We start from the raw sequence: 57,671 nt of genomic DNA, 5'->3' as shown, positions 1-57,671 counted from the left end.
GAGCAAGGCAGATTTATTAAAATGATAAATATTCAAGTGGTTTATGCGTTACCGAATAACGCAACAGTCATTGATTGCAATGTCGATGAGCAAACGAATGTCTTGCAAGCAATTACAAAATCCAATATCTTATCATTATGTCAGATTAAATTGGATGAACATCTAATTGGCATTTATGGAAAGCGTTGTGAACCGACTCAACGGGTAAAAGCGGGGGATCGCATTGAAATATATCGGCCATTAATCAACGACCCCAAAGAAATAAGACGAAGAAAAGCGACACAAAAAAATAATCGATAAAGGCAAAGGAAACTAAATGCATAATCTACTAATTGAAAAAATTGAAACTTTATGCAAAAAGCGTGGCATTAAACTGACAACGCAACGCCGAACCGTTTTAGACATTATGTTAACGGCTAATAAAGCGATGAGTGCGTATGATCTTTTAGATCTACTCAAAGCCAGTGAGCCACAAGCCAAACCACCGACAATTTATCGTGCACTTGAGTTTTTGCTTGAGCAAGGCTTTATCCACAAAGTGGAATCTTCTAATAGTTATATCATCTGTCCACATTTTCAAGATCCTGAACATATTTCCATTTTATTTATTTGTGATAAATGCCAACAAATTATTGAAAAACATTCTGAACAAATCGAAGAACAGCTAAAACAACTCGCACACCACAATCAATACTTAATAAAGCACAGTGTGCTTGAAATACATGGACTTTGTCAGCAGTGTCAACCTTAATTATTGCGCTTTGGCTCATTAACCTTACCTGCGACACGATCGGGCAAATTGCGTTTAAGTATGCGGCGATCACTTCTAAAAACAAACAAGGCTTACATTATTGGCAAAGATTATTTGCCAATATTTGGCTTTGGATTGGTTTTGGCTCTTACTTTCTTGGCTTTATATTTTGGCTAGCATTTTTAAGCGAAGTGTCTTTATCGGCAGGCATCTTATTAGGATCATTTAACATCATTACAGTTATGCTAGCAGGGCGCATCCTATTTAAAGAGCACCTTACCTTATTTCGTATTGTAGGGATACTTTTTATTACAACTGGCGTAGTATTAGTGGGGCTAACTTAATGAAAAAGTTTTACATTATCGGTTTTATCTTACTACTATTTTTTGATACTTTTGGGCAAACTAGCTTTAAATTAACTGCACTATCGGCCCTACCGTTTGAAATCAGTTTTGATTGGCTAGTGCGCATATTTTCTTATGGTTGGGCTTACTTAGTCATGTTGGGCTATACAGGGGCGTTTATTACATGGATGGTATTATTAAAAAAAGCTCCAGTCGGCCCAGCATTTGCGGCATCTCATCTACAGGTAGTTACTGTTATGCTGGTATCGGTAATTGTTTTTGAAGAACAAATCACCATAGCTCGGCTATTAGGGGCATTATGTATTATTATTGGCATTGTCTTTCTTGCTTTGGCTGAACAAAGATTACAGCATAAATCTTAGTTTCTCGCTTTTAACTTTTTGTATTGAAACTTATGTTTAATTGCAAAAAATAAGCAATATTATTTTATGTATAAAAAAGGGAGGAGGAAAGTTGAGTTGACTAAGCTAATGACCCTACTTAATAAATCACTATAGCAACTGCCAAATTAACTATCAGACATCCCTTATCTATTTTTGCTTTGTTAGACAAATTAGATACAAAAATAGATAAGCGAATTCAGTTTTATTTAGTTTCGTTCTCGTTCAAGTACCACTAAATAAGCTTCTCTTTTCCAAAATAAAAATAAGCGACGCATATCTTTTTCCATCGTGACAACTCGCCAACCCTGTTCTGCATTCTTATTTAACGCTTCTGTAAATTTAACTTCATTAACATTAGCATTACCCAAAAGCAATGAAGACAAAGCACCTTCTTGAAAAACAATAACCTTATATTCTTTCATAATAATTAGTTCCTTAATTTTTTATTAACATCATTCTCAATGATAAGCACCATCAAAAATAGGCGGCATTATATACTTTTTAGCCTCTTATTCTCAACTTCTTAATAAATCTTTAAAAAATAGATGTTTTAATCCATTTTTTACGCCGTTTATTGTTAACTAATTTAAAAATAGTTTTTGAGCAATTGACAAAGCACATAGATATTATCATTTAATAAAATCACCACAAAAAAATGGTCAGGAAAGTTATTGATTTTATTAAAGTTTTATGTTTTCACGAAAAAACGAAATAACCCTCTATATCTGCTTATCTAAATTTTTTAGCATCTCAATAATCGGCCTATTGGCATCAGGAAATTCATCAGCATTTAGCTCTTCTTGATCAACCCAACGGCTTGGTTGCCCTTCTTTCGCAAATGGCACACCATCCCACTCTTCAACCAAATAGGCATGAATGGTGATATCTCGGTCTTCATAACTGTGCTCAAAAACTTTTAAAAACTGGGCTTGATGAATATGGATGTCAACTTCTTCGGCGATTTCTCGTTGTAAGGTTTGATATGGGGTTTCGTGGGCTTCTATTTTCCCTCCGGGGAATTCCCAAAAACCAGCAAGATGAGAATCTTCACCGCGTTGGGTAATAAAAATTTGACAATTTTGTGAACGAATAATACCTACAGCAATTTCAGTATGTTTTTTCATAATCCTGTCTGTTTATCTATAAATTTAGGGAAAGAGAGCATTTTTCCTTTTTATTAAATCACCGACTTTCATCGGTGATTTAAACATCAATTTATTTGATAATACTAAATTTTTGTCTTAATTAACAGCGCCATGACAATGTTTATATTTTTTACCTGAACCGCAAGGACATGGATCGTTGCGTCCTACTTTGGTTTGTGCTCGTACCATGGGTTGTGGTGCTCCAGTTGGCTGCGCTTCACTTTCACCACTCATGCCTGCTAGTGATTCATGGTTAGCTTGCTGTTTAGCCATTAATTTTTCCATTTCGGCAAGGCGTTGGCGTTCTGCTTCGTCGACTTCTTCTTGTGAGCGAATTTGTACACGGCTTAAAATACCAATAACATCATATTTTAACGATTCTAACATGCTAGCAAACATATTAAATGATTCTCGTTTATATTCTTGTTTTGGATCTTTTTGTGCGTAACCGCGTAAGTGGATACCTTGGCGTAAGTAATCCATCGAGGCTAAATGCTCTTTCCAAAGAGTATCAAGGGTTTGTAGCATGACGCTTTTTTCAAAATGTCTAAATGCTTCAGCGCCTGCGGTGTTTTCTTTTTCTAGGTATCGGTCTTGCGCCATTTGTAAAATACGTTCACGCAAGGTTTCTTCATGCAGGTTTTGCTCTTCATCTAACCATTTTGCTATAGGTAAATCTAAGTCAAAGTCTGTTTTTAGTGCCGATTCCAGCCCCGGAATATCCCACATTTCTTCAATCGATTGTGGTGGAATGTATTGGTCGATTAAGGCGTTAAATACATCACCTCGGATCGAGTCTATGGTCTCTTTTATGTCGCTGTTATCAAGTAATCCGTTTCGCTCTTGGTAGATTACTTTACGTTGATCGTTGGCAACATCGTCATATTCTAGAAGTTGTTTACGAATATCAAAGTTACGACTTTCAACTTTCTTTTGTGCGTTGGCAATGGCTTTGGTTACCCATGGGTGTTCAATGGCTTCGCCTTCTTTCATGCCTAGTTTGCGCATCATGCCGCCAATACGGTCTGATGCAAAGATTCGCATTAATGGATCTTCAAGCGATAGGTAAAAACGTGAAGCCCCAGGGTCACCTTGACGGCCAGCACGACCACGCAATTGGTTGTCGATACGACGTGATTCATGACGCTCAGTACCTAAAATATATAGCCCTCCTAGTGCAATCACTTCTTCATGTCTTGCTTGCCAAGCTTGTTTGGCTTTTTCAATGTCTTCTGGCGTTGGGTTTTCTAGTTTTGCTATTTCGTTTTGCCAGTTTCCGCCTAGCATAATGTCGGTACCACGCCCAGCCATATTGGTGGCAATGGTGACTGCGCCTTTGCTGCCGGCATTAGCAATAATTTCAGCTTCTTGAGCGTGAAATTTAGCATTTAAAACATTGTGTTTAATGCCTGCTTTTTTGAACGCTTGCGATACGAGCTCTGATTTTTCGATCGAGGCGGTACCAACAAGGACAGGTTGTCCGCGTTTTACACATTCCTGTACATCAGCCACAATTGCATTGATTTTTTCTTTTTCGGTCATGTAGACAAGATCGGATTGATCTTTTCGTTGCATTGGGCGATTGGTTGGGATAACGATGGTATCTAAACCATAAATTTGGTTAAACTCAAATGCTTCAGTATCTGCTGTACCTGTCATTCCAGCTAGTTTTTCGTATAAGCGGAAATAGTTTTGGAAGGTGATTGAAGCCAGTGTTTGGTTTTCGTTTTGGATTTTAACGTGCTCTTTGGCTTCAACCGCTTGGTGTAAGCCATCAGACCAACGACGACCATCCATGGTCCGGCCAGTATGTTCGTCAACAATGATAATTTCATTGTCTTTAACAATATAATCAACGTCTCGGTGGAATAGGTGATGGGCGCGTAGGGCGGCATTGACATGATGCATTAATACGATGTTGCTTGGTGCATAAAGTGATTCTTCACCTTTCATGATGCCTTGTTTTATGAGCAATTCTTCAACTTTAATTAATCCACGCTCTGTTAAGTTAACTTGACGGGATTTTTCGTCAATCGAAAAGTCGCCATCGCCTTGAAATTGTTCAGAATCTTCTTTTTCTTGTCGAACTAGGTGTGGAATTATTTTGTCGACACTAATGTATTTGTCTGAGCTGTCTTCTGCTTGTCCTGAAATGATCAGTGGCGTTCTGGCTTCGTCAATAAGAATTGAGTCAACCTCATCGACTAAAGCGTAATGTAGTGGGCGCTGTACGCGTGATTCTTTGTTAAATACCATGTTATCACGTAGGTAATCAAAGCCATATTCGTTGTTGGTACCATAGGTGATATCAGCATTGTAGGCATCACGTTTTTCGTGTGGCGGCATGTTTGGTAGGTTGATGCCAACGGTTAACCCTAAAAATTCGAATAACGGGCGGTTATTTTCAGCATCGCGTTGTGCTAAATAGTCATTAACGGTAATGACATGTACCCCTTTGCCTGTTAAAGCATTTAAATAAGCTGGTAATGTTGCTGTTAAGGTTTTACCTTCACCAGTACGCATTTCAGCAATGCAACGTTCGTTCAATACCATACCGCCAATTAGCTGTACATCAAAATGACGCATACCAAATACACGTTTACTTGCTTCACGTACTACGGCAAAGGCTTCTTCTAAAATATCGTCTAATTGAGTTCCTTCTGCAATCTTTTGTTGGAATTCTGTGGTTTTGGCTTTAAGCTCAGCATCTGATAATGCTTCCATTGTAGGTTCAAGGGCGTTGATTCTTTCTACTCGCTTACGCATGTTTTTTAATACGCGCTCATTGCGGCTACCAAATACTTTTGTTAATAACTTTAATAACATAACTTTTCTCTTGTTTTTTAATACGGATTTTAAGGCATTCGCCTTGTATAAAAATTAGTTTTATTTGAGTGTAAATTCTAACAGGTCGTTTTTGGCCCAGCGCGTATGCCGTTGTAAGGAGATAGTCGGATTGCTTTGCTAGGGGAAAGATCATCATAATTAGGCGTTATTAAAAATGCTGTAATATGCTGTTTTTGGGTATGTGCTAGCGTTTGTGACTGTTTTGGGGCTGTTTCTTGGTGATCTTGTACAATTGATGTAATTGTCATGATTCCACTTTGAGAAACATCCGATTCTGACGGCAGCGCTTCGTTTTGACATAAACCAAATCCAGCAGCAATCACACCTAATAATAAGTGCGATAAAGCGGTTTTGATAATCAACCGTTTGCTGAGTTTTTGCCAATAATTAATGACGACCATAATCCGCGCATTTTAGCATTTTTTAGCAAAATAAAAAACCTTTATTACAAGGGGAATAATTTAATAAAAGGAATTTTAATAAGTGGATAGGCTTATAAAAACTCGCTTTTTTCGGTAGTAATAAGCGAGTTTTTGTTCATTTATCTTCCCTTAATCCAATCATATTAAGCGTTGAATTAAGGAAAGAAAGTAGGGGGGAATATTATTCCACCATTAATTGCCCCATCATGCCGAGTGTTTCATGTTCAATAATGTGACAGTGATACATGCGAAGCCCAGGAAGGTTTTGCTGTATTTTGATGGTGAGTTTTTCGTGTGGTCGTAAATTAATGGTATCTTTTAAGGCAATATAGTCTGGCTGAGTTTTTTTACCATTTAATTCGTGTGTTTGTACAATAAACTGTGCGCCATGGATGTGGAAGTTGTGATCCATATGGGAGTTATTGAATATTGTCCATTCTTCAATATCGTGAATTTTGCTTTTTAGATCAATTCGCGACATATCATGACGTTTGCCATTAATTAAAAACAACATACCACCATGTGGCTGTTTCATGTCCATTACTTCGGTGTATTCCAGTAATTTATGGGCGACAGCCGGCCCCATGTTAGGTAGTTGGTTTAATGTGTTTGGTAAGGTGATCGGATCGGATTTAGTCAGTACTAACTCGCCCAGTATTAGATCTTGTTCTGGTGGTACATTGCCCATTTTATTGCGATCGTATCCGATTGATTGCAGATAGACAGTACCAGTTTGTTTTGGCATGATGACTAATTCAGCACGTTCAGCGGGTGTTAATAATAAGGGTTTGGTCAATAGATAAGGTTTTGCTAATAGTCCGCCATCAGTGCCCACTAAGTAGACATCGCAATTAGGGATAGAAAGATTAAGATATCGACCTGAACACGCATTCCATACTCGGATACGTGTGGCTGAATCTATTTTGATTTTTGGTCGGTAACTGCCGTTGATCAATACAAATTGGCCTTCACGTCCATTCATCCAATCGACCATTGAGTTATCAGCAATTTGACCTTTGTCGGTTAATTTTAGATCCGAAAAGAACCAATTTTGTTCAGGGATTGATGTTAGTGGATCGTGTTTGCTGCGAACAATAAATGTGCCGGCTAAACCGCGATAAACTTGTTCGGCTACTGTATTGTGCCCGTGGGGATGGTACCAATAAGTGCCTGCAGTACCTTTAGGAATGGTAAATTCATAAGTTCGACTGCCTCCTGCTGGAATTTCGTTTTGTGGGTTGCCGTCTTGATCGGATGGAATGAGCAAACCATGCCAATGAACTGTCGTTGGTTGAGTTAGTTCATTTTTCACAGTGATTTTGACATGATCTTCTTCAAATACTTCGATTTTAGGGCCGGGTGTCATTCCATTATAGGTCCAAAATTCCGTGATTAAATTCGGAGTTAAGGCTATTTTTGTTGGTTTTAGATGTAATGTTGCTTCAAAAAATCCTTTTTGGTTGCTGTCATTTTTTAAGTTGGTCAAAGTTGGTAAATCCATTCCTTGTGGTAGTGCTGAAGTCGGTAGGAGTTTTTGTGGCATTTGATTGTTATTCATGTTCATGTGTTGGTGCGTACCATCCCCTTTTTGACATTCATCAGAATTAATATCGCACACCATGTTATGCATGTTGTTGTGATCTATTTTGGCTATAGCTTTAGTTGCGACCAGTCCACCGATAGCCGCGGTAATATTCATCAAAAAATTTCGACGTTTCATAATATTCCTCAAAAATAGTTAAATTTAACAATAACTTAATGGTTATGTTGATAAAACAAATATCAACATCATTTCGGTGATTGTGTGTTGTGTTACTTACTGCTTTTATTTACATAAATCAATTAAACAGTTTGCGGTGGTCTTAACTCTGGAACAAATTCGTTATATTGTGGAATAGGCTTTATAGGCAGATATCGTTCACTGCCAGACGAGATATAAAGTTTTAGAGGGAAATTAGAATCTAAAATACTGCATGTTGAACATTGATAAAATAAAGCACAAGCCGACATAACTGGTTTTTTTTGCAAAATCAAATCTTGTTGATGAGAAAGGGATGTGTGTTTGGTCGTTACTACAGATGAGGAACAAGCAGTATGACAAGTTAAAGGCGATGATAATGATAAATTAGATAAGTGCCATGAAGAGTAAATAAACCAAAATAGTATTGACGCCAATACAACTATTAAGCAAATTGATTTATTTTTAAGGTTTATGGGCACTTGAGCTCTCACTATTTTCGTAAAATAAATAATTGTCCTACTTAAAGTTTGAACATCACTTTAATGTAAGTAGTTTAATTTAATTGTATCAGTTTGTCGATTTATCTATCAATCATTAAATAATGTTAAAATTTTAAGTTTATGTGACAAAAAAATAAGATAATTATAAAGTGTTCTGGTATGATATTTATCAGTAATAATTGGTAAATAATATTGATATGAAAATTCTTTTTGGTGTTCAAGGAACAGGAAATGGCCATGTCAGTCGTTGTAGAACTTTAGCTAAAGCACTGAAAAAGGTTGGAGCTGACGTTGATTATATTTTTAGTGGTCGTGATCCTAAAGACTATTTTGATATGCAAGACTTTGGCGATTATAAGACTTATCGTGGCGTCACCTTTGCTACGCTTAATGGTAAAATAAATTTTCGTAAAACTGTGCAACGAATTCGAGCTTTTAGGTTGATAAAAGATGTGCGTGAGCTTGATTTGTCGAAGTATGATTGCATTATTAGTGATTTTGAGCCAGTTAGTGCTTGGGCAGCGCATCACCAGAATCGTGAATGTTTAGGAATAAGCAATCAAGCTGTATGCCAATATCTGAAACCTAAAGAATATGGATTAGTCGCTAATGTTATTATGAAATATTATGCGCCTGTTACTAAGCCAATTGGTCTACACTGGTTTCATTTTGGGCATAAGTTGTTACCACCAATGATCGATTCATTCCAAGCAATACCAACAGAAGATGGCAATATTGTGGTTTATTTGCCATTTGAGAGCTTAGATAAAATCATTGCGATGTTAAAACAATTCCAAACTCATCAATTTATCTGTTTTCATCCTGATATAAAGTTAGAATCACAACAAGGCAATATTCATTTTCAGCCCCTTGGTCGTGATAATTTCACCAAAGCGTTAGTAAGTTGTTCTGGCATTATTTCAAATACAGGTTTTGCATTGATTTCTGAAGCATTAACGCTTGGCAAAAAGATTCTTACTAAACCAGTTTCGGGGCAATTTGAACAAATTTATAATGCGCAATGTTTGCAGTCACTTGATATGGCCACTGTGATGGAAAATTTAAACAGTATCAAACTTAAGTATTGGCTTGATTTACCATCACCAATGCCCATTGTTTATCCCGATGTGGCGACAGCACTAGCTAACTGGATTGTTGCTGGTCAAAAAGAATCATTGCTCTCTTTAAGTGAGCGGCTTTGGAGCCAAACTATCTTTCCCGATAATGTCAATCAGAAAATAAAATCTTTAGGGTATGTGTGACGGAACGAATATGATATTAAGTATTATTGTAGCCATGGCTGATAACCGTGTAATTGGCTTAGATAATCAAATGCCTTGGCATTTGCCCGCAGATTTGGCATGGTTTAAAAAGAATACGCTTAATAAACCTGTTATTATGGGGCGAAAGACATTTGAGTCTATTGGACGTCCGTTACCTGCTCGGCACAATATTATTATTTCAAGACAAGCTTCGCCAGAAGCTAATTTAGTTCCAAACGTGAGTTGGGTACAATCGATAGATGCAGCTATATTGTTAGCACAAACACAGCATGTTGATGAGGCGTTTATTATTGGTGGTGGGAATATTTATCATCAGGCATTACCTTTAGTCGATCGGCTTTATTTGACTCATATCGATGCTAAATTGCAGGGCGATACTTATTTTCCTGATTATTTGCCTGAACAGTGGCAAGTTATTCATCAAGAAAGTCATCAACCCGATGATAAAAATCGTTATTTATGTCGATTTGAAATTTTAGAAAGAAAGCCTAAAGGTTAAGTATTTTAATTAAATCGCCACTAATTTTATAAAAGTGGCGATTTTTTATTAGCCTTGAAAACGTTTTGCTTCAACAACATCTGGCAGTTGTTTGATTTTATTGAGTACTCGATTTAACGAGTCTTGGTCAAATATTTCCATATCAACATCGATTGTTGCTAGTTGTTGTTTCGTATCTGAGCGACTAATTAGTCCTAGAACATTTACCTTTTCATTAGCTAAAATTGTTGTGATATCTCGTAATAAACCACTTCGATCGTTTGCAATAATTTGTACTACCATGGTGTAGCTTGAAAGGGTGTTATCACTCCAAACGGCATGAGTAATACGCTCAGGAGCATGATTTTTAAGCTCTTGTAACTGTTCACAATCAGCGCGATGAATTGAGATCCCTCGTCCTTGGGTAACAAATCCAGCGATGGGATCACCAGGAATAGGGCGACAGCAGTTTGCAATGGTGTACATTAAATTGCCCACACCCTCAATAATAATTTCACTTCCTTTTTTATTATTAGTTTTATTGGTGTTTTTAGTTTGTGTGTTTGATTTTTGAGCAATTTGTTTTAATACTGCTTCGTCAGCTTCTTCTGCTGTGGGTTTATTAAATTGTGCATTGATGAAGTTAATTAATTGATTAATTCTTACATCACCACTACCAATACCCGCAAGTACTTCGTCAAACGAATGCGCGTTATATTTGTTGATTAAGATCTTTTCAACACTTTTTATACTAATATTTAATGGTTCAAGCTCATGCTCTAAAATTTGTTGACCGGCGGCGATATTTTTATGTCGATCTTGTTTTTTAAACCAAGTTTGAATTTTAGCTCTGGCTCGGCTACTGTTTACAAATCCTGTGTTAGGATTTAACCAATCACGGCTTGGGTTGGGCTGTTTTTGGGTAATAACTTCGATTTGATCACCCATTTTTAAACGGTAGGTAAATGGTACAATTCGTCCACTTACTTTCGCACCAATACAACGGTGTCCAACATCGCTGTGGATATGGTAAGCAAAATCAAGCGGTGTTGAACCGGCTGGTAAGTCAACTACATCACCTTTAGGCGTAAATACATAGACTCGGTCATCAAAAATTTGACTACGGACCGCTTCTTGGATTTCGCCACTTTCTGACATTTCTTGTTGCCATGTTAATAATTTACGCAGCCAAGAGATTCGCTGATCATAGGCAGTCATTTTGTCAGTACTGCCTTCTTTATACTTCCAATGAGCGGCAACGCCTAGTTCAGCATCATTGTGCATTTGTTCAGTACGGATTTGAATTTCGATTGTTTTATCTTGCGGACCATAAACAACCGTATGGATCGATTGATAACCATTCGGTTTAGGGTTAGCAACATAATCATCAAATTCTTTAGCGATATGTTTATAATGACTGTGCACAATACCTAATGCATTATAACAATCCTCAATACTATCGCTGATAATACGTACTGCTCGAATATCATAGAGTTCTTCGAACTTAAGGTGTTTACGTTCCATTTTTCGCCATATACTGTAAATATGTTTAGGGCGACCATAAACTTCGGCACGAACGTGATCTTGATTCATTAGATTCTGTAAATGGCGAACAAATTGGTTGATATATAGTTCACGATCTAATCGCTTTTCTTGTAATTTTTTAGCAATAAAGTGATATTCATTAGGGTGTAAATAGCGGAAGCAAAAATCCTCTAGCTCCCATTTTAATTGCCCTATACCTAAGCGATTGGCTAAAGGTGCATAGATGTTAAAACACTCTTTAGCTGCTAGCACCTGTTCTTCTTGCGGTGCATTGATTAAATTGCGCAAATAGGTAATACGTTCAGCCAATTTTATAATAACACTGCGGAAGTCATTTGCCATTGCCAATAACATGCGGCGAATACTATCAATTTGTTCAGTGGTTGCACTGCCGTTACGAATTGCGCGGAGTTGACGGATTTCTTTCATTCTGACAATGCTAGAAATGATATGAGAAATTTCACGGTCGAAATCTTCAGGAATATCTTCTCGGCGAATTATTTTACTATCAACAAAAGGAAGTAATAAAGCCGCACATAAGCTATTGATGTCCATATTAAGTGTCGTTAATATCTCAACCATTTCTATTGAATTTTGGAAACAATAGACTTGCTCTGCTTCACCTGCGCTACTTTCAAAACAGAAGTCCCAGACTTCTCTAAATTTTGTATAAGATGCGGGGTTAGTTAGTAATAATTCTTGTTTTGCCCATCGTTCAACATCAAACTGGGTAAGTGGATAATGTTCTTCGCTATGTTGGTGTGCGCCTCTAATCGATACCATAATTTATGTTCCTGATTTCGTTAACAACAACATTGATTCAATGTGCTTAGTTTGTGGAAACATATCTAAAATTGCAACTTGCTCTATTTGGTATCCTGCTTGGATAAGCTGTTTGCTATCTCGGGCAATAGTTGCAGGATTACACGATATATAAACAATTTTTGTCGGGGCCAATTTTGCAATTTCTATTGTTGCATTAAGCGCTCCTGCTCTTGCAGGATCTAATAATACCTTATTAAATTGTGATTGACACCATATTGAAAATTGTTGGTTATCATCTAAGTTGCTAGTTAAAAAATTGGTTTCAGCACAAATTTTTGTATTATTTAATAGAATATTTAATTTTGCCTTTGCAACCAGTGCATCAACGCCTTCAACCCCCGTTACAGTTTTACATAATGTTGCCATCGGTAATGAAAAATTACCCATACCACAAAAAAGATCTAAAACTTGATCTGTTGACTTTAACGTTAGCCACTCAAGCGCTTGATTAATCATTTTTTGATTTATTTTACAATTTACTTGAATAAAATCGAGAGGACTAAACGTTAATTTTAGATTATTAATTAAATAAAAATGTTCAGTATTACCTGTAATATGCACTAAATCTTTGCCATGAAAATAAAGTGAAATATTGTTATCTTCAGCGAATTGTTTTAATAAATTGCTATCATGATCGGTTAATGGCATGGTGTGTCTTAAGACGATAATTATGCCACTATCGACTGAAATTAATTCAATATGACCAAGCGCTTTTTTCTGTTTGATACGGTTTAGTACGTTTTGTAAGGGGGCTAGCAAAAAATCTAACTCAACAACTAATACAGGACAATGCTTAATATTGGTTATTTGGTTTGATTCAGCTTGACGGAACCCAATCACCAATTCGCCTTTTACAATATTGATCGAAAGTCTCGCCCGTCGACGATAGTGGTAAGGCTGATCGGCAATAATGAGGGGGGTATTTTGAGTAATATGGGTTAATGGTTGTCCTATTTCTTTTTGTAACAGTTTGATTAACGCATCATACTTTGCTTGTTGTTGCAAATGGGGCGAAATATGTTGCAATTCACAACCACCACATTTTTGATAATATTCACATTGTGGTTTAACACGGTCTTTACTTAAATTATGATATTTAATAACTTTGGCTTTAGCATAATTTTTTTTATTTTCAGTTACATCAATATCAACGGTTTCATTAGGTAAGGCTGATTTAACAAAAATTGTTTTACCGTTATGATTAGCAACACCCTGTCCAAAGGTATCTAAGGATGAGACTGTTACTGTCAATTTTTGTGGTTTGAGCTTCTTTTTCTGTGGAGTATAAAAATTAACCATATACGTTTTAAATTTATGTTAAGCTAAGCGCTTTAATAGTTCTGTTTGTACATGCAAAGGAACTAAGTTTGAAATGTCACCACCATGGTAAGCAACATCCTTAACTATTGTTGATGAAATAAATCCCATTGCGATTGATGGCATTAAAAATATCGTATCTAAATCTGATTTTAACGCGCGATTCATTTCAGCCAGTTGTCGTTCATATTCAAAGTCATTTGTGGTGCGTACGCCACGAACGATAACCGTGGCATTGTGTGCTAACGCAAAATTGGCCATTAAATTGTTAAAACCAATAACTTCAACGTTAAGTAAATGTTCAACAGCAGTTGAAGCTAAGTTAACTCGTTTTTCTAATGTAAAAAGTGTATTTTTATTAGGATTTTCAGCAACGGCAATAATCAAGTGAGGAAAGAGTAACGAAGCACGAGCAATAAGATCGATATGCCCATTCGTGATGGGATCGAACGTGCCAGGAAATATTGCGGTTAAAGCTTTACTTTTCATGAGTGATGTTATCCATTAGGTTTGATTTTTATATGATACCTAATTTTATAAATGAATGTTAGTTCAACCTTATAAATTCCGCATTGTTTTGTTTTTAAATGTCTCCTTTCCTGCAATTTTTTATGAAGAAAACAATTATGTGAAAACAATTGTATGAAAAATGAATACATAAAAAATCGTCAGGAAAGGTATTGATTTTATTGAATTTTTTATTTATTGTTCTTTAGGCAATTTTAACCTTTATTTGACAATAAATTGATAGGTTGTTTGATGGCTATAAATCTGATTTGGTTGCAACCAACAACTTTCTTGTGGCCATTTAGGGTGATGAGGGCTATCAGGCAAAAATTGCGTTTCTAATGCGATCCCTGCAAAATTATCATATTCACCGTTATGACGATTCGGTGTATGTTGTAAAAAATTCCCAGTATACACTTGTAAAGATGATTTGGTTGTTGTGATATTCATTATTACTTTTTTATCAGATGAAATGAGTTGAGCAGCTATTGGTTGATTTTTATCCAAAAGATAAGCATGATCATAACCACCTGTAATTTGTCGCTCAAGACTTACCAATAACCTGTCAGATATTCGTTTTGGTTTGCGTAAGTCCATATTGTTTTTGGTGACACAAACTAAATCATTACTTGGTATGCCATTGCTATCAACAGGTAGGTATAAGTTAGCATTAACTTGTAAGGTATGATTAAGGATATCCTTGCTAGTTTCTCCATCTAGATTAAAGTAAGCATGATTGGTTAAGTTAACTGGTGTTGTTTTGTTAGTTGTTGCTTTAAATTTTATAACGACTTCATTGTCATCTGTCAATTTATATATTGCTTGAACATTAAGTTTTCCAGGGAAACCTTGATCGCCATCAGGTGACGTTAAAGTAAATATAATTTGTTGGTCAGATTGAGATTGGATGTGCCATAATTGTTTATCAAAACCTAACTTGCCTCCATGTAATTGATTCACACCTTGATTCGCCACAAGTGGATAGTGTCTATCGCCAATATCAATTGTCGCATTGGCAATACGGTTAGCATATCGACCAATTGTAGCACCTAAATAAGCACTTTGCTTTTTATATTGTTCTAAGGTTTGGCAACCAAGTAATACTTCACGATTTTGTCCATCAACAGGCAATATACAAGAGAGCCAGGTGGCTCCCCAGTTTGATAGTTTAATTTTCATACCGTGCTTGTTTGAAAGTGTTATTATCTTTTCTATAGGCATATTACGTTAGCTCCTTCACTTGGGTGGCAGATATAGAAGTCTTCTTTAATACCAAATTTTTTAGCATAATTGTGGTTAACTATAGCTTTAACATCGTCAATTTTATCTTTCGACACTAAAGCGACCACACAACCACCAAAGCCTCCCCCTGTCATACGTACACCACCTTGTTCACCAATAACATTGTGGATAATTTCAACAAGGTAATCAATAGCAGGTACGGTAATTTCGAAATCATCGCGCATGGAATTGTGGCTTTGAGCCATTAGATTTGATAATAATGTGTAGTCACCATTAACTAGCGCTTGAGCTGCTTTTGTTGTCCGTTCGTTTTCAGTTATCACATGGCGAGCACGTTTATAAACAATTGGATCGAGCGTACTTTCAATTTGTTTTAAATCATCTAACGATGCATCACGCAGTGCTTTTACGCCAAGCACTTTAGCTGCTGCCTCGCATTGTTTGCGTCGTGTATTATATTCGCTATCAACTAATCCGCGTTTGATATTAGAGTTAATAATCACAACTGCAAAATTTTTAGGAATTGAAACGGGTTTAACTTCTAATGAGCGGCAATCAATTAGCAATGCATGTTGTGCTTTCCCAAGGGCGGATATCAGTTGATCCATAATACCGCAATTGCAACCAACAAATTGGTTTTCAGCTTCTTGACCGATCAATGCTAACTGAGTGCCATCTAATGGTAAATCATATAAAATCTGAAACATCTTCGCTACAGCAACTTCAAGTGATGCTGATGAGCTTAATCCAGCCCCTTGAGGTATATTGCCACTAATTGCTAAATCAACACCATGAATATTATTAGCGTATTTTTTAAGGTGTTTTATTACGCCACGGACATAGTTTGCCCATTGATATTTGGGGTGTTTTTCAATAGGTGAATCTAAAGAAAATTCATCTTGTTCGTTATTATAATCAATAGAAATAATACGAATTACATTATCTGAACGTCTGTGACAACTGATTACTGTTTGATAATCAATAGCACAAGGTAATACAAATCCATCATTATAATCGGTATGTTCACCTATTAGATTAACTCGCCCAGGTGCTTGTATAATAGTATCAGGTTGATAGCCAAATTCATTTTCAAAAGCTTGCTTAGTTTTATTGATTAATGCTTTCATTTATTCATCCTTTTTATCTTTATAATGCACATCACTGACGTTGCGTAGTTTTTCAGCTGCTTGTTCTGGTGTTAAGTCTCTTTGCACCTCAGCTAACATTTCATAACCGACCATAAATTTTTTTACTGTTGCTGAGCGAAGTAAAGGGGGATAAAAATGCGCATGTAATTGCCAATAGTCAACTTTATTTTCCATAAAGGGTGCTCCATGCCATCCCATTGAATAAGGAAAAGAGCAATGAAATAAATTATCATAACGGCTTGTTAACTTTTTTAATGCGACCGCTAAATCTTTTTGTTGTTCATTGGTTAATAGGTTTAATCGTGGAATATGAATTTTAGGTAATAATAAGGTTTCAAATGGCCAAATTGCCCAAAAAGGAACAACGGCAAGCCAATACTTAGTTTCTACAACGATGCGGTCACGATTAATGAGTTCTTTTTGGGCATAATCAACCAATAAATTGCGATGGTATTTTTCAAAATAATTCCGCATGTTTAGATCTTCACGCGTAATTTCATTTGGTAAAAAACTATTAGCCCAAATTTGCCCATGGGGGTGAGGGTTAGAGCAGCCCATCGCCGAGCCTTTGTTTTCAAATATTTGTATCCAAGGGTAGCGTTGGCTAAGTTCTTGTAGTTGCTCGATCCAAGTCTTAATGACTCCTTCAATAGCGAGTAAATTAAGTTCAGGTAGTGTTTTACTGTGATCGGGGGAAAAACAGATAACCCGACTCGTTCCTTTTGCGCTTTGCATCTGAAACAGCGGGTCTTGGTGTTGTGGCGATTTTGGCGTATCTTCCATTAATGCAGCAAAATCATTGGTAAAAACAAACGTTCCCGTGTAATTGGGATTGATATCACCTGTTACACGTCGATTACTTGGGCACAAAAAACAGTTTGGATCGTAACTTGGTTTTTGTTCTTCGTTTAACGTTTCTTGTTGACCTTGCCAAGGTCGTTTCGCACGGTGTGGCGAAACTAATACCCATTGGCCTGTTAATGGGTTATAACGTCGATGAGGATGATCAACAGGGTCAAAATTAGCCATTTTTACCTCTTTTTTGATTTTGCTGAATTTATTGATTTATATCATTTAATCAGGATAACCTTGAGGGTTATTTGATTGCCAATTCCATGAGTCTTTTACCATATCATCTAGTGTTAGTTTGGTTTTCCAACCCAATTTTTGTTCAGCTTTTTTTGCATCAGCCCAAAAAGCGGGTAAATCCCCTGCACGTCTTGGCGCAAAGTGCCAATTGAGTGGTTTTCCTGATGCTTTTTCAAAAGCGGTGATAACTTGTAATACACTGTAACCAACACCTGAACCTAAATTGTAAATATGTACGCCATGTTGGTTATGATCGGCTTTGAGTGCGGCAATATGTCCATCAGCCAAATCAACAACATGGATAAAATCACGAACACAAGTTCCATCTGTTGTTGGATAGTCATTACCAAAAATGGCTAATGATTCACGTTTGCCAACAGCAACTTGTGTGATATATGGCATAAGATTATTGGGAATACCAAGTGGGTCTTCGCCCATTAAACCACTAGGGTGAGCCCCAACGGGATTAAAATAACGAAGTAAAGTTAATGACCAATCAGGTTCAGCAATCGCTAAATCCATAATGCATTGTTCAACCATTAACTTACTTTTACCATATGGGCTAGTTGGTAAACCTTGCGGTAACGTTTCAACATAAGGTACTGGCGCAAGCTCACCGTAAACTGTTGCTGATGAGCTAAATACTAACTGTTTAACGCCTGCATTGCGCATTGCTTTCATTAGTACAATACTGCCGTAAACATTATTTTCATAATATTCAAGGGGTTTATGTACTGATTCTCCGACTGCTTTAAGTCCTGCAAAGTGAATAACTGCGCTAATGCTATGTTCAGCAAAGATCTTTGCCAATAATTGCGCATCACAAACATCACCTTGGTAGAATTCAACTTTTTTTCCTGTAATTTTTTGTATTCTATCTAATACTGATGCTTTGCTATTAAATAAATTATCAATCACAATTGGTGTATAACCTGATTGAATTAATTGGACACAGGTGTGACTACCTATATATCCACAGCCTCCCGTTACTAATATTTTCATGATAAACCTTTGTTTTTTTAAAATAATAATGATGCAATTTTCTGTCAATTGTCAGATTTTTCACTGTTGTTATGTTTCCATAGATCCCATGGTCCACGGCCCGATAATGTGAAGGAAGAAATCAGCGTAAAACTAAATGCGATAAAACCAAGAACTAGATATGCTCCTTCAAAACCTATTTTAACATACATTAGACCTGCAAATATGGACATAAACATAATCGATAACTGTTTTGCAAAACAAAATGCAATTAAGTAAACAGTTGCTGATAAACGAATAGGGAAGTGTGTCGTAATATATTTAAATGCGCCAACAAGTAGTAGTGGTGCTTCAAACATATGTAACGTTTTTAATATAACAACTTCAACAGCAGTACTTGCAAATGCTGAACCAGTGATACGAATAGACATAATGGCACCAGCAACAAGTAAGGTATTTTTACTACCTATCTTCATTACAATTAATGGTGCAAAAAACATTACTGTTGCATTTAAAAATTCACCAAGCGTTGTGACATACCCGAATGCTTCTCGACCCACTTGTTCGCTAGAAAAAAATGAGGTAAAAAAGTTAGCAAACTGTTGATCAAATACATCATAAGTACAAGCAACCCCAACTATGTAAAGCATAAAGAACCAAGTTTTACGCATTTTAAGTAAATTAATAGCAAGTTTTAGATTAAATGGTTCAGATTTATTTAATCCCATTTTATCAACAACTTCGGTTGTTGACGTTTTGGCGGGATCGGCAATTTTAACTAGAAATAGAAGAATCAATGCAAATCCAGAACATAGCCAATAAACAGTATTGACATCTTTAGAAATCATAATTCCAACAAATGAAGCACAAATTGCCCATCCCAAACAACCAAACATACGGCAACGACCAAATTCGAAATCACTACGTCTACTTATTTTTTCAACCAAAGCTTCAATAGCTGGTGCTCCTCCACTAAACACCATACCAAGATAAAATCCACCAGCAATGGCGCCTAAAGTGACATTAAATTGAAGTAAAGGACCTAAAACGAAAATGAAAAATGGGCCAAATAACACAAGAAGTAGTGTGATTATCCAAAGAAGGTGTTTTTTTAATCCTAGTTTATCAGAAATTAACCCAAATAAAGGTTGGAAAAAAAGTGCAAATAATGAAATAAATGAAAAAACATACCCAGTATTTGCTTCATTTAAACCATTCATTTTTAGCCAAACAGGAAAAAATGGAAAATATGCGCCCATAATAAAAAAGTAAAGAAAGAAGTAGATACTAAATACCCAATAATTCTTATTACTTAGCGATAACTTTATTTTTTGATTCATGATGAACTTCCTTTGCTAGGTTTTAAATGATTAACGCAACCACTTAGAAATCGTCTACACTTTTTTTGGACAGGTCAGTTATTTATGAAAGTAATAATAACATTAAAAAATGTTATAAAAAGTGATCTAGATAACATTTATGAAATCGTTTACATTAAAAAGCGCTATGTTGCTGTGTAAAAAAATTTTACGGAAAGTATGTTTTTTTAGTATAACCACATATTTTTATGATAGATAAAATTACTAATTAATAAGTTTTTTATTAAAAGAGTATTTGGAATGATTAGTTATAATGGGTTTAAGTCAATAAAACACTATTTTTTGAAATCGATTACATTCATTGCTTGTTTTATACTGAAACACAAAAATTATTTGATAATATAATCTTAGTTTGATTTATTATTAGGTTGTTAATTTCAGGCGAAATCAAATAATCTAAATGTTAATTAGTTTGTTTTGAAAGATTTTATTCTTTTTTCAAAATCTGACCAATTATGATAACCATCACTATTGATAGCCGAATTTTTTAGTTGAAGTTGATAATGTTCTGGTGGATTATCAACATCAAGAACGTGTCCGTTATGGAGTTGTTCAAAGCTTTGATAAATATATTCAGCCTTAAAAAAGTATTCTCCAGTAGATAAGTGTCGAAAACGTTGTAAAGCGACTTTTCCACCAATTGGTGTGCTTTCAAATTGTTTTGGTAGTTGATAAGTTTCAAACTCTAATGCCCCTAGCAATGATGCAATTGTGCTATCGTGCCCTACAAGTAAGTTCACTGTATTATCTTGTTGCATAAGACTGTCTATAGTATTGATGATGGGGGTAGCCGAATGTTTTGCCAGTGTTTTAGTGTGGCATATCAAATTAACATATTGATTACGAAGCTGAACAATTTGTTGCCACTGCGCTAAGTCATTTATTCTACCCCATGCAATATGTTCTTTAGGAAATGATGAATAATATTGTAATAAAAAGGCATCAACTGCTGATGCGCCTATCGCTAGTGCGCCAAGTAATGCCGGCTCTTCATTTTTTTCCATATAAAGCTTAAGCGGAATATCAGCTAATGGGCATTGGTGTTTAGCATATAACGTTGAATGTCGATAATCTAAAATATCTGATAAAATTTCATAAGCGGGTGCTAAATTTTTAAAAATGGACTCTGCTTGATTGGTTTGTTCAATGTCATGTAATACCGCTTGTTTTAGTTCTGGTGAATCATCCCTTAGGCTGGGATCAAAAATAGGATCCATCTTTTCGATTGGGTATTTGTGGTTAATTGCTATATCATAACCTGCATAAGCACCAGCGATAATAAATTGTGCGGTTGCGACAGTTCGTTGTAGGCTATTAGCATAAACAAATATTTTTGGGGTAGTTATCGACGGTTTAATATTATGGGTTTCAAGCCATTGTGATAAATAGTGTCCAAAATAGACTTCTAAAGCACCCCCTCGGGTTGTTAAATAACCATAAGGATGTCGCCATTTAGGCCATTTAAAAGGTGTCGCTTGTTCAAGAAATTCAAGTGTATTTTGTAACGGTGTGCGAATACCATGACGACTTAATATAACCACTTTATCTAATTGGTAGTGCCTATTTATCATTTTTTGATCCAACCTTGTTTATGTAGATAATCTAAAATAAAACTGCGCTGGCCTTTAATAATGGTATGAGCGATTTTATCACTCCAACCACCAGCTTTGGGATGAGTACTGCGTTGCTGATAATAAGTATTCATTTGAGTATCATATTGTGCAAGTAGCGCATGATTAATCGGTTGATAATTATTTTCAAAAAAGACGAGTTCTTTTGGCAATCGTGGTTTTATTTCAGGATTTTGATCTGGATAACCAATGCAAAGCCCAAAAAGTGGAATAACATATTTAGGTAGCGTTAGTAATTCAGTTACTTTATCGATATTATTGCGTAATCCACCTATATATACAGTACCTAAACCTAAAGATTCCGCTGCAATTACCGTATTTTGTGCCATAATTGCTGTATCAATACAACCGACTAAAAGTTGTTCTGCTTTTTCAAGTGGTATGCTAGGTTCAATCTGATAATGTCTGTTAAAATCAGCACAAAATACCCAAAATTCGGGGGCTTGATTTATGTAGCTTTGATCGCCTGCATAGTGAGCAAGTTGTTTTCGTATACTTGTATCGGTAATACGAATAATTGTCGTGCATTGTAAAAAATTGGAACTAGAAGCCGATTGTGCGGCTTGAATAATAGATTCTATTTGTACCTGTGTTAACGGGGTTGATTTATAAGCTCGAATAGAACGGTGGCGACAAATCAAATCAATTATTTCATTTTGCATAATGGCTCCTTAATGGATTGTTATTTATCCATTATTTTTTTATAAATTGTAAATCCCATACGCCATGACCTAGATTTTGCCCTCGTTTTTCAAATTTCGTAATCGGTCTATCATCAGGTCTTGGTATGTAATCTCCCGTTGGTGATAAATTTTCAAATCCTTCAGCTTGGGTTAAAACCTCTAACATATGTTCTGCGTAATGTTGCCAATCTGTTGCAAGATGTAAAACGCCGCCCAATTTTAATTTTTTGTAAATTAATTGCACAAATTTTGGCTGAATAATTCTACGCTTGTTATGTCTTGCCTTATGCCAAGGATCAGGGAAAAAGATTTGTACTTTATCTAGTGAATGATTAGGAATCATGTTTTCTAATACTTCCACTGCATCATGACACATTACTTTTAAGTTTGATAATTGGTTTTCTTCAATTGCCATTAAACAAGCGCCAACCCCTGGTTTGTGTACTTCAATGCCTAAAAAATTTTTATTAGGTGCATTTTTTGCCATTTCAATTAGCGAAGCTCCCATACCAAAACCGATTTCTAGCACTGCTGGTGTGTTAGTGTCAAAAGTAATAGGAGAATTTGCATTATATTCAATACCAAATATAGGCCATAAATTGATTAATGCTTGCTCTTGTCCTTTGGTTAAACGACCTTGCCTTAAAACAAAACTACGAATGGTTCTTTTAGGGTTGGTATTTGGGTCATTAGTTTTTAATTGTTCGTTCATTGTGTTATCTGTTTATGTTTAATAATCTGTGAAATTAATTGTTTACTATAGCTAATAATGAATAGTAGTTTACCCGATTTTTGTGCCACTTCAAAAAAACATATTATCTGTTTATTTTCTATTTATTATTGTGATACATGTAAAATATTTTTAATAAATTTCTATAATGTTGTTGAGCATAATCTGTAAATGATTATATAATTGTCACCCCGATTTAACCGATTACTTATAAGTAATCATGATAACATGCTTGAGGATTTCTCGTGCCTGATATGAAGCTTTTTGCTGGCAATGCCACACCAGAGCTAGCAAAACGTATAGCTAATCGTCTTTATACCTCTCTTGGCGACATTGTCGTAAGCCGTTTTAGTGATGGTGAAGTTAATGTCCAAATCAATGAAAATGTCCGTGGTGAAGATGTTTTTATTATTCAATCAACCTGTGCTCCGACTAACGATAATTTGATGGAATTGCTTGTAATGATCGATGCGATGCGCCGTGCATCTGCTGGTCGTATTACTGCCGTTATTCCTTATTTTGGTTATGCAAGACAAGATCGTCGAGTTCGTTCTGCTCGTGTGCCTATTACTGCTAAGGTTGTTGCTGACTTTTTATCAACAGTTGGTGTTGATAGGGTATTAACCGTTGATCTCCATGCTGAACAAATTCAGGGCTTTTTTGATGTTCCTGTGGATAATGTATTTGCAAGTCCTGTGATCTTAGAAGATATGTTACAGCGTGATTTTGAAAGACCAATTGTAGTCTCTCCTGATATTGGTGGTGTAGTACGTGCTCGAGCGATAGCCAAACTTCTTAATGACACAGATATGGCGATTATTGATAAACGTCGTCAGCGTGCTAATGAAGCAGAAGTAATGAATATCATTGGAGATGTTGCTGATAGAGATTGTATTTTAGTTGATGATATGATCGATACAGCAGGAACGCTTTGTAAAGCCGCTGATGCTTTAAAAGCTCGTGGAGCAAAAAGAGTATTTGCCTACGCAACGCATCCAATTTTTTCAGGTAAAGCAGTTAGTAACATTAAAAACTGTTCTATTGATGAAATTGTTGTTTGTGACACTATTCCATTAACGCCGGAAGTAAAAGCATTAAAAAATGTGCGTCAATTAACGCTATCAGGCATGCTTGCTGAAGCTATTCGTCGAATTAGTAACGAAGAATCAATTTCGGCAATGTTTCACCAATAATCTATTTATTATTGATTTAAATGCCCCTTTTAGGGGCTTTTTTGCAATAAAATCTTTAACAATAAACATATTATTATGACAACAACGATAAAACTTATTGTAGGCCTTGCCAATCCAGGAAATGAATATGCTGCAACAAGACATAATGCAGGTGCATGGTTTGTTGAACAATTGGCTGAACGTTATAATCAACCATTAAAAAATGAGCCTAAGTTTTTTGGTTATACATCAAGAGTTAGTATTTTAGCCCATGATGTGCGGTTGTTAGTTCCAACTACCTTCATGAATTTAAGTGGCAAAGCTGTGCAGGCAATGGCTACATTTTACCAAATTAAACCAGAAGAAATATTAGTTGTTCATGATGAGTTAGATCTTAATCCTGGTATAGCCAAGTTTAAATTCGGTGGTAGTCATGGTGGACATAATGGGCTAAAAGATATTGCCAATAAATTGGGCAATAATTTGAATTTTTATCGATTAAGAATTGGCATTGGCCATCCTGGCGATAAAAATAAAGTTGTTGGTTATGTACTTAATAAACCTTCTAAACCAGAGCAAGAATTAATTGATAAAGCTATTGACGAATCAGTGCGATCTATTAATGTTTTGTTTTCTCAAAGTATTGAAGCTGCGATGAATCAGTTACATGCTTTTAAGGCGTAGTTTATATAAAAAATCCACCCGAAAATCAGGTGGATTATTCTACTTTTAGTTTTTAATATTAAGAAAATAGATGAGTAACATTACCACCTTTTTCAGCTATTTTTTTCATCACTTCTTTGATTAACCATGTATTCATGGCTGCGGTATCATCAGTACTACCAGTATAATTTAGCTCATGAGCCAATTTTTTACGCGCATCTAAACTACTATCAATGCCTAGTAATTTCAATAAATCGACGATAGATGTTTTCCAGTTGAGAACCTCAGGATGTTTTTTAGCTAAACCATCAAGAATAGATGTCACATCAACATTAGCTGCAGATGAGCTTTGTTCTACCTTTTCTTTAACTTGCTCTGAACCATTTGATACTGTATCTTTGACTGAGTTGGTTATATTTTCAACTTTATCTTTCACTGTATCAACGGCATGGCCTACTGCTGCTTGAGCGCTAGGAAATACTTTTGAAAAAATATTATTTAAAATACCCATATTACACTCTCCACTGTCTTAATTGTTGAACTATTTCGATGTAGAAACTAATACATATATAACGCCTAGAAATTAGAAATGTCAAAGCAGTTATTCTTCAATAGCATTTTATGTATTACCGTGTAATATTTATTAATTATTATTGTGACTCTTATCTTCTTGTTAGGTTGGTTTTTTATAAAAAAAATGCCCTTAGAAGGGCATTGAAACTGTTAGTATTGTTGTCTAGATTAATTATAATTGATTACATTCGTTCAATTAATTGAAAAAAGCTCGACGAATTGCATACTCAACACCACGAATTTCAGCTAAACCTTTTAAACGGCCAATTGCAGAATAACCTGGGTTAGTTTTCTTGGTAAGATCATCTAACATTTGGTGTCCATGATCTGGTCTAACTGGTATAGAGCGTTTAATACCTGCTTTTTTGCGTCGTTCTTCTTCTGTGACTAATGCTTTAATTACTGCATACATATCGACATCACCCGCTAAATGATCGCCTTCATGGAAAGAGAGGGGGTTGTCTTCTCTAACTGTTGCCCGTAAGTGAATAAAATGAACGCGGTCGGCAAATTTTTCGGCCATTGTTGCTAAATCATTATCATTGCGGACACCATAAGAGCCAGTACAAAAACAAAAACCATTATGAATACTGTCAACTGTATCTTTAATCCATTGCATATCTTCGATAGTTGAAACTATACGAGGTAAACCTAAAATTGGTCTTGGAGGATCATCAGGATGCACTGTTAACACTACACCAACCTCTTCAGCAACTGGGACAATAGCTTTTAAAAAATAAGCATAATTTTCGCGTAATTTAGCCTTATCGATACCATCATAGGTTGCAAGATGTGCTCTAAATTGATCGAGAGAATAGCCTTCCTCTGCACCTGGTAAGCCTGCAATGATATTGGCAATAAGCTTATCTTTTTCTGCTTGTGTCATTTTTTCAAAATAGGACTTAGCTAAAGCGATATCTTCTTTTGAGTAATCTTTTTCTGCATTAGGTCTTTGTAATAGGTAGAGATCAAATGCGGCAAAAGCAGTTTGGTCAAAACGTAACGCTCTTGAGCCATCAGGTAACTCATAAGCAAGGTCAGTACGAGTCCAATCCAAAACGGGCATAAAATTGTAACAAACAGTATCAATGCCACAAGCGGCTAAATTGCGAATAGATTGTTGGTAATTTGCAATATGTTGTTCAACGTTACCTGAATGTGTTTTTATCTCTTCATGAACAGGAATACTTTCAACGACAGACCAAGTTAGGCCTTTTTCTTCAATAATATTTTTTCGTTTTTGAATTTCTTCAATTGTCCACACTTCACCATTTGGAATATGGTGTAAAGCTGTAACAATTCCAGTCGCTCCAGCTTGTTTGATATCATCTAATGATACTGGATCATTTGGTCCAAACCAACGCATCGTTTGTTCCATATAAATCTCCTTAACGATTTAATTTATTTATTTTTCTTAAAATAATAAAGATCTATAAACAATGCTGATTATTATTACCTATTGATTAACAATGTTAACCGGAATTGAGTCAAATAAGTAACCATCAAAATTTGGATCTTCGCTATCAGAAACTGCCATTAATGTTTGTTTAACATTTTCTAAATGTTGCCACATAGCATGACGTGCTGACATTGCGTCTTTTACCTGTAATGCTTGTAAAATTTTTTCATGATCATAAAGCCATTTTTTTCGATAACTATGATCGGTAATTCGACTGTGTAATTGCCCCCACATTTTGCTAACGGAACGTTTTTGCCATAAATCATCTAACAAACTTTCAAGTATTGAATTCTTGGTCGCTCTTGCTATCGCAATATGAAACATTTCATCTGCACTGTAATCGTCTAACATACCTTGTTCTAAAATTTGTCGTTCTTGTTCCAAAATCGCTCTTAATTCAATAATATCTGATTTTACAATTTGTGAAGCGGCAAAAGCGGCAATATTACTTTCAATTAATTGCCTAGCTTGTAATAATTCGAACGGACCAAAATCCTCTTCTTCTATTTTTTTATCTTTTTCTGATAATATTTCATTTGGTAAACCAATTACATATACGCCAGAACCTTTTTTTACTGTGACTAGATTTTCGAGTTCTAGCATAATTAGCGCTTCTCGCACTACGGTTCGACTTACACTAAATGCCTCTGCAATATCTCTTTCTGGTGGTAATCGGTCACCAATTTTATAGGTGCCACTTTTTAATAATGATTTGAGTTCATTACCAATTTCTTGATATAGCCGATTAACCGCTAGCATTATTTATAATCCTCATTCTAATTTTGGTCTAATTTGGATAATTATACGCTAATTATTACAAGGACTATAAGTCAATTATGGTATAAATGCATTTTACTTTATGATTGGGATACCAATATAATTTTTTATTATAGAGGTTTTTTGAATATTTTATATGAAATAAACCAAAAAACGTGATACGAGTCACAAAAAAGAAAAAATTGAGATGAAATATTTATCAGCAAATGAAAATATGTCTAACCAATAGGGTAGATAAACAGATAATCATGGTGAATAAAATGTTAAATTTATTAAACCTTCCTGAATCAATCCTGCATAAACCTTTGTATGACAGGAAAAAAATAACCTCACGAATTGTCCATTTGGGATTTGGAGCTTTTCACCGCGGTCATCAAGCGTTATTGACGGATCGTTTACTTAACAAAGGAAATTGTGACTGGGGTATTTGTGAAGTTAATATTGTTGGTGGTGAAGAATTAATTAATGAAATTCGTAAACAAGACCATTTGTATACTGTGTTAGAAAAAGGTGCAACATCAAAAGAAGCATTTATTATTGGTAGTGTAAAAGAATCATTGTTAACACTAACAGATGGTATAGATGTAATTTTAGAAAAGATGGCAGATCCAGTAGTTGAAATTGTTTCATTAACAGTAACGGAGAAGGGTTATTGTATGTTTCCAGGTGGAGCAGAGTTAGATTTGAATAATGCATTAATTAAAGCTGACTTAGCGAATCCAACAAAGCCTATATCTGCTCCAGGTGTTATTGTCGAGGCACTTTATAGAAGAATGCAACGAGGGATAAAGTCATTTACTGCTTTATCATGCGATAATATCCCCCGAAAATGGATTAGTTTTAAAAAGAGCAATATTAGGATTAGCTAACGCTCGATATCCACAATTAGCAAATTGGATTGAGTCTAATACAACATTCCCATGTACTATGGTTGATCGCATTGTTCCTGCTGCATCAACCGAAACCTTAACTGAAATTGAAAATACATTAGGCGGTATGTTTGATCCATGTGGTATTGCTTGTGAACCTTTTATTCAGTGGGTCATAGAAGATAATTTTGTGACTAACCGCCCTAATTGGAATGAAGTTGGTGCTGAATTTGTTGATAATGTTGTTCCATATGAAGAAATGAAACTTCGTATGCTAAATGGTAGTCATTCTTTTTTAGCCTACTTAGGTTATTTGGCTGGTTACGAGCACATTAATGATTGCATGAATGATATTAATTATAAAAAAGCAACTCTAGCATTGATGATGCAACAACAAGCACCAACACTCAATGTCCCTAATCATGTTAATTTGCAAGAATATGCAAACAAACTTATTGAACGTTTTAGCAATCCATCACTAAAACATAAAACATGGCAAATTGCGATGGATGGTACTCAAAAATTGCCTCAAAGAATGCTGGATTCAATCCGTTGGCATATCAAAAATGGTTCAGATTTTTCATTGTTGGCATTGGGCGTTGCTGGGTGGATGCGCTATGTTGGTGGAATTAATGATAACAATCAGCCAATAGATGTGTGCGATCCAATGAGTAAGCAACTAAGAGCTATTGTTAATTCTAGTGGAGAAGGTATTGAGCGAGTAAATTCATTACTAAGTTTGGATGCTGTTTTTGGTTCAGATTTACTTAATAATAAATTATTTAAAGAAAAGGTTACTGAGCACTATCTTTCTTTAAAGAACTACGGCGCAAAACAAACAGTTAACCATTATGTTTTATCTAATTAATTTTTAACTAATAAAAATAAAATCTAAAATAGGGGAGTTATTCTTCATGGAATTTTTAAATATTCTTTGGGTTATCCTTGGAATAGGATTAATGTTAATATTAAATATTCGTTTTAAAATAAACTCAATGGTTGCATTATTAGCTGCCGCAATATTTGTTGGCTTGATGGCTAAAATGGATTTATTAAGTATTCTTAAAACGATTAAATCAGGATTTGGTGGAACTCTTGGTGAATTAGCTATTATTGTTGTTTTTGGGGCAGTTATTGGCAAATTAATGGTTGATTCTGGTGCTGCTCATCAAATTGCTCAAACATTATTAAAAAAACTTGGAATTAAATATGTAAAACTAGCGATCATTATTATGGGGCTTATATTTGGTCTAGCAATGTTTTATGAAGCTGCATTTATCATATTAGCTCCGTTAGTCATTGCATTAGCAAAAGAAGCAAAAATTCCATTTTTGAAATTAGCTATTCCTGGAGTTGCAGCGGCAACAACCGCTCACTCTTTATTCCCACCACAACCAGGACCCGTAGCTCTAGTAAATGCATATAACGCCGATATGGGAATGGTCTATATTTATGGGTTAATTGTTGCGATTCCTTCGGTCATTTTTGCTGGATTGATTCTTCCTAAAATTTTAGGTAATTTAGAAAGACCAACACCTCAATTTTTACAATCTGAAGCGCCTGTTGATGAAAATAATCTTCCTTCTTTTTTTTCATCCATTACTGTTCCTTTGATTCCGGCTTACATTATGATTGCAACGACAATAGCAAATATATGGTTAGAAAAAGGAACAACTGTTTACTCAGTTCTTAATTTTATTGGCTCATCTCAAATTTCAATGTTTATTGCTATGATTGTTGCATTTATATTATTTGGAAAAAAACTTAATCATTCAATGGAATGGGTTATGCATTCTTTTGACAATGCAGTAAAAGGTATTGCAATGGTTGTATTAATTATTGGTGCCGGCGGTGCATTAAAACAAATTATTATTGATACTGGAATTGGTGATACTATTGGACAATTGATGTCAACGGGAGGGGTCTCACCTTATATTATGGCGTGGTTAATTACTGTGCTAATTCGTTTAGCAACAGGGCAAGGAGTTGTTTCTGCAATGACAGCGGCTGGTATTATTGGTGCTGCTGTTATTGATCCAACAACAGGTGTTATGAATGGAGTTAATCCAGCATTACTTGTGCTTGCTACTGCAGCTGGTTCTAATACATTAACACACATCAATGATGCGTCTTTTTGGTTATTTAAAGGTTATTTTGATTTATCGATTAAAGATACTTTAAAAACATGGGGACTGTTAGAATTAGTTAATTCAATTGTCGGTTTAATTGTTGTTCTTGTTATTAGTCTTATTGCTTAATAGTGACCTTTCTAAAAAGATTAACCGCTATAATTTACAGTTAGTCTTTTTTATTATTTTTATCTATTATCTTTAATTAAAGTTTAAAATTTAACTTAATAAAGTAATCGTTATCAAACTGTAAATATATTTTTTAAACAGGACATTTTTAATGAAATGAGGTAAATTATTTAATATTGAATTGTTCATTTATACCGAATTAATTGACCTATTTTTATTAAGAAGTAAAGGTAAAAACAAAATATGCGCTATAATGAGCCTCAAATGTTATCATCAATATTATCTCAGGAATCATGTTTATCTGAGATAAAAGATAGAACATTTGCATTGAGTAAATTAAGTCATGTTATCAATGAGTTGTTACCATCGCCATTGAAACAACAGTGCCGAGTGGCTAATTATCGCCAAGGGGTTCTTGTTCTTGAAGTTAGTTCAGCAAGTTGGTTAACTAGATTGAAATATGAACAAAGCAATTTAATCTCTGAGATACGGAAAAACATTTTACCGTCACTATCCTCTATCCAATATCGGATTAATCCAAACATTTCGGTAACATTGTCACAGTGCCATTTTAATGTTTCTAAATTACCTTTAGGCTCAAGTTTGATGACCGAAAAAAGTGCAATGTTTTTATATGAGTTAGCAGAAAATGCGCCAGATAAATTGAAAAAACAATTGATAAAACTTGCTAACCATGCAAAATAAATACTGATAATCGAGTTTCAATTTTATAAAATTATATATCTTAAAAATACAAGGAGTGGATTATGGATAAAGATATGTTGATTTATCTTATAATTGGGTTAGCAATTGGTTTTGTTATTGGTTTTATTTTTACGAGCATTATTAGCCCTAAAGCTCGTAAATATGCCAAAGTTAAACAAGAGTTAGAGCAAACGAAAGATGAATTAGTAGCACAAAAACAAATGATTGCTAAACACTTTTCACATAGTGCAGAGATATTAGATAATATGGCGAAAGATTTTCGTCGTCTTTATCAACATATGGCTGAAAATTCTAGTCAATTTGTGGATAATGATAGTATCCAGTCTTTGGATTTCGATTCTAGCTCTGATTTAAAATTGGACGGAACAGACGAAATTACACTTGGTAAACAACCTAGAGATTATTCTGATAATCCTTCTAATTTATAAAGCAGATGGAAATAAATCTTAATTATTAGCGATTTATTCACCATTATTTCATGGCAAAGCATTTTTATAGAGATTAATTTTTTGTAAAGGCGAGAGATTTTAAAATGATTGATTCATTAAGAAAACAAAAAAAATTGTTAAGTATTTGGGCATTAGGTTTGGGACTAAGCCTGTCTTCAGTGCTGAATGTTTATGCTTCTTTTCCTTCCATCCCAACTGATAATAACGCACAGCAACCAAGTTTAGCTCCTATGCTTGAAACAGTATTACCTTCAGTTGTCAGTATTAAAGTTGAGGGTACTGCGCAAATGCAAAATGATATGCCAGAGGAATTTAGACGATTTTTTGGTTATCCTGATAGTCAATCAAGAGCCTTTTCTGGGCTAGGATCAGGTGTAATTATTGATGCTGAAAAAGGATATGTTGTTACTAATAATCATGTTATTGATAATGCTGATAAAATAACGGTTTCATTAAATGACGGACATGAATACAAAGCAAAACTTATTGGCAAAGATCCACAAAGTGATATTGCTTTACTTAAAGTCGAAGATGCAAAAAAATTAACCGCAATTAAGCTTGCTGATTCAGATAAGCTACGTGTTGGTGATTATGTGGTTGCAATTGGAAATCCATTTGGCATTGGGCAAACTGTCACTTCAGGAATTATTTCAGCACTTGCTCGAACTGGCCTTAATATGAATGGTTTTGAGAATTTTATCCAAACAGATGCATCAATTAATCAGGGTAACTCCGGTGGGGCACTGGTTAATTTGAATGGTGAATTAGTCGGTGTAAATACTGCAATTATTGCACCTAGCGGAGGAAATGTTGGTATCGGTTTTGCAATTCCGAGTAATATGGTGAAAAGTTTAACTTCTCAACTTATTGAATATGGTGAGGTTAAACGCGGTGTGCTTGGTATAAAAGGTAACGAGTTAACATCTGATATTGCAAAGGCATTTGATCTAGATATACAAAAAGGTGCATTTGTCAGTGAAGTTCTAGATGATTCTGCGGCAAAAGCGGCTGGAATTAAGTCTGGGGATGTTATTGTTTCAATGGATGGTAAACCAGTAGATAGTTTTGCTGAATTAAGAGCTAAGATTGCAACAACAGGTGCTGGACGAACAGTAAAATTAGGATTAATTCGCGATGGAAAAGAGATAACTGTTAATGTTAAATTAAAAAATAGCGATGAGTCGTCTACTGAAGCCAAATCTCTTCATGCAGCCCTTGATGGCGCAAATTTAAGTAATGGTGAAGTAAAAGGACAAAAAGGTGTGTTAATTGAAAGCATTGCTAAAAACTCTCCTGCATCTCGTTTAAGTTTACAAGAAGGTGATCTTATTACTGGTGTTAATAAAGAAAGAGTGAATAATATTGCCGAGTTGCGTAAAATCATTGATAGTAAACCATCAGCTATTGCTTTGAATATTATACGAGGTAATAGTCGAATTTACCTTATTTTACGCTAATTATGAAGCCACAATTTCGCCGATATCTTTATCGGCGAAAACTCTCATATTAAGCTTTGATTAGATATGGTAGAATTTCATCTATCATCTTATTACTACCCAAATAACCCACAAATGCTTAAAAAATTTTTATGGCCAATATTAATTGGTACGGTTTTAGCTATTGTTTTATTGATTATTTTCCCTTCTTTGCAAAAAGGGAATCAATCAAATTTTCCAAGTTCAATTTTTAGTGATAGCCCATTAAGTTATTCTAGTGCAGTTAAAATTGCAGCTCCTGCAGTGGTTAATATTTATAGTCGCTCAATTAATTCTTTATCTAAAGAATCACAAGCTAGCGCAATAACTCCGCTTGGTTCAGGAGTAATTATGAGTGAGCAAGGTTATATTGTTACTAATTATCATGTTGTTGACGGTGCAGAACAAATTATTGTTGCATTACAAGACGGGCGGATTTTTGAAGCGCTACCTGTTGGTTCTGATAAGTTAGTGGATATTGCAGTGTTAAAAATTGAAGCAACTAATCTTCCAACTATATCCATAAACCCAAATCGTGAGCCCCAAATTGGTGATGTAGTTTTAGCAATTGGTAATCCTTACAATATAGGTCAAACCATTACACAAGGTATTATTAGTGCTACTGGTCGTGATGGGTTAAGTCCTTATCGACGACAAAATTTTATTCAAACTGATGCATCAATAAATCATGGTAATTCTGGTGGAGCACTCGTTAATACTAAAGGTGAATTGATGGGAATTAATACACTCACTTTTGCAAAAAATTTAGGTAATGATGTTCCTGAAGGCATTGGATTTGCAATTCCAACTTCTTTGGCTGTAAAAATTATGAATAAATTAATTCAGGATGGAAAAGTTATTCGTGGTTATATTGGGATTGATGGTTTAGAGTTTTCGCCAACTCAAAATCCAAGTGATATACCCGTGGTATTAGGTATTTTAGTTACCAATACTGAAGGTCCTTCATTACAGGCGGGCATACAAACTAATGATATCTTGATTATGGTAAATAATAAGCCTGTTAAATCAATAGTTGAAACAATGGATCAAATTGCTGAGTTGAAACCGGGTACGACTGTCCCCATTATTGTATTGCGAAATGGTGAAAAGGTTAAGTTACAAGTAACAATAGGGTTGTTACCTGTTTAATTAGTTTTTTGTCGCTTGATTATTTAAGCTTTAAGGCATATAATTCGCAACCTTATCATGTTTTTTAACACTCGTATGGTGTATAGATTTTGCTTTTATAGCCGTTTATATAGCGATACAAACAAACTTTAGAGGTTTATTATGAAAGAAGGTATCCATCCAGAATATACTGCAATTAATGCAACTTGCTCTTGCGGTAACGTAATTAAAACGCATTCAACTATTGGCCATGATATTCATCTTGACGTATGTGGTGAATGCCATCCGTTTTATACAGGTAAACAACGTGATGTTGCAACTGGCGGACGTGTAGATAAATTTAAACAACGTTTTGCTATGGTTGGTGGTAAAAAATAATATTGCGATAAGCAATAATAAAAAGGCGCTTAGTGCGCCTTTTTATTATTTAAGAAAAATTAATATTGAAAAATAATTTTTTACTCATCAATTAAATCTGGATCGATGCCTAATTTTCGCATCATTTTTTGTGTTTTTATTGGGATACCATCTTCTCGGTCTTTTTGCAAATCTTCATCACATGGTAAAGGTTGACCTGTGTAAGCATGAAGAAAAGCTTCACACAATAATTCACTATTTGTGGCATGACGCAAATTATTCACTTGTCTGCGAGTACGCTCATCAGTTAGTATTTTTAATACTTTAAGTGGAATTGATACTGTGATTTTTTTTACTTGCTCACTTTTTTTACCATGCTCTGCATAAGGGCTTATGTATTCGCCGTTCCATTCCATTATTGTTCACCAAAATTACATCACAAATAATGTGGTTAATTTTATCTTTTTTTTCATATTACTGCAATCTACACATCAAGACAGTTAGACGTCTAGACATGTTGACGTCTTTTTTTTATATGTTATGCTTACAAGACTAATCTTATATTAAATAAAATATTGTTTGAGGGCATTATCATGACTATTCAAACTGAAAACTTAAGTCAAGGGACGATTGCTGTTCGCGGTGGATTAAATACCGACGATCAATATGGCAGTGTTGTTCCAGTTATCACACCATCTACTTGTTATCGCTATGAGGCTTTTGCAAAACCAAGAGAGTTTGACTACGGTCGAAAAGCCAATCCTAGCCGTCGCTTGGTAGAGCAAACGATTGCTAAATTAGAAGGAGGCATTGATGCCATTTTAACTAATTGTGGTATGTCGGCAATTCATTTGATCAGTGTTGCATTATTAGCTCCTAATGATTTAGTTGTTGCACCACATGATTGCTATGGAGGTAGCTATCGCCTTTTTAATAGCTTAAGTCAACGTGGTTATTTTAAAGCCAAATTTGTTGATCAATCCGATCCTGTTGCATTAAAAGAAGCGCTTAGTTTACGCCCAAAATTAGTATTAATTGAAACACCAAGTAATCCTTTATTACGTGTTGTTGATATTCAAAAAATTGCAGAGCAAGCTCATCAAGTTGGGGCTTTAGTTTTAGTTGATAACACCTTTATGACCCCGATATTACAAAAACCGCTAGAACTTGGTGCCGATATTGTTAGCCATTCTTGTACTAAATTTTTAAACGGACATTCAGATTTATTAGCGGGAATTTTAGTCTTTAAAGATCAGCAACTAGCTACAGATGTTTTATGGTGGGCTAATAATATTGGTACGATGACGTCATCATTTGATAGCTATCTTCTGTTGCGTGGATTAAGAACACTTTCAGCGCGAGTAAAATTACAGCAGGACAATGCACAAAAAGTTGTTCAATACTTAGCTACTCATCCAAAAATAGCTAAAGTCTATCATCCATCTTTACCGTCAAACCTTGGGCACGATATCGCCCAAAAACAGCAAAAAGGCTTTGGCTCATTACTTAGTTTTGAATTAGTAGGTGATGCTGATACCATGCCAATGTTTTTAGAATCGCTTAAAATTTTCACCTTAGCTCAATCACTTGGCGGTGTTGAAAGCCTTGTATGCCATCCTGCAACGATGACTCACTCAGGCATTAGTGCTGAGGCTCGAAAAACAGCAGGGATTTCAGATCAGTTATTGCGTATTTCTGTCGGCTTGGAAGATATTGCCGATTTACTTGCTGATTTAGAACAAGCATTGGCAAAAGTGTAGTGTCTATTTTAGCGCATCTATATTTAGATTTAGCTATTTGGATTAATGAAATAGATTTATTTCGTTAATCCTATTGGTTTTTATATTCCTTAATACATTGGCAAGCTAAAATAGTCGTTTGTTATTTTTTTTATGGTAGAAAAGACCTCATCAATAGTGTGTTTTCTGCTTCGACTACATACTTTGGCCATTTCTTGGCAGACTAAACATTGCCTTGAGTGGTGATCAAATTTAGCCCGAGAAATACTTTGTTGGGTTATTGGGTCAATGACATCAATATCCCATAGGCGACCTAAAGGATGATTATTTTCTATATTAATACAGCATTGCTTTAGTATATCGGCTGAGCATTTTGCGACAATAATGGCTTCACAGCCAGTAATGTGATGAAAATGGGTTTCATGTATTAATGAAATATCATTTTTTGATAGGGTACTGTGTATAGTGGCAATGGCCTCTTTAAATAATCGATTCGCGCCACTACTATTTTTTATTGGTCCGGGGATAACTAAACTTAACGAAATAAGTGGATAATGATAACGTTTTATTGCTTCTTGTTGGCTTTGTACACGTTTTTCTTTAGCCAATAACATCTGTTCAAGTGTGATGGGGGTGCCATCATCAAATTTAATTAATATATCATTCATAATGAAAAAGATAAGTAGCATGGCATCAGCTAATGTCATGCTACTTTGTGGTTAATTAGTCCTTAACTTGACGAACCACATCAATGATTGAACCATCACGGAAATGAACAACACCAACGATTTTATCATTAAATTCAATTGGTTTTGGTTCACCCGTTAACGAAACAGCACGTTGATATAGCTCTTCAATACTCATGACTGGTAAATTAGCCGCTTTTAATCGTTCTGCAATTTCAGGACGAGCAGGGTTAACCGCTATACCATGGTCAGTAACAAGAACATCGACACTTTCACCTGGTGTCACAACCGTTGTAACTTTCTTAATTACAGTAGGGATTCGGCTACGAATGAGTGGCGCAACAATAATAGTTAAATTTGCACCAGCAGCTGTATCACAGTGACCACCTGATGCGCCACGCATAACACCGTCAGAACCAGTTAACACGTTAACGTTATAATCAAGGTCAATTTCTAACGCACTAAGGATCACAATATCTAACTCATCGACACTAGCACCTTTAGAGGCTGGATTTGCATAGACATTAGTTGAAACTTCAATATGATCTTTATTTCGACCTAAAGATTGTCCAGCTGTACCATCAAAGCTTTGAGTATCAAGTAAACGTTTTACTAAACCTTTTTCATGAAGATCAACAATACTAGCCGTAATACCACCTAAAGCAAATGATGCGGTGATATTTTTAGCACGCATACGATTTTCTAGGAAACGTGTTGCTGCGGTTGAAGACGCACCAGAACCAGTTTGAATAGAAAAACCATCTTTAAAATAGCCTGAATACTCAATAACATCTGCTGCATAACGCGCAATCATCAGTTCACGAGGGTTACTAGTGATACGTGCAGCACCAACGCTGATCTTAGTTGGATCACCAACCTCATCAACTTTAACAATATAGTCAACTTGATCTTGGCGAATACTTGCTGGATGATTTGGGTAACCAACAATATCTTCAGTAAGTAATACGACTTTCTTAGCAAATTGAGCATCAACCATAGCATAACCTAATGCACCACATTGTGATTTACCAGATACACCATTAGCATTACCTTGTTCATCAGCAGTTGAAACCGCCAAAAATGCAATATCAATATTAATTTCGCCACTTTGAATCAATTTTACACGTCCGCCGTGAGAATGGATATGAACAGGGTTATCCATCAAACCATGTGAAATGGCATCAGCTAATTTACCACGTAAACCCGATGTATAGATTTTTGTAATCACACCCGATTCGATATGAGGGATAAGTGCTGAATTACAACTTAATAGTGAGCTTGATGCTAATGTTAAGTTTTTAATGCCTAATTTGCTAATTGTTTCAACGACTTTATTGATAACTTTATCGCCTTCACGAAATGCATGATGGAAAGAAATTGTCATACCATCACGCAATTCACATTTATGAATCGCTTGTTCAATAGAGTCACACAATTTACGCGTATATTTAGACTCATCTTTTAAATAAGGAGTCGTAGCGTTAGCGTCAATAAATGGCGTGATATTCTTGAGATCTGGATGCTGTTTAAGCAAATCATCAATTTTTTTATTTATAGAAGTCATCATTTTAATCCTATCAAATTTCTTTACGTACACCGGAATATTTTGCTAACTCAATCACTTTTCTAGCACGAGCAATAATCGGTGCATCAATCATTTTGCCATTTAGAGAAATAACGCCAAGGCCTTTTCTTTCACCTTCTTCAGCAGCTTCAACCACTTTTTGGGCGTTTTCAACTTCAGCAGCAGTTGGTGCATAAGCATTGTGTAACAGTTCAATTTGTCTTGGATTAATAAGTGATTTACCGTTATATCCAAGTTTCTTAATTAGGCTGACTTCTTTTAAGAAGCCTTCATCGTCATTAACATTTGAATACACCACATCAAAAGCATCGATGCCAGCCACTCGCGCGGCATGTAAAACAGCACAGCGAGCATAAAATAACTCAGTACCATCGCCACGTTCAGTTTGCATATCGACAAGATAGTCAAATGCAGCTAGAGCAATACCAATTAAACGAGGTGAAGATTTAGCGATAGAAACCGCATTCACAACGCCTTGAGCAGATTCAACAGCGGCCATCAATTTAGTGCTGCCTACTTCACGTCCACACTCTTTTTCAATTCGTTCTACATGTGCTTCTAGTTCGTGAATATCTTCAGCACAGTTGGTCATTGGTAAACGTATAACATCAACACCAGCTCTTACTACGGCTTCAAGGTCTTTTAAACCAAATGGAGTATTAAGTGCATTGATTCGTACCACTGTTTCAATTCCATGCTCTTTATAAACAGGAAGACGTAACGTTTGTGCTACTAATAAACGGGCTGAATCTTTTTCTTTAATTGAAACCGCATCTTCAAGGTCAAACATAATTGAATCGGGTTTATAAACAAAAGAGGTTGATAGCATTGCCGCATTTGCGCCCGGAAGAAATAGCATACTTCGACGTAATTTTTTCATAGTAATTTACTCCAATCTAAGTTTTCTTCTTCTGCGCCACGTAATACTGCACATTGAATTCTTGCTTTGATAGCACAATCAAGTGCGCCTTTATCATCAATAATAATTAAGCCATCTGTTACGTTCAGATCTTGTAATGTTTGCTCAACCACAGCGCGAATTTGATCACCAAATTGTTTATTAACATCGCTATTAATAACAATTTCAATCCCGGTATTAGGCATGACTTTGACTAACAAATCACTTGATTCGAGAGTCCCTGCCATGGCTTCTTTTTGTATTTTCATTTTTTTACCTTTTAAAATGTATTAAATTTTAAATTTATCTAAATTAGCTGAAAGGTAATTCCACGTTGTTGGTGGAACTAGCTTTTTTACCTGTTCATATTGCTCAGATGCTAATAATTTCCTCACTAATGAGGCTGATACAATAGTATCCCCTTCGGTTATTCGTGGAACCTCAACAACAGTAATCGCTGATTGTACACTGATAGCTTTATCTTCAAGCCAATAAGACATTGCTTCGTTATAAGCTTTAGTGACTTCATCATATGGTTCAGTTCCAACAAAGCGATAGGTGATATTCAGTGCTGGCGCGATATAGTTTCGGAATATAAGCAGATCGATGCCCATATAAGCTCGATCTATTTTTGCCTTATCTTTTAGAAAATAAGTAGGAAACGTTGCTCTTGAAATAATATAAGGCGAGCTTGCGTGTACTGTAACATTTTTTATGTGTTTAGATCCATCTTTGACTAATTGTAAACGAGTCTCAAACGAAAATAGCGACGCATTTTCATTAACAACAAAAACGTGCAACCAGTCACACTGGCTAGCTGCGTACTGTATAAGATATTGATGACCTTTTGTGAAGGGGTTAGCGTTCATTACAATACTACCGATTTTCTCCCCTTCTTTTTGTTGCGTATTGAGTTTTTTACAATACTGCCTAATACCGACTGGGGTGTTTTCCATCAGAACAGCCAGATCGGTGATTTCAACAATAGGATAAAAACCACATCCCTTAAAAAAATCTATATTTTCAGGTTTAGTATATAAAAAAAGGTGAAAATAACCATTCTCGTTAGCATATTTTATGGTGTGATCCATTAACGTCAGATTTAGTTGATTACCACGATAATCAGGATCAACAGCAACACATTTAATAATATCCCGATCAATACCTGCACAAGCAATAATTGTAGTGTTAAATTTTGCCACAACAAAAATAGTAACTTGAGAATCTAGCTTAAGATCGGCTCGCGATAATAACTGCTCAACACCTTGATAATCTTGTTTTGATTGAGAAATATCAATAACTGTATAATCAACCAAATCGTACATAAATTTACCTTTTTTCAGCGACTACATAATTGGTTAAACGGCCAATCCCCGTAATTTCAACTTCTATTGTATCACCATCTTGCATAAATACAGGAGGATTACGTTTTTTCCCTACACCACCTGGTGAACCGGTTAGGATCACATCGCCTGGTGATAAACGGGTAAATGTACTAATATAAGAAATTAATTCAGGGACAGTATGCACAAGATTTTTGATTGAATCATGTTGCATTTCTTGACCATTTAAATAAGTCGTTAACGATAATACTTTGGGATCAGGAATTTCATCACTTGTTGTAATACATGGACCAAATGCACCTGTGCTTGGCCAGTTTTTACCTGCGGTAAACCAAGTATATTGCCAGTCACGAATTGAACCATCCATATAACAGCTATAACCTGCCACATGAGATAACGCCTCTTCTTGGCTAATACGAAAACCCGCTTTACCAATAATAATAGCTAATTCACCTTCATAGTCTAATTCATTAGTGATAGCTGGTTTAATGATATTGGTTTTATTTCCTGTTTGAGAATCAGGAAAGCGAACAAAAAGAGTGGGTGCTGAACTGGTTTCATTAAATTCTGCTCGTTTTTCAGCATAATTCATACCAACACATAAAATTTTATTTGGATTTGGAATAACCGGTAAGTAAGTAATATCTTGTTCATCAATGTCGCTTGGGGCATCAAGATAGGTTTTAGCCATCGCTAGACCTTCATCATCGGCAAGTAATGATTTTAAATCGGCGTATTTATCACCTAATTTTTGTTTCAAATCAACAATGCCATTGTGAGTAAGAAGACCAAAACTTGCTCTATCAGAGACAAGATAACTGACAAGCTTCATGAAAACTCCTTAAAAGCTGTTTGTGCTAATTGTAAATAAAAAGAAGCGACCCTAGTTATAAACTAAGGTTGCTTTTTAGAAATTAAACTTAATTTATTAATTCGGCTATACTAACTAAATTATATTTTAATAAAACGTGGGCAAGTATTAGTAACGACAAAGACACATTAATTGCACCACCGATACGCGTAGCAATTTGTGCAAATGGCATTAATTCCATACGTTCAGCAGCAGTTAGAATCGCCACGTCACCTGTTCCGCCTTGACCACTTTGACAACAAGAAATAACAGCAGCATCGATCGGATACATGCCTAATTTTTTCGAAACAAAGAAACCAGTTGTAACCAGGCTAACAACTGTACAAATAATAACCGTCAAGTTTGTTAGTGTAAAAGCTGCAATAATGTCTTTCCATTCAGTGACAGCCACTCCTACCGCAAATAAAATTGGATAAGTAACAGATGTTTGGAAAAATTTATAAACAACTTGTGAACCACTCAATACTTTTGGTGATACACCCGATATTAGTTTTACCAAAACAGCTGCAAACAACATTCCTACAGGTGCTGGAATACCTGTTACAACTTTGAAAAGCGAACCAACCATATACAGTAGTGTGGCTAAAAGTACACCTGAGGCAAAAGTTGTTATATCAATAACCATTTCAGATTTAAGCGTTTTTTTATCAGTGGTATTGGTGTTATCACTTTCTGGGAATAATTTACCATTACCTGTTAAGTGTGGATAAGCTTTACCAATACGGTTAAGGACACCACCACAAATAATACCTGTTAATCCCCCTAACATAACGATAGGTAACACGCGGCCTAAACCATCTTCAATACCCAGTAGATCACCGTAACCTATTGATAGTGGAATAGCACCTTCACCAACACCACCAGCCATAATTGGTAATACTAAAAAGAAGAATGTATGAGCTACATTAAGGCCAAGTAAATAACCTACACTTATACCAACTAACATCCCAACAATTTCGCCACATAGCATTGGAATAAAAATCTTCAAGAACCCTTGAATAAGTGTTCGCTTATCCATGTTCATGATACTACCCACGATAATACAGCAGATATATAAGTAAAGGATATGGGTATCTTTATAGAATTTAGTTGTTGCTTCAACAACTGGTTTAGGCAAAATACCATAATAAACTAGTGCAGATGGTATAAACGTTGCACAAATTGCCGCAGCACCCATTTTCCCAACAATCGGTAAGCGTTTACCAATCTCGCCACATAAAAAACCAAAGAAAGCACAAGTTACCACCATTTCAACGATTTCGCTAGGTAATTTACCGGTTACTAACACTTCTAAAAAAATAAGAATACCCGCAATAATAAATAACGGAAGAGGGATTACACCAATTTTATAGTTATCCATTAGTCGCCACCAGTTATATGGCCACCCTGTTTGGTTTTCTTCTATATGATTAATTGTTGATTTTTCTTTATTATGCGTTTTTCCAATTGAATTGAAATCCACCATTACTTTTTTTCTCCAAAATGATTTTATTTATTCGAAATCAATGGCGGGTATCTTTACAAAAAATTAATTAATTTTTTGTGATATAAATCATAAATTAACTGTGGTTTTTATGGTTTTAAAGGCTATATGTTTTTTAATGCTGTGTTACACTTACTCTAATCTAATACGAAAGTTGTGTAAACATGCTAAAAAAATCCCAGTTAACGTTTACAACAAAGCTATTTTTATCGCTTTTGTTGTTTTCATTGATTGTTCTTGCATTATTGCAAAGCTACATTTGGAATACAACAGAAACCAATTTATACAGAAGCCTCGGTGAAAAGGCGCAAATTCAAGCAAAAGAGCTATCTGTTTTACCAAGTTTAATTCAATATGTCAAAAATAATGATACAAATGAAATAGCTAATTTAATTAACGATATATTTGAACAAAGTGATGCAAGCTATATTGTTATTGGTGATGCCAATGCAAATCGACTATTTCATACCGCAAATAGTCCGTTGCATTCGCCTATGGTTGGTGGCGATAACCGAGAGGTTCTTAATGGCAATAGCAGTGTTACCATTAGTCATGGATCTCTTGGCCTAGCGTTACGAGGCAAAGCACCTATTATTGATAACGGAAACGTCATTGGCATTGTGTCTGTTGGCTATATGATCGACGATATTTATGAGTTACATATCAGCCAGTTTATACCGATTATTGTTTTTTGTTCGCTACTTTTTTTGGCATTATTTATTTTCTCATTTTGCTTTTCAAAATCGATAAAAAAACAGATGCTCAACTTAGAACCAAATGAAATAGCACTGTTAGTGAAAAGCCAAAAATCGATTATGGAGTCCATATTTGAAGGCATTATCGCCATTGATACTCATTATCAAATAATTAATATTAACCAATCGGCTAGATGCATGTTAGATATTACTAATAGCGATGAATTGTTAATCAACCGTAAATTAAGCGACTTTATAAAATCTAATGATTTTATTTATGGCAGTGACAACCAACATCAAGATATACACGACCACATCTGTTACTTTAACGATATCAGCGTCATCGCTAACCGAATCCGTATCATTGTTGACGAAAAGATCCAAGGATGGGTTATCACTTTTCGCAATTTTAACGATATCAACCTATTGAGTATGCAACTAACACAAGTAACCCAATATGTCGATAATTTGCGTGCTATTAGGCATGAACATCTTAATTGGTTGGCAACATTATCGGGATTGATTTATATGAAACGATATGAAGAAGCACAATCATTTATCGCCTTACAATCCGCTGATAACCAAAACAATTTGGATTTTATTACTGAAAATATCCAAATCCCCGCAATTTGTGGATTACTGATTGGCAAATATTCAAAAGCGCACGAAATCGGCCTAAAACTCATATTTGACCCCGCATGCCAATTAAGTGCATTACCGGCACTTATTAGCGAAACAGAATTTATGTCAATTTTAGGTAATTTACTTGATAATGCTTTCAATGCTAGCTTAAAAAATGAACAAGGTGATAAAACAATTTATTTATATCTTAGTGACGCAACGGACGAAATTGTCCTTGAAATTAGTGACCAAGGTTGTGGGGTCGATCAAGATATTCGTAACTCTATCTTTGAGCCTGGAGTTACCTCTCAAGAAGGTAAAGAACACGGTATTGGGTTACATCTTGTTTCAACCTACATAAAAAAAGCCAATGGTTACATTACATTTGAAGATAATACCCCATATGGAACGATTTTTTCTGTATTTATTCCCAAATAATAGAAAGGTAATTGTATGAACGAATTTCAAGAAAACGCCATCAAAGTACTTATTGTTGAAGATGAACCAATATTAGCCGAATTAAATGCAGAATTTATTCAAAAAGACACCAAAGTCAAAGTCATAGGCATCGCATCAAATCTAGACGAAGCCAAAATTATGGTTGAAAAACTAAAACCGACTTTAATTTTGCTTGATAACTATTTACCTGATGGTCAGGGAATTGAATTATTTGAATATATAATCAATAATCAGCTAAACAGTTATGTTATTTTTATTACCGCAGCAAGCGACATGGATACTTGCAGTAAAGCGATTCGTTATGGCGCATTTGACTACTTAATAAAGCCCGTATCTTACCAACGGCTAAAACACTCGCTTGAGCGTTTTGAACTATTTTTATACCGACAAAGCCTACAAAAACACGTCAATCAACGCAAAATTGATGAACTGTTCAACTTACAAACCAAAGACTTTGTTAACATGAATCGCCGCTCAAAAGGTATTGAAGAAATCACATTACAAAAAGTAAAAGACCTATTTATGCAAACAGATAAAGCGCTCACCGTCGACGAAATCGTAGAAAAGGCTAACATCAGCAAAACAACTGCACGGCGGTATTTAGAATATTGCGTCCAAATCAAATTACTAACGGTAGAGCTTAATCATGGGAAGATAGGTCGACCAGAACGATTATATAAGCGGTTAGGGAAGTAAGGCTTTAAGGAAAGGAGGCGTTTTGTAAAAAAACGGTCAGGAAAGGTATTGATTTTATTGAAGTTTTTTTGATTGTTTTTTTCAGAAAAATCAACTGTTTGCATAACTAGGGTAACCCACTGACAACTAATAAATTAACAAAACCAATAATAACATACTCTGGATAATAGCCAATTAACGGTCAAAAAGTGATTAGGGAAAGGTATTATTTTTAACAATACTAACTATTTCTTATCATTAAACTTGACAATAAATTAGCAACTCTTGATAATAGCGCCGTTTTTTTAATCTAATAACTTCATTATAACGAGGTGGCAAAATGCCTGTAATTAACACTTTATCTTAATGCCGACTTGGTATTTCTATCCTATTGTCTTTTGCTTAGTTTTTTCTAAGCTTCTTCGTTGCAATTCAATCTATAGATTTTTGCCTTGTCGGTTTTCCCTTATTTTTTGGAGAAAACATTATGACAACGGAATCTTATATTCAAAATTTAGAATTAATTAAATATCCACGAACACCTCATTTAGAAGGATCACGCTTACAATTTGGTGATAGTGAACATGGACAACGTCCTTATAAACAGTTAACTGGTCAGTATATTGTTGTTGAAGAAAAGCTTGATGGTGCAAACTGTGCAATTAGTTTTTCGGCAAGTGGTGAACTTTTGCTTCAATCCCGAGGACATTATTTGATAGGGGGAGCTAGAGAGCGTCAATTTAACCTATTAAAACACTGGGCTTGCGTGCATGAAAAATGGCTACTTGAGCGTTTAGAAGATCGTTATATCCTTTATGGTGAATGGTTACATAAAAAGCATGCTATTTTTTATGATGCATTACCTCATTATTTTTGTGAATTTGATATTTGGGATAGGCAACAAAACTGTTTTTTATCGACTTTAAAACGACATCAGTTATTAGCTGACGGTCCTATTTTATCGGTACCTGTGTTGTTTGCAGGGCTTGCTCCCGCTAAATTAAGTGATTTATTAGCGTTAATTACATCTTCTTTAGCTAAAACCGCCAATTGGCGTGCTTGTTTTGAAAAGATGGTAATGCGTGAAAAACTTGATTTAACTAAAGCTTGGCAACAATGTGATGATTCTGATTTGATGGAGGGATTATATATTAAAATCGAATCGGAAGAGCAAACGCTTGATCGCTTAAAATGGGTTAGGCAAGATTTTGTTCAGGCGATTTTAGATGCAGGACAGCACCATAGTGAACAGCCTTTTATTCCAAACCAATTGGCTCAAAATGCTCAGTTATATACGCCACAATTGACGGTGAATTGGAATAATCGATGCCTAAATGGAGGTAAGTGATGAATTACCAAGCATTAAAACAGCAAATAGCAAGTACCTTGGCAACTGATGATTTTAGTCCATGGTTAACGTGTATTCCTGAATTGAATGACTTAATCATTACACCGCAAGATCCCTCGCACCATGGCGAGGGTAACGTTTGGATTCATACGCAAATGGTGATACGGGCATTATTGGCAGAAGAAGAATTTGCCAATGCAACAGAAGATGAGCAGTTTGTATTATTTATGACGGCTTTGTTGCATGATATCGCTAAACCTGAAACCACGGTTATTGATGAAGACACAGGTAAAATTACGCAACCACGGCATTCCAAAAAAGGCGAGATTCGTAGTCGTATTTTATTATGGCGAATGGGTGTGCCATTTGATTTACGTGAGCAAATCTGCCGAATCATTAGTGTACATCAAGTGCCTTTTTTTGCATTAAGTGATGCGCAAAAAAAGAGATCGCCTGAGTTTTTAATTCATCGTTTATCATGGCAATTGCCTATTTGGATGTTATGCCTGCAAGCAAAAGTGGATATGAAAGGGCGCATTTGTGCTGATAAAAAAAGAGCACTTGATGAAGTTGAATTATTCAAGCAGTTGGCGCTTGAGGAGGCGTGTTTATATCAGCCTTGCCAATTTGTTGATGATTATACTCGAGTGCAATATTTTCGAGGCAGTAATGTGTTACCTGATTATCCATTGTTTCCGCAAAAAGGTTCTCATGTGATTATGCTATCGGGTTTACCTGCTTCAGGTAAAAATAGTTGGATCAGTCAGCATTACCCAACTTGGGCAGTTGCTTCTTATGATGATGCTAGAACTGAGCTCAAACTAAAGCATGGTGAAAACGAAGGGCTTGTTATTCAATTTGTTCTGGCAAAGGTTAAACAGTGGTTAAGAGCAAAACAACCTTTTATTTGGAATGCGACTCACTTATCGCAAGAGATGCGTCAAAAGGCATTGGATTTGCTTTATGCTTATCATGCGAATGTGGAAATCGTCTATCTTGAACAGCCAGAAAAAGAGTTGTATCGCCGTAACTCTGCGCGGGATACGACCTTGCCAAATAAAACCATTCAACGGTTATTAAATAAATGGGAAGTTCCACTACAGACTGAAGCGCATAAGGTGAGTTATTTAATTAATTCATAACACTATTATTCATATTATATCATACTCATTGGGGCTGATATTAAGCCCCAAAATTGGTTGAATGATAGTGATAATTTATTTTTTTTGCTTATTTTCTTTATTATATTGAAACAAAAACCAAGTCACCGCAATTAAATCCGCCGTGCCTCCTGGGCTTAAATTACGTTTAATTAATTCAATATCAAGCTGATGAAGGTTCTGCCGTGCTTGAGGATGAGCAATACCGCCTTGTTTGATCAGTTTTTGGGCTTGCTCTTGAACAAAAGCCAACCCTTCAAGTCCACCTCGAGCAACCAAGTTGGTATCTTGATTAAAGGCAAGCAAATGTAACATTACTTGTAATAAGCTGGTTTCTTCGTCGTAACTGTGATTTTGCATTTCTTGATAAATAGGTAATGAAATGTTTCTAACTGTCGCATAACCTGATTCAGCTTCACCTCGTGCGCCAGAGAGTTTGTGGCGTTTAAATAATTTTTCGCCTATTGAATTAGCTTGGTTATTTTGTTGTAGTTCGCTGTGGACGATGCCTTGGCAAATTGCTGAAACTTGCTCACAAATGCTTTGTGCATTGGTCGACAAGCCGAGTTGTTCTAATCGACCTATCGCCCCTAACAACAATCCAAAGGCAAAAATTCCTCCTTTATGGGTATTTATTTGGTTAGTGGCTTGGAACATGGCTTGTTCGCACTCAATACCAATAGGTCTAATACCGGCTAAAAATAGGTTGTTATCGTGTAAAGCTGATGTTTTTCCGTAGTTGTAAAAATGTTCAAACCAGTGACTAATGGCGTTGATGCTGTGGACAAAGGTTTGAAAATCCATGTCACGATGGGAGCCACTATTATTCATATCAACCAGTCCGGGCTTAGGTGACAGACAAATTTCTTTAATGAGCGCTTGGGTTGCCAGTTTTGCAGGTAAACATCGGTTGGGGTCATTATTGAGTTTTAGTTCTAATAATGCTATTTGCTGATAATAATTATTCATTATTATTTTTACCTATTGGGATGAGAGTTAGTATGTTGTGCGCTACGATGGTGTAATAAACCAATCCATTGCTTTAAATGGTTTGGTTTATTATAAAAATTAGTAATCACTAGTTGATACAGCAAGTACTTCCCGATTGCCGTTGTGGCTTGGGGCGCTAATGATGCCCTCAACTTCCATTTGTTCTACAATTCGGGCAGCACGGTTATAGCCGATTCTAAATTTTCGTTGCACACTAGAAATAGACGCTCGTCGGGTTTCGACAACAAATGCGACAACTTGATCAAATAATGGATCAAGTTCTTCGCCTAACATATCAGCGTTGCTGTTTTCGCTATCATCGCTTGCTACAGTGACATTTTCAATATATTTTGGCGTGCCACGCGCTTTCCAATCTTGCACAACAGCATGCACTTCTTCATCACGGACAAAGGCGCCGTGTACACGAATTGGTATAGAGCTATTCGGGGCTAAATATAGCATATCCCCCATGCCAAGTAGTGATTCTGCACCCATTTGATCTAAAATAGTGCGTGAGTCAATTTTGCTTGATACGGTAAAGGCAATCCGTGTAGGAATATTGGCTTTGATTAATCCAGTAATGACATCGACCGATGGGCGTTGTGTTGCTAGTACAAGGTGTATGCCTGCCGCTCTTGCTTTTTGTGCAAGCCGTGCAATTAGTTCTTCGACTTTTTTACCAACAGCCATAATAAGGTCAGCAAATTCATCAACCATAACGACAATGTATGGTAACTTTTCAAGCGTTGGCATGTTAAGATCCATGCTGTCGGTTGGTTTCCAAAGTGGATCAGGAATTGGTCTGCCCATTTGTTCTGCTAATTTTATTTTTTCGTTATAGCCTGCAATATTGCGTACGCCTAATGCTGACATTAAGCGATAACGACGTTCCATTTCGTTAACACACCAGTTGAGCGCATTAGCAGCATCTTTCATGTCGGTTACTACTTGAGTTAGTAAGTGAGGGATCCCTTCATAAATAGAAAGCTCAAGCATTTTGGGGTCGATCATTATAAACCTGACATCTTCGGGTTGTGACTTATATAAGATGCTTAGGATCATTGCATTGACGCCAACTGATTTTCCCGATCCTGTGGTACCTGCAACCAGTAAATGTGGCATTTTTGTCAGATCAGCAACCACTGATTGCCCAGAAATATCTTTACCTAATACCACGGTGAGAGGAGATTGTGCGTCTTTAAATTGTGGGCTGTCTAAGACTTCTCGAAAATAGACTGTTTGGCGATTTTTATTCGGTAATTCAATACCAACATAAGGTTTGCCCGGAATCACTTCAACCACACGTACCGAAGGCATGGAGAGTGAGCGTGCTAAATCTCGGTCAAGTGTTGAAATTCGTGCAGCTTTAATGCCTGGGGCAAGTTCAATCTCAAAACGGGTTATAACAGGGCCAGGCATGTAGTCAACCACTTTTGCTTTAACGCGGTAGTCAGATAAGCTTTTTTCAATAAGTTCAGACATTGCGCTGAGTGCCGCATGATCCACTTCAATGCGTGCCGTTGGTGGTGCAGTTAATAAGTTTAAAGACGGCAGTGGTGTGGTCGGTTTCGGTAATGGTTTGTCATTACGTCTTAATAATGGGTGTATTAAGCTGTCTTTGTCATCTTCTTCAATGTGTTGAATTTGTTCAATTTCTGGAACTTGTTCAAATTGCTCACTTTTTTGGGCGTTTTCAATTCTCGCTTCTTCTGGGTAGATGTCGTCGATAACTGGGTTTTCTTTTTTGAGTGCTTCGGTATCAACGTATTCTTGTTGTTCTATGTTTATGTTTGTTTCCGTTTCGGTATCTGTTATAAGCTCTATATTTGCCGAGTTTTCTGTGTTTGTTGTAACTTCTGATTCTGGTATAAATGGTTGTTTAGTTTCCGCTATTTCAATTGTGGAAACATCGAGAGTTGCGTCAAAGGGGGGTTGTTCATTAGTAAATGTAATTTCAGGTTCATTATGCACTGAAGTAAATAAGGGTTTACTTGGTGCATCTGAAATTGTGTACTTTTCAGATTCTTCGAATGGTAATTTTTGTTCTGATTTTTGTGTTTGTATGACTTGTTTTATTTGCTCCATCGATGAAGATAGCGTTTTTTCTTGCTCTGGCGTTGCTCGATTGTTATTCATGTTTTGAATAATTGATTCAAGGCGAGATAAGATCTCGTCTGGGTCGAGCTCTTTTTTTGATTGGCTATCTGTTTTAGGTGATGTTTCTACCGTCTGGGTCGATGTTGTTAATGTTGGTAATTGTGCATCTTGATGGCGATTGAGTAGTTCGTCTGTTGTTTTTATTGTTATTGTTTCATCTTGTATCGATGCGCTGTTATCCAAAGATTCTGCTTGAGATGCTTCGTTATTAACGATAGATGGTGATTGAATTAGATTGCAATTATCCTCTTTTTGATCGAAAGGAATGGTTAATTGCGGTTCTTTTGTTTCTTCATTGGTTGATGCAATTAGGTTTTTTGATATTGCATCTGTTTGTTCTATTTTATGGGTTTTTCTTGGCGTTATTAACCATCTAATTGGTAAGAGTAATAACATGACAAAAGCGCCCAATTTTTCAATTAGATTTAACCATGATAATCCCGTTAATAATGTGACACAGGCTAAGCAAGTTCCAAGAAGAATTAAGGATAAAGCAAAGCGATCTATAATGGATAAAAGACTTTCAATCACTATTGCACCAAGGTAGCCACCCGCTTCAAATTGTTCAGAATCACCAATATTTAGCGCAAAAAAGCCAGTAGCGCTAAATATAAATGCTAAAACGCCAATAATCCGAAACGATAAGCTAAAGTAGTTAATCGGATCATTGGTATGTTTATAAAAATAAACGCTTAGCTGTAAACAAATAAAAATGATAATGAAAGGTATGCTATAAGCAATAAAGCCTAAAAATTGGAAAAAAATATCGGTGGTATAAGCACCAATATAACCGCCAAAATTGTTAATAGGATCATGCCAAGCCGTACGAGACCAGGCAGGATCAGATGGATCGTAAGTGAATTGTGATAAAAATAAACAAACAGCTAACCCAATTATTGTTAGTAAAATAAATTGAGTTGTAATCTGTTTTCTTGTAATTTTTGGCTTTTTCAAACACGTACCTAAACATTGTCGTTATTAAATTTGTGGGCATTTTATCATAAATTGCACTCTCTCAAAGAGTGAATATAAAGATAAAACGTCATTAATTGTTATCATTAATTAAATAATACAAGGTTTTCATTAAATCATATGACAATGCGAATTGTTTTTAATTTATGATTAAAATAGTTTTCTAAAAACTCATAAAAAGTTTTCCTAAAAATTACTTTATATGGTTTAACTGTATTTTAACAATTAATAACTTGCTGATGTTTTTTGTTTTCTATTTTTTAAGTGTTTATGATGATAAACATCTCCATTAAAGCATGTATCGCTTTTTATTGTTTTATCAAAAATTGACAAGCATATAAGAAGGTATAATAGAAACTAAATTTGAAATAATTAAGTATTTTTTATTAATGTTTAATTAATGGACTTCTATATTAGACTATTCTATAATTTCCTAGTTTTAATAAACTAAAAACAGTAAATGAAAGTAAAGGAAAGTAAAAGAAAATGAAAAAGACATTAATTGCATTAACAACTCTTGTGGGATTCTCTGGTTTGGCTCATGCTGAAAATGGATTTTATCTTGGCGGTCAATTAGGGGCTTCAGTGCTAGGCGTAAGTAATTTTGAAAATAGCTTGCATTATGGTAGTAGAGGAGTTTTGAAGGATGACCTTTTTGATTCAATGCATAAAACTAAATTAGCAGGTGCTTTGAATTTAGGTTATAATTTCTCAGATTATGATATCCCTGTACGAGCTGAATTATCTTTTACACTACGTGGTAATGCAGAGAAAAAGGAAAATAGACACAATACATACGAAGATTATACTCTTCGTTCTACTCAAAAAACTAAAGCACGAATGAATACATTAATGTTAAATGGTTATTATGACATTGATATGGATTCAGTAGTTACTCCATTTATTGGTGTAGGGTTAGGTGTTGCATTCACTAAATTAGGAAATAGTCATACAGAAAAATATAATGTTTCTGTTGACGGTGTTGATTACGAGCGTTCGTTATCAAAAACAAAAACTAAATTTGCATGGAATCTTGCTGCTGGTGTAGCTTATAAAGTTAATAATAATATAAATATTGACTTCACAGCTCGCTATGTTGATGCAGGTAAAGTTACTATTAAGAAACGAAATGAATATTATCAAAATAAAATAAGTGGCGATTTAAGCTCAGTTGATTTATTAGCTGGTATTCGTTATAGCTTTTAAACAATGAACTAAATAAGCTGAAAAGGGAATAACCCTTTTCAGTTCTTTATAGTCTTACATTACATGTTTTTGAGTTTAAGTTGAATAGATAAGAAGTTATTAGTAATTAGTCATACAATTCAAATCAATATTAACTAAAGTGTAGCATTTCCTTGCGTTATTTACAGTAATTTGAGAAACGACTGTAATAAATATACATAAAAAACAAAATTAACGCCTTACCACAGACAAGAGATAGGGTGCTTATATCATAAAAAAAATAACAGTTACAGATTTGGCTGAACGCTTTATGGTCAGTCGTCCTACCATTTATAACATACTAAAGAAAGCCGATTGAAACTGTTTGTACCTTTAACCAGTAAACATGAATGTTATAAAACCATCAGTTATGGAATTAAACGTCTGGTTAAAGTTGAAAAATCTATTGAAGATAAATTAAGACGACAAGCTAAACGCTATAACGAAACCTATCCAAGTGAATACTACACGTTGATACCAAACGTTTATCTTTACTTAAAAATGAAACAAAGGCACAACCTAGAGAATATTTATTTGTTGGCATTGATGATTTTTCACGTGAACTTTATGTCAGTATTCATCCTGATAAATCCCAATTTAACTCAGTACAATTTTTTTCAAAATGATGTATTAGCCTAGTGTCCTTATACCATTGAATGTACTTATTCCGATAATGGACGTGAATATCAAGGCACAAGTGAACACTTATTTGTCAAAACGTGTTATAGCCATCGTATCAATCAAAAATTCACCCAATCCGCATGCCCACAAACCAATGAGAAAGTCGAAAGAGTGATACGAACTTTGAATTGAGATGTGGCATAATCAGCAAATATTTAGTGATTTAAAAGAGAGAAAACAAGAGCTTAAATGATTTATTAATTTTTATAATACCGTTACACAAGCCTAATAGTAACCTTACGGTTAAAGCATTAAATATGGCAATACAGCGGCGTAAAGGAGAAAGCCCAACTTTATTTCATTGCGATCAGGGAATTCAATATCGCAGTGAACAGTCCCAACGGATATTAGCATCTTATCAAATTACCTTTAGCATGAGCCGAGCAGGAAATTGCTTAGACAATGCCGTGACTGAGCGATTTTTTAGATCATTAAAATCAGAAAGGAGCAACTATCGAGATTATGTAACCAGAGAGCAAGCAATAGCTGATATTATTGATTATATCGAACCTATTTATAATCAAAAAAGAAGACATTATAAACTGGAATTTATTTCACCTGCAGAATTTGAATACAATTTACTAAAAACGGCCTAAGATTGTCTCCAAGTTTTGTTGACCGTTACAAATAAACAAAAAAATAAATTAGGCTATAAAATCAACCCCGCATTCTTTGTTAATTTACAAGCTATAAATGAAAAAGAACAGAGAAAAGTAAAAGAGCGAAGATCAAAAGAAAAAGCAGCGAAAGAAAAAGCTAAAAGAGAAGCAAAAGCCAAACAACAACGCACAAATAAAAAATAAGGAATAACAAAATGAAATATATAAAGTGTATTTTACTCACGATATTATTAATCCCCGCCATTAGTTATGCCATGTTTCGTATTTATACCGGTACTATTGGGCAAGATAATGCAGAATTTTATTTTGATGATGAATATGCTTTTTATCTTGCGGGTAAAGAGCATCAAATTAAGCATTTAAGTTTTATCAGTAAGCCTAATGATGTGTTTAATTTTAATGTAGATTACACGGATTCGTCTAAAAAAGTATTAGATAAAATATATATTGAAAATTTTGATGAAGGCACTTTTTATCGTGGGACTGAGGACTATCAACATCTTACTGGCTATACGCTTAACGGAAAGAAAGTCAATTTACATAAAATATTTGAATATAAAAAATACGATGAACGTTCATTGCGTGAAGCAGAATTTAACAATATAGATTATTTACAACAGCATAGTACTAAGGATTTTTATTTTAAGGTGATAATATCTAAAAAGAAAAAAGAAGAAGCGAATATCGTTGGTATCAAGGTTTATCGTAAATATGATGGCAAGCAAATTCAAACCATTACCGGTATCAAAGGGTGTGAATTTCACGGTCATGTTAATATTGTGAGTTACGAAGATATTGATTATAATTTTGATGGTGATAATAATGATTTTCGTCTTGTTAAAGACAGATTAACTGGACCTAATCATACCTCGAAATATTATGTTTACGACAAAAAACAACAACAATTTGTCAAATTAAATCTTGAAGGCAACGCATTTCGCTTTGATTACGAAGAAAAAGAGGCCACCAGCTACAAAAACTGCCTCGGTAAAAAAAATAATGACTACATATTGCTAACCGATGATTTTAAATACATCGGCAATAATCGTTACAAAAAGATCAAAACAGAATGCCTGTATAAGGCAGACGGTCATGTGAACAAAGATAATAACCGATATGAATATAGAAAACAAAGGGCGTGCAAACCTAAAGAAATAAAAGCTTGTCGAAAGTATATTGATACTAATGATTATGATGATTATTAATAGCACTGAGGCAAATTATCAGCGATTTTAGTCTATGTTTTAGTATTTATTGTTGTTTTTTATGATTATTGGGGTAGTTTCAATTGGATTACTACTAAGATTTACTTATAAAAATCATTCAGGAAAGGTGTTGATTTTATTGGTGTTTTTATTTTAATGTTCCTGGATTCAAACATGAAGTGCAATTTGTCTTAACTCCTTCGAATAAAAGGAGGCAGGGCTTTTAAACTTATGCCGTTTTCTTGGGCGTGAGTTTAATAAATATTGTATTTCCTTTATTTGTTCGTCGTCAACGAATGAAATGGCCGCTGACTTAGGTATAAATGTTTGTTGGTATATTTTCCCTATGCCTTTAATGTGCCCTACATAATAGCTATCTTGTGCACATAAATAACCCGGATGATGTGTCTCAATTTCACCATGCGCTTCTCGTGATGCTTTGGCTTTTTCAAGGGCCTGTAATTGATTTTCCGTGAGCACACAGCCTTCTTGTGCCACTTTGGTTTCTAGGGCTATTAAGCGTTTTTTAAAACTTTCTAAATCGTGACGTAGCCAAATAGAGCGTACACCACTTCCTGACACCATTATACCTTCTTGACGAAGTTGATTGGCAACCCGATGTTGCCCATAAGCTGGATATTCATAGGCCATATTGACAACGGCTTGTTCTATATGTGGCTCTACCCGATTTTTTTCGATAGGCTTTTTACGACTGATTTCTTGAAGCGCAAGCTCCCCCCCTTGCTCATACAGTTTTTTAAAGCGATAATAGCTATCTCGACTGTATCCCATGACTTTGCAAGCTTGTTGAACGTTACCGAGTTGCTTAGCTAATTCTAAAAGTCCTAATTTAGGTTTAATGATTTTGGCTGTTTGATTCATTTCTGACTCTCCTTATTTGTGTTATAAAATAACTTGAATGTCAGATTAAGTAAAGACTATTGCATTTTTATTTCTTGTGTTGCATTATCAAATTTTTTCTTATTCTTTCCTGTTATCTGTTTATTAAAATAAAATTTATGCATAGCATTAATAAATTTTTGTTCATCAACATCTCTTAAATAAAGTGTATCAATGCTTTTCCCATTGACATGTTCAGCACTAGGAAAACAAGAACCTTCAGTAAAACAACTTCCTGTTGTAGTTAATTGCAAACCTGTTTCAGATAAAGCCTAGTCCCGTATATCTTCTTTCTGTGTTAGAAAACATATACCTAACCGTCACTTTGCCGTTAACATATTGAACTTCATCAGGCATCCTAACTAGCTCAATTTCTTCATCTAATGCTCTATATAATCGCCAAATAGAACCTTTCTTATTAGAATGAAAGCCATATTCTGCAATATCACCATTTTTATATT

The 57,671-nt window shown here is 35.3% G+C and carries 55 protein-coding genes and 4 pseudogenes (1 of these 59 running past the window's edge); 26 read left to right on the top strand and 33 right to left on the bottom strand.

Annotated elements, in window-relative coordinates; all coding sequences use genetic code 11:
* The 5 genes in view from GQ589_RS07515 to GQ589_RS07495 are tightly spaced (at most 16 nt apart) and all read left to right on the top strand, a layout consistent with a single transcriptional unit that may run on beyond the window.
* A protein-coding gene (locus GQ589_RS07515) for a type II toxin-antitoxin system RatA family toxin (RefSeq protein ID WP_160400278.1) crosses the window boundary here: on the top strand, positions 1-20 show its end. It extends 442 nt beyond the left edge of the window; the window shows 20 of its 462 coding nt (coding positions 443-462); its start codon lies beyond the left edge, outside the window; its stop codon occupies positions 18-20.
* A gap of 1 nt (position 21) precedes the next feature.
* Complete coding sequence (locus GQ589_RS07510) at positions 22-300, top strand: RnfH family protein (RefSeq protein WP_160400279.1); 279 nt, start codon at positions 22-24, stop codon at positions 298-300.
* A gap of 16 nt (positions 301-316) precedes the next feature.
* A complete protein-coding gene (zur, locus tag GQ589_RS07505; protein ID WP_160400280.1) occupies positions 317-751 on the top strand; it encodes a zinc uptake transcriptional repressor Zur in 435 nt (144 codons plus the stop codon).
* Positions 739-1,095 carry an EamA family transporter gene (locus GQ589_RS07500; RefSeq protein ID WP_160400281.1) on the top strand — a complete coding sequence of 119 codons (357 nt, stop codon included), beginning with the start codon at positions 739-741 and terminating at the stop codon, positions 1,093-1,095. The genes zur and GQ589_RS07500 overlap by 13 nt, the downstream gene beginning before the upstream one ends.
* Positions 1,095-1,478, top strand: a complete 384-nt coding sequence (locus GQ589_RS07495; RefSeq protein WP_160400282.1) for a multidrug efflux SMR transporter — start codon at positions 1,095-1,097, stop codon at positions 1,476-1,478. The genes GQ589_RS07500 and GQ589_RS07495 overlap by 1 nt, the downstream gene beginning before the upstream one ends.
* Before the next feature lie 227 nt (positions 1,479-1,705).
* Here the strand turns inward: GQ589_RS07495 and GQ589_RS07490 are convergent, their stop codons facing one another.
* The 6 genes from GQ589_RS07490 to GQ589_RS07465 all read right to left on the bottom strand — a co-directional run bounded on the left by GQ589_RS07490 (position 1,706) and on the right by GQ589_RS07465 (position 8,133).
* Positions 1,706-1,921: a DUF4177 domain-containing protein gene (locus GQ589_RS07490; protein ID WP_160400283.1), complete on the bottom strand. Its 216-nt coding sequence runs from the start codon at positions 1,919-1,921 to the stop codon at positions 1,706-1,708.
* 297 nt (positions 1,922-2,218) lie between these two features.
* Positions 2,219-2,623 carry an 8-oxo-dGTP diphosphatase MutT gene (gene mutT / locus GQ589_RS07485; protein ID WP_065635591.1) on the bottom strand — a complete coding sequence of 135 codons (405 nt, stop codon included), beginning with the start codon at positions 2,621-2,623 and terminating at the stop codon, positions 2,219-2,221.
* A gap of 117 nt (positions 2,624-2,740) precedes the next feature.
* Complete coding sequence (secA, locus tag GQ589_RS07480) at positions 2,741-5,470, bottom strand: preprotein translocase subunit SecA (RefSeq protein WP_160425397.1); 2,730 nt, start codon at positions 5,468-5,470, stop codon at positions 2,741-2,743.
* Positions 5,471-5,547: 77 nt separating this feature from the next.
* Positions 5,548-5,892, bottom strand: a complete 345-nt coding sequence (locus GQ589_RS07475; protein WP_160411457.1) for a hypothetical protein — start codon at positions 5,890-5,892, stop codon at positions 5,548-5,550.
* Positions 5,893-6,094: 202 nt separating this feature from the next.
* On the bottom strand, positions 6,095-7,633 hold the full coding sequence (locus GQ589_RS07470) for a multicopper oxidase family protein (protein WP_160425395.1): 1,539 nt from the start codon (positions 7,631-7,633) through the stop codon (positions 6,095-6,097).
* A gap of 122 nt (positions 7,634-7,755) precedes the next feature.
* Positions 7,756-8,133: a hypothetical protein gene (locus GQ589_RS07465; protein WP_160411455.1), complete on the bottom strand. Its 378-nt coding sequence runs from the start codon at positions 8,131-8,133 to the stop codon at positions 7,756-7,758.
* Positions 8,134-8,351: 218 nt separating this feature from the next.
* Between GQ589_RS07465 and GQ589_RS07460 the strand changes: the two genes are divergently transcribed.
* Both GQ589_RS07460 and folA read left to right on the top strand, forming a co-directional pair.
* A complete protein-coding gene (locus GQ589_RS07460; RefSeq protein ID WP_160425393.1) occupies positions 8,352-9,416 on the top strand; it encodes an MJ1255/VC2487 family glycosyltransferase in 1,065 nt (354 codons plus the stop codon).
* Positions 9,417-9,426: 10 nt separating this feature from the next.
* Positions 9,427-9,936 (top strand): type 3 dihydrofolate reductase, encoded by a 510-nt coding sequence (gene folA / locus GQ589_RS07455; RefSeq protein ID WP_160400289.1) that lies wholly within the window; start codon positions 9,427-9,429, stop codon positions 9,934-9,936.
* A gap of 48 nt (positions 9,937-9,984) precedes the next feature.
* Here folA and relA read toward each other — a convergent pair whose 3' ends face one another.
* The 11 genes from relA to trmB all read right to left on the bottom strand — a co-directional run bounded on the left by relA (position 9,985) and on the right by trmB (position 22,974).
* Positions 9,985-12,243 (bottom strand): GTP diphosphokinase, encoded by a 2,259-nt coding sequence (relA, locus tag GQ589_RS07450; protein WP_160400290.1) that lies wholly within the window; start codon positions 12,241-12,243, stop codon positions 9,985-9,987.
* A gap of 3 nt (positions 12,244-12,246) precedes the next feature.
* Complete coding sequence (rlmD, locus tag GQ589_RS07445) at positions 12,247-13,584, bottom strand: 23S rRNA (uracil(1939)-C(5))-methyltransferase RlmD (RefSeq protein ID WP_160425391.1); 1,338 nt, start codon at positions 13,582-13,584, stop codon at positions 12,247-12,249.
* Positions 13,585-13,602: 18 nt separating this feature from the next.
* Positions 13,603-14,091: a pantetheine-phosphate adenylyltransferase gene (coaD, locus tag GQ589_RS07440; protein WP_160411451.1), complete on the bottom strand. Its 489-nt coding sequence runs from the start codon at positions 14,089-14,091 to the stop codon at positions 13,603-13,605.
* Positions 14,092-14,331: 240 nt separating this feature from the next.
* Entirely contained in the window at positions 14,332-15,330 is a 999-nt protein-coding gene (gene galM, locus GQ589_RS07435) for a galactose-1-epimerase (RefSeq protein ID WP_160425389.1), read from the bottom strand.
* Positions 15,321-16,478, bottom strand: a complete 1,158-nt coding sequence (gene galK, locus GQ589_RS07430) for a galactokinase (RefSeq protein WP_160411449.1) — start codon at positions 16,476-16,478, stop codon at positions 15,321-15,323. The genes galM and galK overlap by 10 nt, the downstream gene beginning before the upstream one ends.
* The gene (galT, locus tag GQ589_RS07425; protein ID WP_160411448.1) at positions 16,479-17,528 is read right to left on the bottom strand and encodes a galactose-1-phosphate uridylyltransferase; all 1,050 of its coding nucleotides are present in this window, start codon (positions 17,526-17,528) and stop codon (positions 16,479-16,481) included.
* 45 nt (positions 17,529-17,573) lie between these two features.
* Positions 17,574-18,590, bottom strand: a complete 1,017-nt coding sequence (gene galE / locus GQ589_RS07420) for a UDP-glucose 4-epimerase GalE (RefSeq protein ID WP_160425387.1) — start codon at positions 18,588-18,590, stop codon at positions 17,574-17,576.
* A gap of 44 nt (positions 18,591-18,634) precedes the next feature.
* Positions 18,635-19,909, bottom strand: coding sequence for an MFS transporter (locus tag GQ589_RS07415; RefSeq protein ID WP_160425385.1), 1,275 nt, complete (start codon positions 19,907-19,909; stop codon positions 18,635-18,637).
* Between the two features lie 446 nt (positions 19,910-20,355).
* On the bottom strand, positions 20,356-21,519 hold the full coding sequence (locus GQ589_RS07410; protein ID WP_160425383.1) for a histidine-type phosphatase: 1,164 nt from the start codon (positions 21,517-21,519) through the stop codon (positions 20,356-20,358).
* Positions 21,516-22,241: an oxygen-insensitive NADPH nitroreductase gene (gene nfsA, locus GQ589_RS07405; protein ID WP_160411444.1), complete on the bottom strand. Its 726-nt coding sequence runs from the start codon at positions 22,239-22,241 to the stop codon at positions 21,516-21,518. Before nfsA ends, GQ589_RS07410 begins: the two co-directional genes overlap by 4 nt.
* A gap of 31 nt (positions 22,242-22,272) precedes the next feature.
* Positions 22,273-22,974 (bottom strand): tRNA (guanosine(46)-N7)-methyltransferase TrmB, encoded by a 702-nt coding sequence (gene trmB / locus GQ589_RS07400; RefSeq protein ID WP_160400296.1) that lies wholly within the window; start codon positions 22,972-22,974, stop codon positions 22,273-22,275.
* Between the two features lie 263 nt (positions 22,975-23,237).
* Here trmB and GQ589_RS07395 point away from each other — a divergent pair, with 263 nt between their 5' ends.
* Both GQ589_RS07395 and pth read left to right on the top strand, forming a co-directional pair.
* Complete coding sequence (locus tag GQ589_RS07395; protein WP_160400297.1) at positions 23,238-24,185, top strand: ribose-phosphate pyrophosphokinase; 948 nt, start codon at positions 23,238-23,240, stop codon at positions 24,183-24,185.
* Positions 24,186-24,260: 75 nt separating this feature from the next.
* On the top strand, positions 24,261-24,848 hold the full coding sequence (gene pth, locus GQ589_RS07390; protein WP_160411443.1) for an aminoacyl-tRNA hydrolase: 588 nt from the start codon (positions 24,261-24,263) through the stop codon (positions 24,846-24,848).
* Between the two features lie 58 nt (positions 24,849-24,906).
* Here pth and GQ589_RS07385 read toward each other — a convergent pair whose 3' ends face one another.
* The 3 genes from GQ589_RS07385 to GQ589_RS07375 form a co-directional block, all read right to left on the bottom strand.
* Positions 24,907-25,338: a DUF3597 domain-containing protein gene (locus tag GQ589_RS07385; RefSeq protein ID WP_160400299.1), complete on the bottom strand. Its 432-nt coding sequence runs from the start codon at positions 25,336-25,338 to the stop codon at positions 24,907-24,909.
* Positions 25,339-25,596: 258 nt separating this feature from the next.
* Positions 25,597-26,778, bottom strand: a complete 1,182-nt coding sequence (uxuA, locus tag GQ589_RS07380; protein WP_160400300.1) for a mannonate dehydratase — start codon at positions 26,776-26,778, stop codon at positions 25,597-25,599.
* A gap of 78 nt (positions 26,779-26,856) precedes the next feature.
* On the bottom strand, positions 26,857-27,618 hold the full coding sequence (locus tag GQ589_RS07375) for a GntR family transcriptional regulator (protein ID WP_160411442.1): 762 nt from the start codon (positions 27,616-27,618) through the stop codon (positions 26,857-26,859).
* A gap of 278 nt (positions 27,619-27,896) precedes the next feature.
* Here GQ589_RS07375 and GQ589_RS12550 point away from each other — a divergent pair.
* The 7 genes and pseudogenes from GQ589_RS12550 (at position 27,897) to rpmE (ending at position 34,919) form a co-directional block, all read left to right on the top strand.
* Positions 27,897-29,373, top strand: a pseudogene (locus GQ589_RS12550) (mannitol dehydrogenase family protein).
* Between the two features lie 46 nt (positions 29,374-29,419).
* The gene (gntP, locus tag GQ589_RS07365; protein WP_160411441.1) at positions 29,420-30,763 is read left to right on the top strand and encodes a gluconate permease GntP; all 1,344 of its coding nucleotides are present in this window, start codon (positions 29,420-29,422) and stop codon (positions 30,761-30,763) included.
* A 264-nt stretch (positions 30,764-31,027) separates the two neighbouring features.
* Complete coding sequence (locus GQ589_RS07360; protein WP_160400305.1) at positions 31,028-31,468, top strand: DUF721 domain-containing protein; 441 nt, start codon at positions 31,028-31,030, stop codon at positions 31,466-31,468.
* A 62-nt stretch (positions 31,469-31,530) separates the two neighbouring features.
* Complete coding sequence (locus GQ589_RS07355; protein WP_160425381.1) at positions 31,531-31,917, top strand: YhcB family protein; 387 nt, start codon at positions 31,531-31,533, stop codon at positions 31,915-31,917.
* A 104-nt stretch (positions 31,918-32,021) separates the two neighbouring features.
* Entirely contained in the window at positions 32,022-33,395 is a 1,374-nt protein-coding gene (locus tag GQ589_RS07350; RefSeq protein ID WP_160411439.1) for a Do family serine endopeptidase, read from the top strand.
* 114 nt (positions 33,396-33,509) lie between these two features.
* Positions 33,510-34,562: an outer membrane-stress sensor serine endopeptidase DegS gene (degS, locus tag GQ589_RS07345; RefSeq protein WP_160425418.1), complete on the top strand. Its 1,053-nt coding sequence runs from the start codon at positions 33,510-33,512 to the stop codon at positions 34,560-34,562.
* Between the two features lie 141 nt (positions 34,563-34,703).
* Positions 34,704-34,919, top strand: a complete 216-nt coding sequence (gene rpmE, locus GQ589_RS07340; protein ID WP_065636780.1) for a 50S ribosomal protein L31 — start codon at positions 34,704-34,706, stop codon at positions 34,917-34,919.
* An 80-nt stretch (positions 34,920-34,999) separates the two neighbouring features.
* Here the strand turns inward: rpmE and metJ are convergent, their stop codons facing one another.
* Positions 35,000-35,314 carry a met regulon transcriptional regulator MetJ gene (gene metJ, locus GQ589_RS07335; protein WP_202112447.1) on the bottom strand — a complete coding sequence of 105 codons (315 nt, stop codon included), beginning with the start codon at positions 35,312-35,314 and terminating at the stop codon, positions 35,000-35,002.
* Positions 35,315-35,491: 177 nt separating this feature from the next.
* On the opposite strand from metJ, the gene metB reads away from it, so the two are divergent.
* Positions 35,492-36,658: a cystathionine gamma-synthase gene (metB, locus tag GQ589_RS07330; RefSeq protein ID WP_160425380.1), complete on the top strand. Its 1,167-nt coding sequence runs from the start codon at positions 35,492-35,494 to the stop codon at positions 36,656-36,658.
* A gap of 89 nt (positions 36,659-36,747) precedes the next feature.
* Here the strand turns inward: metB and citX are convergent, their stop codons facing one another.
* The 7 genes from citX to GQ589_RS07295 form a co-directional block, all read right to left on the bottom strand.
* Positions 36,748-37,344, bottom strand: coding sequence for a citrate lyase holo-[acyl-carrier protein] synthase (gene citX / locus GQ589_RS07325; protein WP_160425378.1), 597 nt, complete (start codon positions 37,342-37,344; stop codon positions 36,748-36,750).
* A 16-nt stretch (positions 37,345-37,360) separates the two neighbouring features.
* A complete protein-coding gene (citF, locus tag GQ589_RS07320) occupies positions 37,361-38,890 on the bottom strand; it encodes a citrate lyase subunit alpha (RefSeq protein ID WP_237398354.1) in 1,530 nt (509 codons plus the stop codon).
* 10 nt (positions 38,891-38,900) lie between these two features.
* The gene (gene citE / locus GQ589_RS07315; protein ID WP_160400311.1) at positions 38,901-39,788 is read right to left on the bottom strand and encodes a citrate (pro-3S)-lyase subunit beta; all 888 of its coding nucleotides are present in this window, start codon (positions 39,786-39,788) and stop codon (positions 38,901-38,903) included.
* On the bottom strand, positions 39,785-40,075 hold the full coding sequence (gene citD / locus GQ589_RS07310; protein WP_160400312.1) for a citrate lyase acyl carrier protein: 291 nt from the start codon (positions 40,073-40,075) through the stop codon (positions 39,785-39,787). The genes citE and citD overlap by 4 nt, the downstream gene beginning before the upstream one ends.
* Positions 40,076-40,096: 21 nt before the next feature.
* On the bottom strand, positions 40,097-41,131 hold the full coding sequence (gene citC / locus GQ589_RS07305) for a [citrate (pro-3S)-lyase] ligase (RefSeq protein WP_160400313.1): 1,035 nt from the start codon (positions 41,129-41,131) through the stop codon (positions 40,097-40,099).
* Between the two features lie 4 nt (positions 41,132-41,135).
* On the bottom strand, positions 41,136-41,981 hold the full coding sequence (locus GQ589_RS07300) for a fumarylacetoacetate hydrolase family protein (RefSeq protein ID WP_160400314.1): 846 nt from the start codon (positions 41,979-41,981) through the stop codon (positions 41,136-41,138).
* Between the two features lie 88 nt (positions 41,982-42,069).
* On the bottom strand, positions 42,070-43,467 hold the full coding sequence (locus GQ589_RS07295; protein WP_370519425.1) for a 2-hydroxycarboxylate transporter family protein: 1,398 nt from the start codon (positions 43,465-43,467) through the stop codon (positions 42,070-42,072).
* Positions 43,468-43,667: 200 nt separating this feature from the next.
* On the opposite strand from GQ589_RS07295, the gene GQ589_RS07290 reads away from it, so the two are divergent.
* From GQ589_RS07290 to GQ589_RS07275, 4 genes are all read left to right on the top strand, one after another.
* Entirely contained in the window at positions 43,668-45,257 is a 1,590-nt protein-coding gene (locus GQ589_RS07290) for a sensor histidine kinase (protein WP_160425375.1), read from the top strand.
* 15 nt (positions 45,258-45,272) lie between these two features.
* Positions 45,273-45,974 carry a response regulator gene (locus tag GQ589_RS07285; protein WP_160400317.1) on the top strand — a complete coding sequence of 234 codons (702 nt, stop codon included), beginning with the start codon at positions 45,273-45,275 and terminating at the stop codon, positions 45,972-45,974.
* A gap of 466 nt (positions 45,975-46,440) precedes the next feature.
* The gene (locus GQ589_RS07280; protein ID WP_160401362.1) at positions 46,441-47,301 is read left to right on the top strand and encodes an RNA ligase family protein; all 861 of its coding nucleotides are present in this window, start codon (positions 46,441-46,443) and stop codon (positions 47,299-47,301) included.
* Complete coding sequence (locus GQ589_RS07275; protein ID WP_160425372.1) at positions 47,301-48,443, top strand: AAA family ATPase; 1,143 nt, start codon at positions 47,301-47,303, stop codon at positions 48,441-48,443. Before GQ589_RS07280 ends, GQ589_RS07275 begins: the two co-directional genes overlap by 1 nt.
* 75 nt (positions 48,444-48,518) lie before the next feature.
* Here GQ589_RS07275 and citG read toward each other — a convergent pair whose 3' ends face one another.
* The gene (citG, locus tag GQ589_RS07270; protein WP_160401360.1) at positions 48,519-49,430 is read right to left on the bottom strand and encodes a triphosphoribosyl-dephospho-CoA synthase CitG; all 912 of its coding nucleotides are present in this window, start codon (positions 49,428-49,430) and stop codon (positions 48,519-48,521) included.
* Positions 49,431-49,529: 99 nt separating this feature from the next.
* Positions 49,530-52,520, bottom strand: a pseudogene (locus tag GQ589_RS12545) (DNA translocase FtsK 4TM domain-containing protein); the annotation flags it as partial.
* A 546-nt stretch (positions 52,521-53,066) separates the two neighbouring features.
* On the opposite strand from GQ589_RS12545, the gene GQ589_RS07260 reads away from it, so the two are divergent.
* The 5 genes from GQ589_RS07260 (at position 53,067) to GQ589_RS07235 (ending at position 56,310) form a co-directional block, all read left to right on the top strand.
* On the top strand, positions 53,067-53,786 hold the full coding sequence (locus GQ589_RS07260; RefSeq protein ID WP_160411431.1) for an outer membrane protein: 720 nt from the start codon (positions 53,067-53,069) through the stop codon (positions 53,784-53,786).
* Between the two features lie 247 nt (positions 53,787-54,033).
* Positions 54,034-54,123, top strand: coding sequence for an HTH domain-containing protein (locus GQ589_RS12540; RefSeq protein WP_160425411.1), 90 nt, complete (start codon positions 54,034-54,036; stop codon positions 54,121-54,123).
* A 562-nt stretch (positions 54,124-54,685) separates the two neighbouring features.
* Positions 54,686-55,081 carry a DDE-type integrase/transposase/recombinase gene (locus GQ589_RS07245; RefSeq protein WP_160425407.1) on the top strand — a complete coding sequence of 132 codons (396 nt, stop codon included), beginning with the start codon at positions 54,686-54,688 and terminating at the stop codon, positions 55,079-55,081.
* Positions 55,082-55,099: 18 nt separating this feature from the next.
* Positions 55,100-55,288: a hypothetical protein gene (locus tag GQ589_RS07240; protein WP_160425368.1), complete on the top strand. Its 189-nt coding sequence runs from the start codon at positions 55,100-55,102 to the stop codon at positions 55,286-55,288.
* Between the two features lie 11 nt (positions 55,289-55,299).
* Positions 55,300-56,310, top strand: coding sequence for a hypothetical protein (locus tag GQ589_RS07235; RefSeq protein WP_160425366.1), 1,011 nt, complete (start codon positions 55,300-55,302; stop codon positions 56,308-56,310).
* A gap of 294 nt (positions 56,311-56,604) precedes the next feature.
* On the opposite strand, the pseudogene GQ589_RS07230 reads toward GQ589_RS07235, so the two are convergent.
* From GQ589_RS07230 to GQ589_RS07220, 3 genes and pseudogenes are all read right to left on the bottom strand, one after another.
* Positions 56,605-57,192, bottom strand: a pseudogene (locus GQ589_RS07230) (helix-turn-helix domain-containing protein); the annotation flags it as partial.
* A gap of 56 nt (positions 57,193-57,248) precedes the next feature.
* Positions 57,249-57,464: a hypothetical protein gene (locus GQ589_RS07225; RefSeq protein WP_160425364.1), complete on the bottom strand. Its 216-nt coding sequence runs from the start codon at positions 57,462-57,464 to the stop codon at positions 57,249-57,251.
* Between the two features lie 7 nt (positions 57,465-57,471).
* Positions 57,472-57,671 (bottom strand): annotated as a pseudogene (locus GQ589_RS07220) (hypothetical protein); the annotation flags it as partial.

Origin of the sequence: Gilliamella sp. Pas-s27 (genome assembly GCF_009795865.1) — a bacterium.
Lineage (GTDB): Bacteria > Pseudomonadota > Gammaproteobacteria > Enterobacterales > Orbaceae > Gilliamella.
Note: the sequence above shows the minus strand (reverse complement) of the source record. Positions and strands in the feature narration are given on the sequence as shown.

Bases quoted from the DNA above. Each gene is read 5' to 3' on its own strand.
- GQ589_RS07510 (WP_160400279.1), top strand. From the start codon at position 22: ATGATAAATATTCAAGTGGTTTATGCGTTACCGAATAACGCAACAGTC.
- zur (WP_160400280.1), top strand. From the start codon at position 317: ATGCATAATCTACTAATTGAAAAAATTGAAACTTTATGCAAAAAGCGT.
- GQ589_RS07495 (WP_160400282.1), top strand. From the start codon at position 1,095: ATGAAAAAGTTTTACATTATCGGTTTTATCTTACTACTATTTTTTGAT.
- GQ589_RS07490 (WP_160400283.1), bottom strand. From the start codon at position 1,921: ATGAAAGAATATAAGGTTATTGTTTTTCAAGAAGGTGCTTTGTCTTCA.
- mutT (WP_065635591.1), bottom strand. From the start codon at position 2,623: ATGAAAAAACATACTGAAATTGCTGTAGGTATTATTCGTTCACAAAAT.
- secA (WP_160425397.1), bottom strand. From the start codon at position 5,470: ATGTTATTAAAGTTATTAACAAAAGTATTTGGTAGCCGCAATGAGCGC.
- GQ589_RS07475 (WP_160411457.1), bottom strand. From the start codon at position 5,892: ATGGTCGTCATTAATTATTGGCAAAAACTCAGCAAACGGTTGATTATC.
- GQ589_RS07470 (WP_160425395.1), bottom strand. From the start codon at position 7,633: ATGAAACGTCGAAATTTTTTGATGAATATTACCGCGGCTATCGGTGGA.
- GQ589_RS07460 (WP_160425393.1), top strand. From the start codon at position 8,352: ATGAAAATTCTTTTTGGTGTTCAAGGAACAGGAAATGGCCATGTCAGT.
- folA (WP_160400289.1), top strand. From the start codon at position 9,427: ATGATATTAAGTATTATTGTAGCCATGGCTGATAACCGTGTAATTGGC.
- relA (WP_160400290.1), bottom strand. From the start codon at position 12,243: ATGGTATCGATTAGAGGCGCACACCAACATAGCGAAGAACATTATCCA.
- rlmD (WP_160425391.1), bottom strand. From the start codon at position 13,584: ATGGTTAATTTTTATACTCCACAGAAAAAGAAGCTCAAACCACAAAAA.
- coaD (WP_160411451.1), bottom strand. From the start codon at position 14,091: ATGAAAAGTAAAGCTTTAACCGCAATATTTCCTGGCACGTTCGATCCC.
- galM (WP_160425389.1), bottom strand. From the start codon at position 15,330: ATGCCTATAGAAAAGATAATAACACTTTCAAACAAGCACGGTATGAAA.
- galK (WP_160411449.1), bottom strand. From the start codon at position 16,478: ATGAAAGCATTAATCAATAAAACTAAGCAAGCTTTTGAAAATGAATTT.
- galT (WP_160411448.1), bottom strand. From the start codon at position 17,528: ATGGCTAATTTTGACCCTGTTGATCATCCTCATCGACGTTATAACCCA.
- galE (WP_160425387.1), bottom strand. From the start codon at position 18,590: ATGAAAATATTAGTAACGGGAGGCTGTGGATATATAGGTAGTCACACC.
- GQ589_RS07415 (WP_160425385.1), bottom strand. From the start codon at position 19,909: ATGAATCAAAAAATAAAGTTATCGCTAAGTAATAAGAATTATTGGGTA.
- GQ589_RS07410 (WP_160425383.1), bottom strand. From the start codon at position 21,519: ATGATAAATAGGCACTACCAATTAGATAAAGTGGTTATATTAAGTCGT.
- nfsA (WP_160411444.1), bottom strand. From the start codon at position 22,241: ATGCAAAATGAAATAATTGATTTGATTTGTCGCCACCGTTCTATTCGA.
- trmB (WP_160400296.1), bottom strand. From the start codon at position 22,974: ATGAACGAACAATTAAAAACTAATGACCCAAATACCAACCCTAAAAGA.
- pth (WP_160411443.1), top strand. From the start codon at position 24,261: ATGACAACAACGATAAAACTTATTGTAGGCCTTGCCAATCCAGGAAAT.
- GQ589_RS07385 (WP_160400299.1), bottom strand. From the start codon at position 25,338: ATGGGTATTTTAAATAATATTTTTTCAAAAGTATTTCCTAGCGCTCAA.
- uxuA (WP_160400300.1), bottom strand. From the start codon at position 26,778: ATGGAACAAACGATGCGTTGGTTTGGACCAAATGATCCAGTATCATTA.
- GQ589_RS07375 (WP_160411442.1), bottom strand. From the start codon at position 27,618: ATGCTAGCGGTTAATCGGCTATATCAAGAAATTGGTAATGAACTCAAA.
- gntP (WP_160411441.1), top strand. From the start codon at position 29,420: ATGGAATTTTTAAATATTCTTTGGGTTATCCTTGGAATAGGATTAATG.
- GQ589_RS07360 (WP_160400305.1), top strand. From the start codon at position 31,028: ATGTTATCATCAATATTATCTCAGGAATCATGTTTATCTGAGATAAAA.
- GQ589_RS07355 (WP_160425381.1), top strand. From the start codon at position 31,531: ATGGATAAAGATATGTTGATTTATCTTATAATTGGGTTAGCAATTGGT.
- GQ589_RS07350 (WP_160411439.1), top strand. From the start codon at position 32,022: ATGATTGATTCATTAAGAAAACAAAAAAAATTGTTAAGTATTTGGGCA.
- degS (WP_160425418.1), top strand. From the start codon at position 33,510: ATGCTTAAAAAATTTTTATGGCCAATATTAATTGGTACGGTTTTAGCT.
- rpmE (WP_065636780.1), top strand. From the start codon at position 34,704: ATGAAAGAAGGTATCCATCCAGAATATACTGCAATTAATGCAACTTGC.
- metJ (WP_202112447.1), bottom strand. From the start codon at position 35,314: ATGGAATGGAACGGCGAATACATAAGCCCTTATGCAGAGCATGGTAAA.
- metB (WP_160425380.1), top strand. From the start codon at position 35,492: ATGACTATTCAAACTGAAAACTTAAGTCAAGGGACGATTGCTGTTCGC.
- citX (WP_160425378.1), bottom strand. From the start codon at position 37,344: ATGACATTAGCTGATGCCATGCTACTTATCTTTTTCATTATGAATGAT.
- citF (WP_237398354.1), bottom strand. From the start codon at position 38,890: ATGATGACTTCTATAAATAAAAAAATTGATGATTTGCTTAAACAGCAT.
- citE (WP_160400311.1), bottom strand. From the start codon at position 39,788: ATGAAAAAATTACGTCGAAGTATGCTATTTCTTCCGGGCGCAAATGCG.
- citD (WP_160400312.1), bottom strand. From the start codon at position 40,075: ATGAAAATACAAAAAGAAGCCATGGCAGGGACTCTCGAATCAAGTGAT.
- citC (WP_160400313.1), bottom strand. From the start codon at position 41,131: ATGTACGATTTGGTTGATTATACAGTTATTGATATTTCTCAATCAAAA.
- GQ589_RS07300 (WP_160400314.1), bottom strand. From the start codon at position 41,981: ATGAAGCTTGTCAGTTATCTTGTCTCTGATAGAGCAAGTTTTGGTCTT.
- GQ589_RS07290 (WP_160425375.1), top strand. From the start codon at position 43,668: ATGCTAAAAAAATCCCAGTTAACGTTTACAACAAAGCTATTTTTATCG.
- GQ589_RS07285 (WP_160400317.1), top strand. From the start codon at position 45,273: ATGAACGAATTTCAAGAAAACGCCATCAAAGTACTTATTGTTGAAGAT.
- GQ589_RS07280 (WP_160401362.1), top strand. From the start codon at position 46,441: ATGACAACGGAATCTTATATTCAAAATTTAGAATTAATTAAATATCCA.
- GQ589_RS07275 (WP_160425372.1), top strand. From the start codon at position 47,301: ATGAATTACCAAGCATTAAAACAGCAAATAGCAAGTACCTTGGCAACT.
- citG (WP_160401360.1), bottom strand. From the start codon at position 49,430: ATGAATAATTATTATCAGCAAATAGCATTATTAGAACTAAAACTCAAT.
- GQ589_RS07260 (WP_160411431.1), top strand. From the start codon at position 53,067: ATGAAAAAGACATTAATTGCATTAACAACTCTTGTGGGATTCTCTGGT.
- GQ589_RS07235 (WP_160425366.1), top strand. From the start codon at position 55,300: ATGAAATATATAAAGTGTATTTTACTCACGATATTATTAATCCCCGCC.